This window comes from Brooklawnia sp., from assembly GCF_032229645.1.
Classification (GTDB): domain Bacteria; phylum Actinomycetota; class Actinomycetes; order Propionibacteriales; family Propionibacteriaceae; genus Brooklawnia.
In genome coordinates this window covers 1-57,029 of record NZ_JAVTWX010000063.1, presented here as the reverse complement: position 1 = coordinate 57,029, position 57,029 = coordinate 1, and the positions used below count along the sequence as shown (strand labels likewise).

Sequence of the window (57,029 nt, the reverse complement as noted above, 5' to 3'; positions counted from 1 at the left end):
AGATCACGCTCTATGTCGCCAGCGGACGCTCGCCACTGCCCGATGCGATCATCGGCATGCAGGACGCCGAGGCCCGCGCGCTGTTGGAACAGTACGGCTACACGAATGTGTCCAGTGACTACCTGGAGCCCGGCGACTCGGACGAGAAGGTCAGCTATGTGCGTGGCCAGGTCGTCTACTCGGAGCCGGCGACCGGCACGGCGGTCGATTCGACTACCCGGATCGTGCTCTGGCTGGCGTCGGGCGAGTCCGTGATGCCCAACCTCACCGGCCTGTCGCAGGCGGACGCCGAAGCGCAACTCGAGAAGCTCGGCTTCACCAATGTCACCTTCACCCACGCCGATGAGCACGACAACTGGGTGGTGACCGCGCAATCCGTCCCGGCGAACACGGCGCGCGAGCGATCGGTTGAGATCACCGTCACCTTGGGTGCTGCGGCGGCGTCCCCCAGCACTAGTTCGTCGTCGAAGTCGCCGTCCAGTTCGTCGACCGACGGCTAACGGGACCCTAGACCGGCGGCCATCAGGGGTGTCAGGCCCGCAGCCCGAGCCGGGGCGTCCAGATCGCCGCAGCGGGCGAGCCAGTTCGCGAGCATCTGGTATCCGCCTTGGGTCAGCACCGATTCCGGGTGGAACTGCACGGCCTCGATCGCAAGCTCGCGGTGCCGCACCGCCATGATCACCCCGGTGTCGGTCCGAGCGCTCACCTCCAGCGACGATGGCAGGGTCTGCGGATCGATCGCCAGCGAGTGATAGCGTGTCGCGGTCAGCGGATTCGGCAGGCCCGCGAAGACTCCGCGTCCATCGTGGTGAACCGATGAGGTCTTGCCGTGCAGGAGTTCTGGTGCCCGGCCGACCACGGCGCCTTCGGCCACTCCGATCGCCTGCAGGCCCAGACAGATCCCGAAGATCGGTAGCTTGCCGCCCTGGTCGCGCACCACGTCGATGCAGACGCCGGCCTCCTCGGGAGTGCCCGGGCCCGGCGACAGCAGAATGCCGTCGTAGCCGGACGCCCAGTCTTGTGATGCGAACCGCGGATCGTCATTGCGCCAGACCTCGACCTCGGCACCGATGTGGGCCAGATAGTTGACCACGTTATAAACAAACGAGTCGTAGTTGTCGATGACGAGAATGCGTGCCATGTGCACCATTGTCCCCCATCGCCCCGGCACGTCCGGCGCGCGCCCAAGCCCACCGGGTCCCCCGGGTTGCCCGAGTTCACAACCCGATCGTCAGCGTTGCGCCTGGGCCTGATGCAGCACTGGAGCCGCAGCTGCCGGCATCGTGACCTCGTCGATGCGCTGCTGCTGATAGCCGAGCTGATAGGCCTGCGCGTACTGCCGGTAGATCTGTACCGCCTTGTCGGCGGCCAGACCCGACTCGAGCTCGTCGGGGTCGCCGATCGCCGTGATCACATAGGGCGGCGCGTAGGGCACCCCGTGCAGCACCACCGTGTTGCCCACGCATTTGACCGCGGTCAATGCGGTCACGCGCTGGTTCTGGATGGTCATCGCCTCCGCACCTCCCGCGAAGAGCGCGTTCACGACTCGCTGGATGTCTTGTTCGTGGACGACGAGCAGATCGCCGTCGACGCCGGGCGGTGTGAAATCGACCGGAGCATCGGTGAGGGTCACCCGCACTGCAGGGCCTTTGACCGCAGCGAGTCCGATGATCTGATTCACCTCCTGCTGGTCGGGGTCCGCGCTTGGCACCGGCGCTCCCTGAGCGGCAGCCAATTCGTCGTTCTGCGCTCGTAGTTCTGCCGCCCTGGCAGTGAGTTCGGCGTTTCGCCGTTCGGCCTGAGCCACGAGCTCGGCGAGATCGCTGGTTCGGTCGGGCCGCAGATCGCTGCCTTGAGCTGTCATCGCGCTCGCCCCGATCATCACTCCGGCGAGCAGACCGACGGTCAGCTTCAGCAGCCCGCCGCGCGCCCTGGTAATCGGCGATGGCCTGACAGCCGCATCGACATCGGCGGCAGCATCGGCGGGCCCGTCCGGGGCGGCGCGCGCAGGGGTATCTTCCGCTGTCCGCGCGGGACCCTTCTCGGCTGCCGCCATGCGCCCAGCCTACCGGCGCCGGGAAGGCTCGATTGGGGCGAACGGCCATCACCGGTCATACTTGAACGGTGGCGATTTCGCCACTCGACCATGAATTACGTGCGAAGCACGCCGGCTGAGGAGCAAACGCAGTGCCCGAATCGAAGGTCCGCAAACAGGCTGCCGAGAAGAAGGTGGCCAAGACGAAGGTCGAGACCGAGAAGCAGCGCTCCCAGAAGAAGACGAAGAAGACCCGGATGACTGCCGGAACGCGAGACTGGGTGCCGTGGGTGTTCATCCCGGTCGGCCTACTCGGTGTGTTGTGGTTGCTCGTCTTCTACATCGCCGGCAACCGGGTGCCCGGGATGCAGGATCTTCAGAACTGGAACTACCTGATCGGCATCGGCCTGATCGCCACATCGTTCGGCATCGCCACTTTGTGGAAGTAGCCTCCCCCTCTACCCCTCACCCGCGCATTGTGTAGACGCGGGGCCCAAGATGGGCTCTGGAACTACACGATCCGGGAAGGGTCACCATCAGCCAGCCCCTTGCGGGCCCGCTCGATGTCTTCGGCGTACTCGTCCACGACGATCGCGTCGTCGCCGGTCTGCCCCAGCCGGTAGGTGGCGCGGCCCAGCATGTGCGCCGAGATGGGCGCCACGAAGAACTGCATCATCACCACGAGCACCAAGGTGGCCGCCAGATGCGGCTTCTGTATCACCAGTGCCAGGCCGGCGCACATCAGGCCAAGGCCGAGCACCTGCGGTTTGGTGGACGCGTGCATCCGCGAGAACAGCGACCCGAGCCGCAGCATCCCGAGCGCCGTGATGAACGTCAGCAACACCCCGGCGGCGATCAACGTCACCCCGATAACCTGCAACCAGACGGTCATCGCACCTCCTCCTGCACGTCGAGCCCACCGACCATCGAGGCATCCGTGTCGTCGGCGTCGTGCTGCTCGTCCGCGTCCGGATGCACCGGTTCGTCGTCATCGGCCAACTCGGGCTCGGACGACCGCGCGACCTCTTCGGCCGACAGCAGACGCCGCTCACCGATCGACTCGGCCCGCGAGAAGCGGGCGATCGTGGTCGACCCGATGAAGCCGACCGAGGTGAGTACCACCAGCAACGGCAGCAGATCGACGCGCCCGGTCATCGCCATGATGACCACCACGATGCCGACCGATGACGCAGTGATCACGTCGAGAGCGACCGCCCGGTCGAGGTTGCTCGGGCCGCGTTCAAGCCGGATCAGTACCATCCCCATGCTGATCACCAGCGCTGCGAAGCAGATCCACAAGATGAGCGTCATGGCTTCACCTCGCCCTGACCGAGGCCCCCGACAGCGCTGTCCGCAGCGTCCCTGGACTCCCGGAACTGCGCGAACTCGGCTTCGCTGAGACGTCCGGCCTTCATCGAGCCGCCCGGACGATAGCCGGCGATCATCAGTTCCTCGTCAGTGGCCAGCGCCCGCAGGATCCGTTCTTCCTGGTCCAGGACCCGGTCGTGCGCCTCGTCCAATGCCTCGGGGTCTTCGACGTCGAAGACGTGAATGTAGAGGGTGCCCGTCATCCGGTGCGCGTCGATGACGATGGAGCCCGGCACCAATGCGGTGAATCCCGCGGTCGCGGCCAGGAAGCCATCCGAATGCGCACGGGTTTGGACGCGGATGATCGCCTCGCGGGGTTTGCGGCCGGTGATGATCACCCAGGAGATCTGGGCGGCCGCCACGACGATGTCCTTGGTGAATACCACCACCAGCCTCAGCAGAGCGATCGGACGCACGGTCAACCGGCGCCGCGGGCCGCGTGGCACCGGAGCAAGCAGCAGGATCATGATCGCCAGCACCAGCCCGGCCGTCACATTCCCCCAGCTCAGATCGCCCCAGAGCAGCACCCACATCAGCGTCAGCAGCGCGACGCTGACCGGCGACACCCGTTTGCGCCAGGTGGCGATGAGTCGCACGGCGAGTCCTTCCTGGGTGGTCATCGTTCACCCTCGTTCGCGGAGCCGATTCCGCCAGGAGCGCCGGGCGACGATGGTGTCGGCAGCGTCGGGGTCGCCCCGGACTCGGAGTCGTGGCCGTTCTGGTCGTCCGACTGCCCGGTGCCCCGCTCGGCCTCGGGCAGCACGGCGCTGATATACGGCTCCTGCTCGCGCAGTTCGGTGGCCGCACCGTACCCGTAACGGTAGATCGGTCCGGCCAGCACCGCCAGCAACACCGAAGCAGCGACCAGCAGCACGGTCGCGAAGGTCATCGTCCAGGGCACTGCAGGGCGCTCGCTGACCGGCTCGGTGCTGGGCTGCCAGAAGGCCATGTTCCAGGCGCGCAGCAGAGCGTAGAGGGTGAGCAAGGAGGTGACCAGGCCACCGGCTATCAGCGTCCAATCGAGTGGGCTGCCCACCCGCGCGGAAGCCTCGATCATGCCGACCTTGCCGAGGAAGCCGGACATCGGCGGCACGCCGGCGAGGTTCAGCGCGGGAATCAGGTAGACGATCGCCAGGAACGGCCAGATCTTCAGCAGCGAGCCCAGCTTGGTCAGCGACGTGCTACCGCCGACGCGTTCCATCAGCCCGGAGACCAAGAAGAGCGCAGTCTGGACGATGATGTGATGCGCGGTGTAGAAGACCGCGGCCGCAAGCCCGTCGATGGTGCCGATGCCCACGCCCCAGAGCATGAATCCGATGTGCGAGACCAGCGTGAACGAAAGCAGCCGTTTGATGTCGTCCTGGGCGACAGCGCCGAGGATGCCGATCACCATGGTGGCCAGCGCGACGATCATCAGCGCCTTGTTGAGCCCGGGATCCGCGAAGATCGTGCTCTGAGTACGGATGATGGCGTACACCCCGACCTTGGTCAGCAGGCCGGCGAAGACCGCGGTGACCGGCGCCGGAGCCGTCGGATAGGAGTCCGGCAGCCAGGCCGAGAGCGGGAAGACAGCGGCCTTCACACCGAAGGCGACCAGCAGCATGACCTCGATGAGCTGCGCGGTGGCCGGGTCGATGGAGTTCATTCGAAGCGCGATCTGGGCCATGTTGACCGTGCCGACCGCCGCGTAGACCATCGCCAGCGCGATCAGGAAGATCGCCGAGCTGACCACCGAGACCACGACGTAGACGGTTCCGGAGCGGATCCGTTCGCGGCTGCCACCCAGCGTGATCAGCACGAAGCTGGCCACCAGCAGGATCTCGAAGCCGACATAGAGGTTGAACAGGTCTCCGGTCAGGAAGGCATTCGAGACACCCGCCGACAAGATCAGGAAGGTCGGCTGAAAGACCGCCACCGGCAGCCGGCTGCCCTCCGCCGGGTCCTGGGTGAACGAGTAGACCAGCACGCAGAGCGTCACGAAGACCGAGACCACCAGCATCAACGCGCTCAACCGATCGGCCACCAGGGTGACCCCCACCGGAGCCGACCAACCGCCGACGTCGAGGGTGATCGGCCCGCTGACCGACAGATAGCCGATGAAGACTGCGTCCATCTGGACGATCAGCAACGCGATCAGCGAAACGATCCGCTGCGCGGTGTGATGGCGTGCCAGCAGCAGGGTCAGCGCGGCCGCGACGAACGGGACCAGCACGGGGATACCGAGCACCCAGGACCAGTCGGCAGGGTTCATGAGGATGCGCCCCCGTCGGGTCGCGCGCCGGGGCGCTTCGTGATCTTCCTCGACCGCGCGCTGCTCGGAGCCTTGACCGCGGGCAGATCCTCGGTCTCGTCGAAGACGCTGGCGGCCTGCTCGTCCAGGCTGGCACCCGAATCGTCGGTGACCCGCTCGGCCACGGTGTCGCGGGCTGCGCCCAGCGCGATCCGGCGGTCCTCCCGGTCGTCCTGCACCTCGTCATTGCCGTTGAGCTGCCAGCTGCGGTATGCCATCGCCAGCATGAACGCGGTCAGCGCGAGTCCGATGACGATCGCGGTCAGCACCATCGCCTGGGGCAACGGGTCGGCCATCTCCCAGACCTCGGACTGCCCGATGATGGGCGGCGCGCCTGCCCGGCCGCCGGCCATCAGCAGCAAGACGTTCACGCCGTAGGTGATCAGGCTGACGCCGATCACGATACGGCTCAGCGAGCGTTCGAGGACGAGCACCACTCCGGCGCCGACGAGCACGCCGACCAGGATGAGCAGGGCCAGCGAGGGAGCCATATCGATCACCGCGGCACCTCGCCTTCCGGGGTTACGCCACGGTCAGTGGTCAGGGAGCCACCCGCCGATTTACCGGCGGCGGCCTTCTCCGCTGCGGCGCGCAGGTCTTCGCCGACCTCGATCTCTTCGTTGACCTCGCGGTCGGCATCGTCGTGCCCGATCTCCGGCGCCAGGCTGCCCTCCGCCTCGGCCTGCCGGTCGATCTCGCTGCCGAGCGAGCTCAAGATGTCCAGCACCAGGCCGACGACGATCAGGTAGACGCCGACATCGAAGAAGAGCGCCGTGGCCAGATGCACCTCATTGAAGATCGGCATGGTGAAGTCAAAGACGGTGGTCTGCAGGATGGTGCCGCCGAAGAGCACCGGTACCAGCGCTGCGGTGGTGGCCAGTGCCATGCCGATGCCCAGCATCGCACCTGGCCGCACCCGCATCGCGAGGGCAAGTTCATAACGTCCGCCGGCCAGGTAGCGGATGACCAGCGCGATGCCGGCCAGCACACCTCCGGCGAAACCACCACCGGGATTGTTGTGGCCGGCGAAGAGCAGGTAAAGCGAGAAGAGCACCAGCGGATGGAAGACCAGCCGGGCGCCGATCTCGAAGATCAACGAGCGGCGGACCGGAGCGAGCGTGGCCGCGCCGGACAGCCAGGTGCGGCCACGGTGCACCGACGCCGGCTGATGCGGATCCGGCGGTTGAGTGAACCTCGACACCATCAGCTCTGCTTCGGCGGCGCGCGAGGTGCTGCGTCCCCACACCTGCGGCGATCTGACCGCTGACTTCAAGACCTCGCGCAGTTCTGCCGGACGGGCACGCTCGCGGATGAAGATCAAGGACGCCACACCGGTCGCCGCCGCGAGCAGCACCGATATCTCGCCCATGGTGTCCCAGGCACGAGTGTCAACCAGGGTCACGTTGACGATATTGCGTCCGTAGCCGAAGGTATAGACCTCTTCGGGGTAATGCACCGTGACCGGCGGATCGACGCGCGCCGAGACCGCGATCCAGCCGAGCAACGCGACGGCAGCGCCGACGATCACTCCGGTGATGATCCGCCTGGCGTGGTCGGAGCCGAACGGCCGGTTGGAGAAATAGGGTGGCAGGCGGCGCAACACGAGCACCATCACCACCAAGGTGACGGTCTCGACCAGCGCCTGGGTGAGCGCCAGATCGGGAGCACCCTGCAGGGCGAAGAGCAGCGCTGTCGCATAGCCGATGAACGCGGTCAGCATCACGGCTTTCATCCGGCGACGCGAGCGGACGACCAGTATCGCCGCCACGCAAGCCAGCACGACGATGCCGCCCTGCACCGGGGTGTCCCACAACCTGGGCGCGACCATTGCGGGCACGTCCCCGACGATCACCAGCAGCGCGCCGGCACCCACCATCGTCAGCAGGATGACCGTGAGGTAGTTGGGCAGCGAGCCGGTCTGGATCAACGCCGTGATATCGGCGGAGCCGTTGTTGAGCCCGGAGGTGATCTTCCGGTAAATCTTGTCGGCGGCCGGGACGCTGACCTGCGCTTGCAGCCTGGCGACCCGAGCACGGAGGACGAAGAGCACGATGCCGCCGCCGATCACCAGGACGGTCGCCGCGAACGGTAAACCGAAACCGCCCCACAAGGTGAGATGCCCGTCATGACCGGGTACGGTCTGCGCGAAGGGGGCGAGCATCCGGTCCATCGGGCCGGGCATCGCACCGGCGATCAGGCCGGCCAGGGCGAGGATCCCGACGGGCAGGCCGAGCCGGGGATCCAGGCGATGCGGGGAGGCAGGATCGACGCCGGGCTTGGTGGCGAAGGCGCCCCACCAGAACCTCAGGGTGTAACCGACTGTGAAAATCGAACCGATGACGATGACCGCGAAGACCAGCCACTGTGACTCGTGGACGAATGCCTCGAGGGCCGCCTCCTTCGCTACATATCCGAGCAGCGGTGGCAGGCCTGCCATGGATGCCGCCGCCAGCGTCGCAGCGGTGGTGAAGGCGGGCATCGCTCGTCCGACGCCGGACAGCTCACGCAGATCGCGAGTGCCGAACTCATGATCGATCGCGCCGACGACGAGGAAGAGCGACGCCTTGAACATCGCGTGCGCGCAGAGCATCGCGAGCCCCGCCAGCGCGACGGCGCGCTCGCCATAGCCGACGAGCACCATGATCAGGCCGAGCTGCGAGACGGTACCGAAGGCGAGCAGCAGTTTGAGGTCGTGCTGGCGCAGCGCGCGATAGCCTCCGATGATCATGGTCGCCAGCCCCACGACCACGATGATCGGACGCCAGACCCCGATGGCGGCAAAGCCGGGCGCGAGCCGTGCGACCAGGTAGATGCCGGCCTTGACCATCGCTGCCGCGTGCAGGTAGCCGCTGACCGGCGTGGGGGCGGCCATCGCTGCGGGTAGCCAGAAGTGGAAGGGTATCTGGGCCGACTTGGTGAGAGCGCCGAGCAGAATCAGCACCACCGCGGTCGGCACCAGCGCCGTCGGGGCGCCCTGCCCCAGACTCCCATCGGCGGCCGCCCGGACGAGATCGGAGAGCGAGAACGAGCCGCCGGGGACCACGCCGAGCATGATCAGCCCGGCGAGCATCGCCAGCCCGCCGAAGGCGGTGACGGTGATGGCCTGCATCGCCGCCACCCGGGAGGGCTGCCGGTCGTGGTAGTGGCCGATGAGCAGGAAACTGAAGACGGTCGTGAGCTCCCAGAAGAGGTAGACGATCAGCGTGTTATCGGAGGTGACAAGCCCGAACATCGCGCCCGCGAAGGCGACGAAGACGCCGCCGAAGCGTCCCAGGTGGCCCGCGTTGCGGCCGAAGTAGCCCCAGCAGTAGATCAGGATGAGCATCCCGACGCCGCTGACGATCAGGGTCATCAGCCAGCTCAGCACGTCGAACCGGAAGGCCAGTTCGAGGCCGAGTTCTGGCACCCAGCCGACGGACTGGGTCGGGAACGCTCCCTCGAAGACCGCGCTGGTCTGCGCGAGCGCCCAGATCAGCGTGCTCGCAGGCACCAGCGCCAGCATCCCGAAGGCTTTGCGTCCGAAGGCGGAGAACGACGCGGGGGCAAGCATGGCTGCCACTGCGTAGACGCAGAGCAGCTGTATCAAGAGGCCCTCCGAGACAGGTCAGAGTCGTGGGATTCCCTTAGAGGCTAGCAGGACGCCCAACCCCCGCGGACGACCCGAGCGGGGTCTTCGCACGCCTGTAACGCAGGGGGCCCGGGCGGATCGAGGCCCGGTCTCAGCCTTGCGGACGAAGCAGCGGAAACAGAATAGTCTCCCGGATGCCCGCATCGGTGAAGAGCATGATCAGACGATCGATTCCCATGCCCATGCCGCCCATCGGGGGGGCACCCTGCTCCAGCGCGGCGAGGAAGTCCTCGTCCAGCTGCATCGCCTCGGGGTCGCCGGCGGCTGCTGCCAGCGACTGCGAGGTGAGGATCTCGCGCTGGACGATCGGGTCGATCAACTCGTTGAAGCCGGTTGCCCGCTCCACGCCGCCGATGATCAGGTCCCACGCCTCGATCAGGCCCGGCTTGCTGCGATGCCTGCGGGCCAGCGGCTGCGCGACTTCGGGGAAATCGCAGACGAACGTCGGGTTGATCAGGTCGGGTTCGACCAGGTGCTCGTAGAGCTCCATGACGAGTTTTCCGTTGCCCCAGGCCGGATCACATTCGATCTCGCGAGCGTCGAAGAACGTGTGCAGCCGCGAAACCGGGGTCTCGACGTCCACTTGCTCGCCGACCGCTTCGCTGACCGAGTCGTAGATCGGCAGCCACTGCCACTCGGCGTCCAGGTCGATCACCTTGCCGTCGGCACGCTCGATCTGGTGAATGCCCGCGATATCGGCGGCGTTCATGATCATCGTCTTGGTGAGTTCGGCGATTGTCTTGTCGTCGCCCCACGACTGGTAGGCCTCCAGCATGGTGAATTCGGCCGAGTGGGTCGAGTCGATGCCCTCGTTGCGGAAGATGCGTCCGATCTCGTAGACCGAATCCGCGCCGCCGACCATCGCCCGCTTGAGGTAGAGCTCGAGCGCGATGCGCAGCGTCATGTCGATGTCGAAGGCGTTGAGGTGAGTTGTGAACGGACGAGCCGCCGCGCCGCCGTGCACCAATTGCAAGGTGGGGGTCTCGATCTCAAGGAAGCCGGCGGAATCGAGGGTCTCGCGCAGGCTGCGGGTGATCGCCGAACGCAGCCGCACGATGTCGCGGGCCTCCGGACGCGCGATCAGGTCGGCGTAGCGCTGCCGCACCCGCGATTCCTCGGATAGCTCCTTGTGCAATGCAGGTAGCGGGCGAAGCGCCTTGCTGGCGATCTTCCATTGCGTGGCCATCACCGACAGTTCACCGCGACGCGAGGAGATCACGCGTCCGCGCACCCAGACGAAGTCGCCCAGGTCGACGTCGCCCTTCCACGCGGCCAGCGCCTGCTCGCCGACCTCGGCCAGCGAGATCATCACCTGCAACCGCTCACCGCTGGAGGCCTGGTTGAAACCGTCTTGCAGGGTGGCGAAGCACAGCTTTCCCGTGTTGCGCAGGAAGACCACGCGTCCGCCGATCTCGACGATCTCCTGGGTCTCCTGGCCGGCCTGCAGATCGGGCCAGCCGGCGCGCACCTGGGCCAGCGTATGGGTGCGGCTCATGTCGACGGGGTACGGCTCGCGTTCGGTGCCGATCAGGCGCGCGCGCTTCTCGCGGCGCACCTGCTGTTGTTCGGAGATCTCGGCGAGATCCGCGGCTGTGCTGGTTTCGGCTGGCTGGTCAGTCACCCGGGCATTCTAGCCGGGACGACCTGGCCCCGGTCGGCTCTGGTGGCTGCGGTGAACATCATGAGCCAGATCAGGCGATAGGACCCTCCAGACCCCTGGCGATGATCAGCGCAGCGTTCTCGTCCAGGCCGGCCAGCTTCGCATCCGCCGGCAGATCTGCCGGACGCAGCGCGATCTTGAGTCCAAAGCTGACGTCCCCAGCCGCCTGGATCGCGGCGGCTACCTCGGCCGCGCCAAGCAACGAGCTGTCGGGGGCCACCGCGGTACCGGCCAGCGGCACATGCTGATCGGCCCAGGCATCGCCCCAGGCACTGGGGACGTCGGTGCAGCTGGAGAAGCCGACGTGACGCAGCCAGCCGGAAACCGCTGCCGTCTTGATCTGCTCCAATGGGGTGTCGGCGCTGCGGCCTTCGATGGCGCTGCGCGCCCAGTTGATCACCAGGCCCCAGCCGATCTGCGGCGCAGCGGCCGAGACCTGCTCCAGTACGGCAATCTCGTCATCAAGGCTGAGGTAGCCCTTCTGCGGAGCCTGGCCTTCGACGTGGGCGTCACAGTGCTCCACCCAGAGCTGGACGCCGCCCCAGTCGAGCCCGGCGAGTTCGATCAACGACTCGGCGAACGTGCTCGCGTCCGCTTTGCCGGTGGGAGCCGAATGCAGTTGCACGGCCTTGATCTGGTGTCCGTCGACGACCAGCTTGGCCACCGCCGCGGCCTCACCACGCGCCCATTCCAGAGCGCGCTGGCGTCCGGGCTCATCGGGCGACGCCAGACCGAAATCGGGGTCCTTGGCGTTGTGACCGGTGGTACCGGGAACGCCGCTGACGATAGCGGGCAGATCGGCCGGCGCGCCGTCGGGCCACGCCAACTTGTCCGCGTAACCCAGTTCCAGTCCACCCAGCCAATCGCGCAGCGCCAGCTCGCGCACGAACTCGCGGCGGGTCTGGTCGTCGGCGGGCCACGTATTGTAGGCGGACGAGAACAGTTTCATGTCAGACTCCCTCGGTCTTCGTTGGCTCCAGTTTGGGTCCGGTCGGTGGGCACAAGTCTGGCACGAACGATCCGGCCCCCAGGAACAGCTGCCAACAGTTGCAGCGGCCACCGAAATGCCGGCAGCCTCTGCGACGATCGATAGCTGCTGTGACCACTGGGCCGCCACGACCGTGACCTCACCGGTGGCCATGGCTATCGATAGCTGCTACGACCACCGGGTCATTTGTGAGTGAGCGCTCACTCAGCTACAGTTATCCGCCGTGGGTAGAGCGCAAGCCATGTCGCCGGACGAGCGTCGCCAGGCCATCATCGAAGCCACCAGACCCTTGCTGGTCTCCGGTGGCGGCCAGTTCACCATCAAGGAGGTCGCGGAAGCCGCAGGCATCGCCGAAGGCACCATCTTCCGTGTCTTCGCGTCCAAACAGGAGATCATCAACGCGGTCGTCGCAGACGTACTCGACACCGGATCGTTGTGCCGCCGGATCGCGGCGCTGCCGGACCAGCCCGACTTCACGATCCATCTGGCGGCCCTGATCGCCATCCTGACCGAAGATGTGGACGCGACCCACGCCGCGTTCACCGCTGCCCGGCTCGGCGGCTGCGACCCGGTGGTCCCGCCACCACCACATCAGAAAAGCAGCGCGCGGCCGGATGGCCACGGCGGCATGCCCCACGCGGAGCATCACCGGCGTGGCAAGAACGGCTTCCAGGAGCGCAACAGCAAGGTGCGCGAAGCCATCATCGCATCGCTTCAGCCGTGGGCATCCCGGCTTCGGCTGCCTGTCGAACAGGCGGCCTTCCTGATTCAGAGCACCGCCTTCAGCGCCCTCCACTTCGTCTTCGACGACCGGTTCCTGTCTGACCCAGCATTGCTGGCCGACACTCTCACCTACGGCATCTACAGCGGTCATCCCGATGGGCCCACTCAGGCGCAGCAGGTCACCCATCGCCGCAATCTCTCTAAGGACTGACATGCTTTTCAAGCTCATCGGCCGGTATATCCGGCCCTATCGCCGCGAACTCATCGCCGTGCTGATATTGCAGCTGATCTCGGCTGTGGCGTCCCTGCTGCTGCCGAGCCTCAACGCCAGCATCATCGATGACGGCGTCGCCACCGGAGACACCGGCTTCATCCTCAACCACGGCGCGATCATGCTCTCGGTTGCGCTGGTCCAGGGTCTTTGCCAGATCGCCGCGGTCTATTTCGCGGCACGGATCGCCATGTCATTCGGACGCGATGTGCGCGCCGGGGTCTTCGACAAGACGCTGTCGTTCAGCGTCCGCGAGATGAACCAGTTCGGTGCGCCGTCGCTGATCACCCGGTCCACCAATGACGTCCAGCAGGTGCAGATGCTGATCTTGATGACCTGCGCCATCATGATCACCGCACCCATGACGATGATCGGCGGGGTCGTCATGGCGCTTCGCGAAGATGTCGGTCTGAGCTGGCTCATCGTGGTCGCCGTCATCCTGCTCGGCACGGTCGTGGGCATCATCGTGGCCAGGATGACCCCGCTCTTCCAGGCCAACCAGCGCAAGATCGACAGCCTCAACCAGGTCGTCCGCGAGCAGATCACCGGTATCCGCGTGATCCGGGCATTCAATCGCGAGCCTCTTGAGCGCGAGCGTTTCCGTGCGGCCAATGACTCGTTGATGCAGCTCGGCTATGCCATCGGCGGACTATTCGCCGTGCTCTTCCCCTTCGTCATGCTGGTCATGAACATGGGCAGCGTCTCGGTGATGTGGTTCGGCGGTCATCGAGTGGATTCCGGTGAGATGGAGATCGGCCAGCTGACTGCCTATCTCACCTACCTCATGCAGATCCTGATGAGCGTGCTGATGGCCACCATGATGGGCATGATGGCGCCGCGCGCCGTCGTCTGCGCCGAGCGCATCATGGAGGTCCTCAACACCGACACAACCGTTGTTCCACCGGCCAACCCGGTCACCGCACTGTCCCAGACCGGCACCGTCCGCTTCGAGAACGTCGAGTTCAGCTATCCGGGCGCGGAAGCACCAGTGCTGAGCGGCATCTCTTTCGAGTTGCGGCCCGGCCAGACCACAGCCGTGGTTGGTTCGACCGGTGCCGGCAAGACGACCCTGGTCAATCTGATCCCCCGGCTCTTCGACGCCACCGGTGGACGAGTGCTGGTCGACGGTGTCGACGTGCGCGAGATCGACCCCGATCTGCTCTGGTCGCGGATCGGTCTGGTGCCGCAGAAGCCTTACCTGTTCAGCGGCACCGTCGCGTCCAATATGCGTTACGGACGACCCGACGCCACCGATGAGCAGCTCTGGGAAGCACTGACGATCGCGCAGGCGGCCGACTTCGTCTCCGAAATGGACCTCACCGTCGACGCGGCGATCGCTCAGGGCGGCACCAATGTCTCCGGCGGCCAGCGCCAGCGGCTCTCAATCGCCCGCGCTTTGGTGAAGCGCCCCGAGATCTACGTCTTCGACGACGCATTCAGTGCCCTGGACGTCGCGACGGATGCGCGGCTGCGAGCCGCCCTAGGGGGCTGGGCCGCCGATGCGTCGGTGCTCATCGTGGCACAGCGCATCTCGACGGTGCGGCAAGCCGACCAGATCATCGTCTTGGACGATGGAACCATCGCCGGCATCGGCACCCACGAAGAACTAATGGACAGCTGTCAGACCTACCGCGAGATCGTCGAGTCGCAGCTGAGCGTGGAGGAGGCAGCATGAGCGTCAAGCAGAGCACTCCCGAGGAAGGCTCACCCGAGGAGAAAATGCCCGAGAAGAAGATGCAAGTCACGGCGAATGCGCGTCCCAAGAACGCGCCCAGCCGAATAGGGCATGGTCCGGGGGCCGGTGCCGCCGCTGCGGAGAAGGCGGTCAACTTCGGCCCGTCGCTGATGCGGTTGCTGGGGTTCATGAAGCCCGAACGCCTGCTCTTCGTGGTGGTCATCATCATGGGTGTCGCCTCGGTCGCGGGCACCGTCGTGGGCCCCAAAATCTTGGGCAAGGCCACCGATGTGATCTTCTCGGGGATCATCGGCAAGAACTTGCCGGCCGGCATGACCCAGCAGCAGGTCATCGACATGCTGCGCGCCAATGGCCAAGGACAACTGGCCGACATGCTCTCCGGCATGACTGTCGTACCTGGTCAGGGAATCGACTTCAGCCTGCTCGGCCACTGGCTGGGCCTGGCCGTCGGGCTCTATCTGATCGCCGCCGGGCTCGGATTCCTGCAGAACTTCATGCTGAACCGAGCCGTCCAGCGCACCACCTTCCGGATGCGCGACGAGATGCGGGCCAAGATCGATCGGCTGCCGCTGAGCTACTTCGATGCGCAGCCGCGCGGCGAGTTGCTCAGCCGGATGACCAACGACATGGACAACGTGCAACAGACGCTGCAGCAGACCCTGGGGCAGCTGCTCAACTCGATGCTCACCTTGATCGGCGTGACGATCATGATGCTGTCGGTCAGCCCGCTGTTGGCCGGCATCACCGTGCTGATCGTCCCGTTGGCGGCCGTGATCTCGATGTTCATCGGCAAGAAGGCGCAGAAGCAGTTCGTCTCCATGTGGGATGCCACCGGCGAGCTGAACGGACAGATCGAGGAGGCCTACACCGGTCACTCGCTGGTCAAGGTCTTCGGACGCCAGCGCGAGGTGGAGAGCACCTTCGAGGTGACCAACCACCGGCTGTTCAACTCCTCCTTCCGCGCCCAGTTCATCTCGGGCATCATCATGCCGGTCAACTCGTTCATCGGAAACCTGAACTATGTGGCGATCGCAGTGGTCGGCGGTCTACGGGTCGCCAATGGGCAGATGCCGCTCGGCGATGTGCAGGCGTTCATCCAGTACTCGCGGATGTTCACCCAGCCGATCACCCAGATCGCCTCGATGGCGAACCTGCTGCAATCCGGTGTTGCCTCAGCGGAGCGCATCTTCGAGGTGCTCGATACCAAGGAGATGACCTACGAGCAGACCGGTAGGCTGCCGGCCGATCTGGTCGGGCATGTCGAGTTCCGCGATGTCGACTTCTCCTACTCCCCCGATCGTCCGCTGATCGAGGGCCTGAGCATGGAGGCCAAGCCGGGCCAGACGGTCGCGATCGTCGGTCCGACCGGGGCCGGGAAGACCACGCTGGTGAACCTGCTGGAGCGTTTCTACGAGATCGACGGCGGCGAAATCAGCATCGACGGGGTGCCCACCACGACGGTCTCCCGATCGGCGTTGCGCGAGCCTCTCGGCATGGTTCTGCAAGACACCTGGCTGTTCGGCGGCACGATCCGAGACAACATCGCCTATGGCTTGCCCGGCGCGACCGAAGAGGAGATCATCGCCGCCGCCGAGGCTGCCCACGTCGATCAGTTCGTGCACCGGCTGCCCGCCGGCTATGACACGGTGATCAACGACGAGGGGACGAACGTCTCCGCGGGTGAGAAGCAGCTGATCACCATCGCCCGGGCGTTCATCAAGCAGCCCGAGGTGCTGATCCTGGACGAGGCAACCTCGTCGGTCGATACCCGCACCGAGTTGCTCGTCCAGCAGGCGATGGCCAAGCTGCGCGCCGGACGAACGAGCTTCGTCATCGCGCACCGGCTGTCGACGATTCGCGACGCGCATCTCATCTTGGTGATGAACCAGGGCGCGATCGTCGAACAGGGCACCCACGATGAACTGATCGCTGCGAAGGGCGCCTACTACGACCTTTACCAGTCGCAGTTCTCCGCAGCCATCGAAGAGGACTGAACCGCGCGGGCCGACCCTGATCGGCCCGGCAGACCGAGAGCCTGGCCAGAGCCGCCTAACCCCGGCACTGGCTAGGCTCTCGGCATGTCTTCGGGGTCCTTGCCGCTCATCAGCCGGTTCGCCGCGTTGCTCGCCGCACTGGGGTGCTGGGCGACGGCCTGGGTGCCGATCTCGTCCACCAGGCCCGACGCCCCGTTCACCATCGAATATGGCCTGTTCGACCACCAGATCGACAACCCGATGGCCATTGTGCTGGCTGCGACCTGGCTGGTCACGCTGCTGGCCGGGCTCGCGTGGCTACCCGGGGCACCGCGATGGTGGCCATTCGTGGCGCTCGCCGCCGTGGCGGTACAGATCGCCACCGCCATCCTGCACGCGCTACCGACCGGGGTGTTCTGGGACGGCATGGACGAGTTCGGCAACCCGACAGGCGGCTACGAGGAGATTCTGCCCGCCACCGGCTGGTGGCTACTCGTGCTGGCCACCGCTCTGATGCTGCTGGCAGCACTCGTGCCGTTGGTCCGACGCCGCCGGGCACCACGCGGCCGATAGGCCTGCAGCCGACGGCAACCGGCTCGGGCCGCTAGGGGCATTCTTGTAGTCTGGCTACTCGTGGAGAATGAGATAGTTGCCGACGGCGAGATCCTCGCCGATGAGCGTCGCCGGCAACGCAAATACGGCCGCATCTACCGCATTGCCACCGCAGCTCTGCTGCTGGCTGCAGGTGTTGGCGTGATCTTCGCAGGTTTCTCGGTCAGCGCCCGGTCGGGCTGGATCGTGCTGATCGGCATCGTCGCGATGATCGCGGTGGTCGTCGCGATGAACTGGCGGATGGATCGCAAGAGCCCCGAGGATCTGGTCACCACCGGCCCGTGGTCGTGGGGGCAGGTCTACTCAGGCTCGCAGAGCCGCGAGATCTGGAACGCCATGGGCCCGCTGATCATGGGCTACGGTCTGGGCATCACCCGCCTCACCCGCAACACCGCGATGCTGGAGCGCAAGGCCAGTCTTCTGTACCGCAAGGGGATTCATCTGCTCGACGTGCGACCTTCGGTCGACCATCCGGGTTGGCATGTCATCACCGTGCAGTCGGCCCCGGATCTGCCGACCAGCCTCACCGACTTCGGACGCGGCCGCACCATCAACACCCAACTGCTGGGTGCCGTACCCGCATTCCGCAAACCCGGCGATCCCGATCTCGCGATCGGGTGATCGCGTCGAACAGGCACAGCCGCGTGGGGCAGGATAGTGAGCATGGAATCTGAGTTGCTGGCCGGACGCTACAAACTCGTGGCCCAGGTCGGCGAGGGCGCGACCGGGCGAGTGTGGCGGGGTGTCGACACGCTGCTGCAGCGGGCCGTGGCGATCAAGATCGTCGACCTGGCCGGCGCCACCGATCCGGCGATGGCCGAACGATTCCGCCGCGAGGGCATCGCGATTGCCGGGTTGAGCGACGATGCGATCGTGAAGGTCTGGGACACCGGCACCGATGCACGCCGCGGCTGGCTCGTGATGGAGTTGCTCAGCGGCCCCAATATCAGCAGGCTCGTCAAAGAGGGCGGGCCGCTCAGTTACCAGGTGGCCATGCCATTGCTGGCAGATGTCGCCGAAGGCCTGCAGGCGGCTCATGATGCCGGCATCACACACCGCGACGTCAAACCGGCGAACATCGTCTTGGACGCCCCCCGCGGCGCCGACGACACGCCGCCCGACCTGCTGGTTCATCCCGAACTCGGTCGTCCGGTGCTGGTGGACTTCGGCATCGCCCGGCTGGTGGACGAAGCGGGCAAGCACCTGACTCGTCCGGCCACCGCCATCGGCACCGCCGCCTATATGTCACCGGAGCAGGCCCGCGGCATGGAGGTCGGCCCGGCGTCCGACGTCTACTCGCTCGGCTGCGTCGCCTACCACCTGCTGCTCGGACGCCCGCCGTTCCTGGCCGACAGCTCGATCGCGGTTGCCCATTCGCAGGCCTTCGACATCCCGATCCCGCTGGCCGAACTGAGCCCCGACGCCCCACCGGCGCTCGACACCCTCGTCACCAGGATGCTCGCCAAGGATCCTGGCGAGCGTCCGACCGCCCGCGAGGTGGCCAGGGAGTTGCGCGCGATCGCGGCGAATCCGCAGATCGCTCCCAGCGTCCCACTCGATCCGACTGCCACTCAGCTGATGGGCGCCACGGCGGAGACTCAGCTGATCGGCGATCAGCCGGTCGCCGGCGCCCCGCTCGGGCACACTCAGGCGATGCCCCCTACCCAAGGCTCTGCGGCAGCGGCGACCTATCCCTCCGCGCAGTATCCCGCGTCCGAGCAGACCGGCTGGCAGGACCCGGCGAATCAGGCCGACTATGGGCCGGTGGCCGACGCCGCCCAGCCGCCAGACGGCGACGGCAAGACCCGCGGCACCCGCCATTGGGGAGCCTGGCTGGTCGGCCTGCTCATCGTCGGCCTGATCGCCGCCCTGGTCTATTCGTGGACGACGGGTACCCGCACTCCGTCCCAGATCCCGACCGTCACCCTGACCTCCACCGCCACCACCAGCCCGACGACCACCTCGGCCAGGCCGACAACGACAGCGCCCAAGACGACCACTGCGGCTGTTCCGACCACGACCGCCCCCACGATGACCACCACGACGCAGCAGCCGACCACGACCGCGCCCCCGACGACTGCCACGCAGGTCCCCACCACAACCCAGCAGCCTCCGACCACCGCGACCAGTGCGCCGGAACCCACTTCACCAGATGACACGGACACCGAGGACCCCGGTCAATCGCCGTAAGGACCCTCCGATGGATACCGCTGCGTGTCGCTTCCTGGATCAGAAACCGCCACTCGACGCGCTGATCCATCGTCAGGCCCTAAAATACCGCTGTTCATAGTGTGGAATGACGTCTGCACCCGAGGGTGCGGTTCCACACTGCAATGAGCATGACGAAAGGACCCCTGTGGAAGCCAACTTGACGCACGTCTATGACCAGATCATCGCCCGGAACCCCGGCGAGGCTGAGTTCCACCAAGCGGTACGCGAAGTCTTTGACACTCTCGGCCCGGTCATCGACCGCAATCCTCAATACACCGAAGCCGCCGTGCTGGAACGCATCTGCGAGCCGGAGCGCCAGATCATCTTCCGGGTGCCGTGGGTCGACGACGCCGGCAAGGTGCAGATCAATCGCGGTTTCCGGGTGGAGTTCAACTCGGCGCTCGGCCCGTACAAGGGCGGTCTACGCTTCCACCCGTCGGTCTACCTGGGCATCATCAAGTTCCTGGGCTTCGAGCAGATCTTCAAGAACTCGCTGACCGGCCTGCCGATCGGCGGCGGCAAGGGCGGCGCGGACTTCGACCCGCACGGACGCTCCGACGGCGAGGTCATGCGCTTCTGCCAGTCGTTCATGACCGAACTGGCCAACCATATCGGCCCGCAGACCGACGTTCCCGCTGGTGACATCGGCGTCGGCGGTCGCGAGATCGGTTACATGTTCGGCCAGTACCGCCGCATCACGAACCGCTACGACGCGGGCGTGCTGACCGGCAAGGGTCTCACCTGGGGCGGTTCGCTGGTGCGCACCGAGGCCACCGGGTATGGCCTGGTGATGTTCACCGAGCGGATGCTGGCCACCCGTGGGCTCGGCTTCGACGGCAAGCGGGTCTCGATCTCCGGTTCGGGCAATGTCGCGACCTACGCCACCGAGAAGGCCCAGGAGTTGGGCGCCAAGGTGATCACCTGCTCGGATTCGTCGGGTTATGTGGTGGACGAGGTCGGCATCGACCTTGATCTGCTCAAGCAGGTCAAGGAGGTCGAGCGCGGACGCGTCTCCGACTACGCTGTTCGCCGCGGCTCGAGTGCAACCTTCGTGCCGGGTGGCTCGGTCTGGGATGTTCCGGTCGACGTCGCGCTGCCGTGTGCGACCCAGAACGAGCTCGGCGAGACAGCTGCGGCAGCGCTGCTGAAGGGTGGCGTGGCGGCCGTTGCGGAGGGCGCCAACATGCCCTGTACCCCGGCCGCTATTGCTGCCTTCCAGCAGGCGGGCGTCCTCTACGCGCCGGGCAAGGCGTCCAACGCGGGTGGCGTGGCGACCTCGGGTCTGGAGATGCAGCAGAATGCGTCCCGCGATTCGTGGAGCTTCGAGTTCACCGAGAACAAGTTGGCCGACATCATGGAGAACATCCACGATACGTGTGCCCAGACTGCCGAGGAATACGGTCACGCGGGTGACTACGTGATGGGTGCCAATATCGCCGGCTTCATCAAGGTGGCCGACGCGGTCATCGCCCAGGGCCTGATCTGATCAGAAGACGCGCCCGCCAAGCAGCGGCTACCGAGAATCGCAGCGGCTACCGAATTGCCGGTAGCCGCTGCTTTCGCGCCGAACAAATCGGTAGCCGATGGCACGACCGTCTGATGACTGGCTCATTCCCAGCGCCCGGGTGACCGCATAAGGGGTGCCTAGCCTCGCTGGCGAAGGCAACATATCTCGGGTAGACCGAAACAATGGTTCGACTACTTGCCGCTATTCGCAGGTATCCCTTTGTGGTGGCAACGCTGCTGGTCGCTGCCGCTGCGCAGGTCCTCACCCTGACTGCGCGGGGCGAGTTCAGCAGGTGGCTGCTGGCCGGCTTCGCCCTGCTGATCGCGGCCAGGTCGGCGTGGGCGATGGTGCGAGAGCTACGCGCCGGCACCTTCGGAATCGACATCCTGGCGGTGACGGCGATCGTCGCGTCAGTGGTCGTCGGTGAGTATTGGGCGGCGCTGGTGATCGTGCTGATGCTCACCGGTGGAGAGGCGCTCGAAGACTACGCGGCCAACCGCGCCAAGCGGGACCTGACGGCTCTGCTCTCCCGCGCCCCTCAGCTCGGGCACCGCATGACGGCAGACGGGGCGACCGAGGATGTGCCGATCGACGCGGTCGTTCCCGGCGATCGGGTCGTGGTCCGTGCTAACGAGGTCGTGCCGGTCGATGGCACCCTGATGAGTGAACTCGGGGTGTTCGACGAGTCCTCCCTCACCGGGGAGAGCATGCCCGTTGAGAGATCGACCGGCCAGGAGGTGCTCTCCGGTGGCGTCAACGGTCGGACGGCTGTCGTGTTGCAGGTCACGCGGGCGGCCAAAGACAGCCAGTATCAGCAGATCGTCGCGCTGGTCGAGTCGGCGACGGCCAGTACCTCCCCGATGGTGCGCCTGGCCGATCGCATCGCTTTGCCGTTCACTGCGGTGGCGTTCGCGATCGCCGGGGTGGCCTGGTTGGTATCGGGCGACCCGGTGCGCTTCGCGGAGGTGCTGGTCGTCGCTACCCCGTGCCCGCTGATCATCGCCGCGCCGGTGGCATTCATGGCGGGGATGAGCCGATCCGCGAGGGAAGGCGCGATCGTCAAGAGCAGCGCCACCCTGGAGAAGCTCCACCGCGCCCGGACCTTCGCGTTCGACAAGACCGGCACCCTCACCCAGGGTGAACCCAGCCTGGTCGACGTGCGGACGACCGGTACCATCGAGCCCGACGAGCTGCTGCGGTTGGCAGCATCCGCTGAGCAATTCTCCGCTCATGTGCTGGCTGCTGCGGTCATCAAGTCCGCCTCCGGCCGGGGTCTTCCGCTCTCCGGCTCCACGGACGCCGAAGAATCGACAGCCAACGGAGTCACGGCGAGCATTGACGGCCACACTGTAGTCGTCGGCAAGCGCTCGTTCGTCTCCGCAACAGTGGGACAGGAGATTCCAGGCACGCCATTGAACAGCGGCGAACTGGCGATCTACGTCGCCGTCGACGGCACCTCGGCGGGCGCACTGGTGTTCCGAGATGAAGTTCGAGCGAACGCCCGCGCGACCATCGACAACCTGCGCGCACAGAGCATCCACCGGATCGTCATGCTTACCGGCGACGACCGACCCACCGCAGTGCACGTTGCGTCAACCCTCGGTATCGCGGACGTGCGGGCAAACTGCCTACCCATCGACAAAGTCAACGCCATCAACGCCATCACCGAACGTCCCGTCGTGGTGGTCGGCGACGGTGTCAACGACGCGCCCGTCCTAGCCGCCGCCGACGTCGGCATCGCGATGGGTGCACGCGGATCAACCGCGGCCAGCGAATCCGCCGATGTGGTCATCCTCCGCGACGATATCTCCCGAGTTGCACGGGCACACACCGTAGGATGCGAGACGGTGAACGTCGCCCTGCAGAGCATCTGGGTCGGCATCGGCCTCAGCGTGATTCTTATGATCATCGCCGCGTTCGGGATGCTCCCCGCACTCATCGGAGCCTGGCTCCAAGAGGGCGTCGACGTCATTTCAATCCTCTGGGCTCTGCGCGCCTCTACCGGCAGCAAAGAGACTCATCCGCCGCTCGTCGCGACGGTTGCCGAAGCACTTCCTGTTGCGGTCTCCTGACCAGACAGCCCTTGCGATCTTCTGGTGAGCGCCACCGTTGCCAGGCCAAGCGTAGCCAGCACGTCAGACAGGTCGTCAGCCTTCGGACGGCCAGTCGCGACGGTAGTGGGCCAGCCATTCCTGACGAGACCGGCGCATGACGACCGTTGCCCCGGTCGCGCACAGCGCTATCCCGAGGTAGGCGAGTTCGAGCCACGCGTCCGCGGGAGCCTGCCACAAGACCGCGATGAATGCCCCGTAACCGGCAGCCAGCCACATCACGACCGCCATCATCATCAACCCGATCACCACCGAGCGCCGCGGTTCTCGCTCGGAGAGCCGCTCGGTGCCGTCAGCGCGCGACCGCCTGGCTGCTCCGATCGCCAAGAGCCAGATCGCGGCCAGGAAGATGATCGCGAAGATAACGGTGAAGATCACCTGACCGAGGGTCGAACCCTGCGCGATCTGTCCGCCGATCATCCCCAGGCTCCCGAGTACGCCACCGGACTGCATCGCCCGGACAGGCCATTGGTCGCGCAGGCCGAGCTGCGCCATCAGCGACGCCGCGCGGTGCCGAACAGCGAGCGGACGATCTCTCGTCCGGCTGAACGGGCGAACTGTTTCACCACGCTCGAATTCGCCACCTGCTCTATCACCGACTTCTCGGCCTTCGGTGCTCTGGTCTTCGAAGCGGCCTTCGGCTGAGCAGTTGCCTTGGGCTGAGGTGGCGCGGGAAGCTGTGCCCGAGCGGTCTCGGCGCCGGCGGCAAGCTTGCGGGCAAGCATCTCGTAGGCCGAGTCCCGATTGATCTGCTGACCGTAGCGGGCCATCAGCGGGCTGGCGGCGATCATCTGGTCCAGCCGCGCAGGAGCGGTCGGCCCCATCTTCGACTGCGGCGCGAAGATCCTCGTCCAGGCGACCGGAGTCGGGGCACCATCGGGATCCATCACCGTCACGACGGCCTGCCCGATACCCAGCTGCGTCAACAGCTCGGCGAGTTCGTAGCCCGATTTCGGGAACGTGTTCACCGTAGCCCTGAGGGCCTTCGCGTCGTCGGGGGTATGCGCGCGCAGCTGATGCTGGATCCGGCTGCCGAGCTGGGCGAGCACATCAGACGGCACGTCCTTGGGTGTCTGGGTGACGAAGAAGACGCCGACCCCTTTCGAACGGATCAGCCGCACCGTCTGGGTTATCTGCTGGACGAAGGCCTTGGACGCCCCGTTGAACAGCAGGTGCGCCTCGTCGAAGAAGAAGACCAGCTTCGGACGATCGGCATCCCCGACTTCGGGAAGATCATGGTAAAGATCGGCCAGCAGCCACATCAGGAAGGTAGAAAACAGAGCCGGACGATCCTGCACGTTCGGCAACTCCAGCATGCTGACGACACCGCGTCCGTCCGGAGTCGTCCGCAGCAGATCATGGGTATCAAACTCCGGCTCACCGAAGAAGACTCCGGCTCCCTGCTGGTCGAGGTTGACGATCGACCTCAGGATCACGCCAACCGTCTGGCTGCTGAGACCGCCGATCTGCTTCAACTCGGGTTTGCCCTCGTCGGAGTCGAGGTACTTCAAAACCGCCACCAGATCCTCGAGGTCCAGCAGCGGCAGACCCGCCTGGTCGGCGAAGTGAAAGACCAGACCCAGACTGGACTCCTGGGTCTCGTTCAACTCCAACACCTTGCTCAGCAGAATCGGACCGAAGCTCGAGATCGTGGCCCGCAACCCGATCCCCTTGCCCTGCCCGCCCAACGCATAGAACTCGACCGCCGAGGCCGCAGCATGCCAGTCCTGCCCGTTCTTCGCTGTCCGCGCCAAGAGCTTCTCATTCGGCTCGGCGGGGGTCGCCATACCCGAGAGGTCACCCTTGATGTCGGCGGCGAAGACCGGGACGCCGGCCTGGGCGATCTGCTCGGCCAGCACTTGCAGCGTGATCGTCTTGCCGGTGCCGGTGGCACCGCTGACCAGTCCATGCCTGTTCAACATGGCGAGTGGGATGCGGATCCGGGCATCGGTTACCGGCTCATCGTCCACGCTCAGAACCCCGAGATCGATGGCCGGCTCGTCGAAAATATATCCCGCGCGGATCGCCTCGACCTCGGCTTCGGCGGCCGACTCGTTCGGCTGATCAGCTGACATGTCACCAAGCATGCCATGGCACGATCGCGCAGGTACCGCACGCGGAGCAGTGGGCCGTGCCAGAAGACTTTAGCTAAGGACTTCGGCGATCATCCGGGGACCTGAGGCCTCGGCTGGCTAGTATGGCCGAGTGATCTTCAAGCGAGTCGGCGATGACAGACCATACCCCGATCACGGCTTCAGCCAACGTGAATGGGCCTCGGTCGCGCCGCAGCAGGTGCGCCTCGATCAGCTCGTCACCACCAAGAGCACGCTCAATCTGGATGCCCTGTTAGAAGAGGACTCGACGTTTTACGGGGATCTGTTCGCCCACGTGGTGCTCTGGCGCGGCGAACTCTACCTCGAGGACGGCCTGCACCGCGCGCTGCGATCCGCGCTTCAGCAGCGGTCCACCGTACACGCTCGCGTCCTTGATCTCGATCAATCGCACGGTCGAGTAGGCTAACGCCATCATCGCCCTCTGGGCCCAGCACTTCAGGAGCAAACGTGAGGAGTTCAGCGCGTAGATGGGCGGCCCCCATCACGTTGCTCTTGCTACTCGCTCTGTTGGGCTACGGCTTGTGGTGGGGCTGGAATCAGCTGACCCGTCCCTTCGCGAACTCCAACCCCTGCGTCACCCAGTCCGCATCCGTGCTGATCACCACCCAGGTCACGGTGCAGGTCTTCAACGGGGGCAGCCAGGCCGGGCTGGCGAGCCAGGTCAGCGAACAACTGGCGTACCACGGTTTCAAGACCAAGTCGCCTGCGAACACCAACGAGCAGGTCGGCGCGACCGTCATCGTGGGAGCCTCGGCGGACTCGCCGGAAGTACAGCTGGTGGCCGGATTCTTCGTGGACGCGCAGACCCGCGGGGACGAGCGCACCGACGGCACCGTCGACGTGCTGCTGGGCGATAGCTACGCCGGCTTCAACGATGCCGCTCCCACATCGATCGATGTACCCGGCGGCGTCATCTGCGTCCCGGAGGCCACCGACCAACCGGCCACCGAGAACGCCGGTTGAGAGGCTCACCAGCTGACGGCTATGTCTGGGTCGTCTTGGTCTGGGTCGTCTTGGTCTGGGTCGTCTTGTCGGGCATCGCGCGGTCGGGGGCAGCCAGACTCTCCGGTTCACCGGGCCGGATCTCTGGTCGCGGTCCTACCACGGGTAGTTGTTCGGTCCCCCAAATCGCCGATGCCAACTCGACATCGGGAGCCTCGGGATCCTCGTCCGGTTTGAAATCGCCGGTGTCGGCAAGTACCGCCCGCGCCTGGGCCATCGACAGTCCGGTGAGCTCCAACATGTCGACCGTGACCGCGCGCAGCATCGACATCAGCGCCGCAGTGCGCCAGTCTTCCGGTTCATCGACAAACTTGGCCGGACCGAGCGTGCCCGCCATCTGCACTGCCTGATCGCGCGCCTCGGTCGGCCGCTTCCACTCCGAAATGCCTCGGGAGATCTGCTCCAGCAGGTCGGCCGCGTGCCACATCGGGGCCGCCAGATCGGCCATCGGGCCAACCTCCGAGACCATGCCTCGTCCCTGCCGTTGCATCATCGACAAGGTGACATGCATGCGTTCGATGAGTTCGAGCATGCGGTCCAGCTCGGCCAGGCCCTGCCTGGCACCGAAGGCGCGGGGGCTGACCGACGCGGTCTCCTGCGCGCTGGTGAGGGCCCTGCGTCCGTCGTTCAGCAGCTCGCGCAACGAGGCGAGACGGCCCCGCAACGAGGCGATAGCCTGGGCGTCGCCGTCCATCAGGCCCTTGCTCAGTCGTCGCATGATCCGCGCGACTTCCAAGACCGCGTACGAAACGTAGCGCTTCGGACGAGTCATCACGTTGGTGGGCAAGACCACGGTGGCCAGCAACGCCACGATCGAGCCGACCACGGCATTCAAGAACCGGTCGATGACCGTGACCGCATGTGGCCCAGAATTCATCAGTGCCATCATGGCCGCCACGACCATCGACTGGATGGCCATCTGGAAGGCGACCATCTCTGCGCGGTCGATCAGCCGTCCGATCAGCGGACAGACCAAGAAAAGCACAAAGAGCTGCAGCGGCCCGAAGCCCCAATATTGGCCGACCAGACCGCCGATGAGCACGCCCACGCTCGCTCCGACGCCCATCTCGACCGCCTTACGCAGCTCGCGGTTGCGGCTGAGGCCCATACAGACGAAGGTGACGATCGGAGCGAAGATCGGTGCCGGGTCGTTGAGTACATAGCGGCAGAAGAGCCAGGAGATGGTGGCGAAGAACGCGGTCTGCAAGGTGGGAATCGCCGCGCCCTTGACCCGGATCCAACCGGCCCTGAAGTTGGCCGAGAAATAGGACGACCAGCGTGTCCACCAGGGTTCCATCTGCGCCTCACTCACTGGCGTCAGTCTACTCGCCAGGCGCTGAGCCCCCGCAGGCCAGTCTCCGCCGCCGAGAGTGAAAGGCCGACCAGGCGCGTGGAGTGACGCGTGCCTGGTCGGCCCATGACCGAAGAGTCAACGACTAGCTATGAGGTACCGGGCGCCTGTCATGCGTGGCGGAACCGATCGGCTCCCGCATATCATTCTCGGTCACCCAAGGCTCCGACTCGCTCAGCACCAATTCTTCCTGGCTGACCGGAGACGGTCCATCCGAAACGGCCGGTTTGCGGATGTCCTCAGGATGACGACGACGGTACACCGCATAGATGATGCCCAGCACGATGAACCAGATCGGCGTGACCATCAGCGCGGTCCTGGTGTCCTGCTCCATCATCAGGATGCCGATCATCCCGACGAAGAATGCCAGCACCACGTACGACAACACGATGCCGCCGGGCATCTTGTAGGTCGAGGCTTCGTGCAGCTCCGGATTGCGGCGTCGGTAGACCAGGTAGCTGATCATGATGAGGCTCCACACGAAGATGAACAGCACCGATGCGACGGTGGTGGCCACGGTGAAGGCCTCGATGACCGAGTCCGACAGGTAGAGCAAGACCAGACCGGGCAGCAGGCAGGAGCAGGAGAAGATCAGGCCGTTGGCCGGCACCTTGTGCTTGGTCAGGCGCCCGAACCGCGACGGGGCCTTGTTATCGAGCGCGAGCCCGAAGAGCATCCGGGAGGTCGAGAAGATGCCCGAGTTGGCCGACGAGGCGGCCGAGGTCAGGACGACGAAGTTGATGACCGAGGCAGCAGCGCCGAAGCCTGCCAACGCGAACATCGAGACGAACGGGCTGACAGCCGGATCGATCGAACGCCACGGGGTGACGCTCATGATCGCGGCCAGCGCGCAGATGTAGAAGAGCATGACTCGCACCGGGATGGCGTTGATCGCCTTCGGCAGCGTCGTCAGCGGGTCCTTGGTCTCGGCGGCTGCGGTGCCGACGAGCTCAATACCGACGAAGGCGAAGAAAGCGATCTGGAAACCGGCCAGGAATCCGTGACCACCGGTTGGGAAGAACCCACCATCATTCCAGAGATTGGCGAGCGAGGCCTGATGACCCTCGGGCGAGACGAAGCCCGCGAAGATCATGACGATCGCGACCACGATCAGCGACACAATCGCGACGATCTTGATCATGGCGAACCAGAACTCGACCTCACCGAAGAGCCGGACAGCGATCAGGTTCAGGCCCAGCAGCAGCGCAACCAGGCAGGTCGCGGCGAGCCACTTCGGTACGTCCGGCCACCAGAACTGTACATAGGCGGTGACCGCGGTCAGATCGGCGATGCCGATCACGATCCAGCAGAACCAGTAGGTCCAGCCGGAGAAGAAGCCTGCCCACGGGCCGAGGATCGCCTCGGCGATATCGCGGAACGACTTGTAATTCAGGTTCGACAACAGCAGTTCGCCCATGGCTCGCATCACGAAGAAGAGCAGTGTGCCGATGATGGCATAGACGATCAGGATGGAGGGGCCGGCCAGATGGATGGTTTTGCCGGAGCCCATGAACAAGCCGGTGCCGATGGCACCGCCGATGGCGATCAGTTGCAGATGCCGGTTGCCCAAGCCTCGCTCAAGATGCGTATCCGATTGAGTATCGGGGGCCGTAGCGGTCTGAGACGTGGGTGATTCTTTGCTACTCACGTGGGAACTCCTTCGTTTCCTGGGGTGTGCTGACACCGGCGGGAACTTCGGATGGGCGGGTGCCCATCCGAAGCGAGGGTACTCGCCTGCCTCCCAATGAGGTCAGGTGGGCCCTCGGTCCGCCGGCCTAGGTTTCCGATGTACCGATCGTGTGCAGCTACGCAGCGAGCACGTGCTCGATGGAGATGAAGCTATGACCCCAAGCAGCGGCGACAGGCTCGCTGGTGAGCTCGCCACCAACGGTCGACAGACCGCGGGCCAGCGTCTTGTCGCGGCACAGTGCTTCGCGCCAGCCGAGGTCGGCCAGCCTGGTCGCGTACGGCAGGGTGGCGTTGGTGAGTGCGTAGGTCGAGGTGACCGGCACCGCGCCCGGCATGTTCGCAACGGCGTAGAAGACGCTGTTATGCACCGGGTAGGTGGGATCCGCATGGGTCGTCGCGTGCGTGTCGGCGAAGCATCCGCCCTGATCAACAGCGATGTCCACGAAGACCGAACCCGGCTTCGCCGAGGCGACCATCTCGTTGGTGACGAGCTTGGGAGCGCGTGCGCCAGGGATCAGCACGGAGCCGATGACCAGGTCCGCCTCGGCAATCGCGTCGCGGATCGCATACGAGGTGGACGCAACCGTGGACACGCCACCCTTGAACTCGGAGTCGAGCTGAGCCAGCCGGTCGAGATTCACGTCCAGCACAGTCACCTGGGCGCGCATGCCATATGCCATCTGCGCCGCGTTGTAACCCGCGGTGCCGCCGCCGATGACGACGACCTTGCCGGCCTTCACACCGGGCACGCCCGAGATCAGGATGCCGTCGCCGCCGTGGTGCTTCATCAGGCACTGGGTGCCGACCAGAGTCGACAGACGTCCGGCGACCTCGCTCATCGGGGAAAGCAGCGGCAGCGTGCCGCGGTCGGTCTGCACCGTCTCGTAGGCGATCGACGTCGTGCCGGACGACAACAGGGCGTCGGTCTGGGCCTGATCGGCGGCCAGATGCAGGTAGGTGAACAGCACCAGGTCAGGACGGAGGAAGCCGTACTCAGCAGCAATCGGCTCCTTCACCTTCATGACCATGTCAGCCGAGCCCCAGGTATCGGCGGCAGAGCTGATGAGGGTCGCGCCGGCATTCTTGAAGGCTTCGTCGGTGATTGCCGAGCCGAGACCGGCACCGGCCTCGATCAGAACTTCATGCCCGTGCTGGACCAGTTGATGTACGCCGGCCGGGGTGATGGCGACGCGAGATTCCTGGCTCTTGATCTCCTTGGGAACACCGATTTTCATGATCTACCTTCCAAAGTTTGACGCCCCGCGCCCTTGCGGGGCCCATGACGAAAAGCGTGCTGAAAAAAACATCGCCAAGAAAGACCCAGGGCCTTTGTGGTGAGGATCCTTCAGGATAAATTTGCGGAGTGACTCATAAGGATGATCACGCCAAGGCAATGGCGCCGAAGAATCCTCGCCCACTCGATGCAACCGATCAGCTGATTCTGCAGTTGCTGATGGCCCGCGGACGTATCCCCAACAGCGCGCTGGCGCAGGCGGCCTCGGTCGCCGAATCAACCGCACACAACAGGGTGCACGCTCTGATGGACTCGGGCGTGATCCGTGGAGTGCACGCCGATGTCGACCTCGCTGCCCTCGGGCGCCCATTGGAGGCACTGATCCAGGTCCAGATCCAGCAAGGTGCCCGTGCCGAACTGCACTCCGAAGCGGAGCGGCTGGCTCATTGCCCGGGGGTCATCGAGGTCTACTTCCTCGCGGGAGCACGTGACCTGCTGGTGCGGGTGGCGGTGCCGAACTCGGCCGCGTTGCGCGACTTCGTGCTGCACGAGCTGAATCAACACGGATCGGTGGCTTCGACGGAAACGTCCACGGTGCTGGAGCACATCCGCGGCGCGCATCCGCTCGGGAATCTCGCTTCCTGACACACTGCTAGAGCTCGGGTGCCACTTTTCGCCGTCGCCTTGGTGTACTTGTCTTTGACGGCGACAATCTCTCGGCTGCTGCCTCAGCGGTTGATTCTGCGGCGGACTCCGCCGCTCGCTCAGCTGCGGACTCGGCGAGTTTGCGTGGCCGCACCCGAAGCCAATACCAGACACTGACGACGGCCAGGAACGGACTGCCGAAGACCAGCGTCATGTTGAAGGATGAGTCCGTAAACGCGGTGGTCAACAGAATCGCCGCCATCAAGAAGACTCCGACATAGGTGCCGACCGGGTAGAACGGCAACTTGTACTTCACCGGGATACCCTGCTTGGCCAGGCTACGGCGGAAGAAGATATGTGAGACGAAGATCATCATCCAGGTGAACATCGCACCAAACATCGAGATCGCCATCATCACCACGAAGGCCTGCTCGGGATTGATGACGTAGACGATAGTTGCAATCGCAATGCCAATGGCCGACAGCACCAACGCGTTCACCGGAGCGCCGTTCTTGGCCACTCGGCCGATGAATGCTGGTGCGTCTCCCCCGCGTGCCAGACTGAAGGCCATCCTCGTAGAGGTATAGAGCTGGCTGTTCATGGCTGACAAAGCGGCGATGATCACGACGAAGTTGAGGATGCTGTCAGCGAAGGGGATGCCGAGCACGGACATCACCGTGACGAAGGGGCTTCCGCCCTCGAGGATCTCATGCATCGGGGCGATGGCCACGATCAGCGCCAAGGTACAGATGTAGAACAGGAAGAGTCGCAGGATCACGGTGCGGAAGGCAGACTTGGTCGCCGTTTCGGGATCCTCCGCCTCACCGGCCGCGACCGCAATCATTTCGATGCTCAGATAGCTGAAGATCGACACGATCACCGCGATCCAGGTACCCCAGATCCCATTGGGCATGAAGCCACCATCGGCGGTGTAGTTGTGAAAGCCGAAGTCCGGACTGAAGTTACCGAAGACCGCGACGGCGGCCATGATGATGAAGGCGATGATCGCGAAGACCTTGATTGATGACAGCCAGAACTCCAGCGTCCCGAAGGCGTGCACGTTGAACATGTTGACGCCGATCAGGGCTGCGGAGAAGCAGATAATCCACACCAGGCCGGGCACATCCGGCAGCCAGAACTTCATATAGGTGCCGATGGCGGTAACCTCGGTGCCCACCGCCAGCACGATGCACGACCAGTAGGAGATACGGACGAGGAAGCCGGCCATCGGACCGATGTAATGCTCGGCGTAGGCACCGAACGAGCCCGAGGTCGGATGCTGAATGGTCATCTCCGCCAACGCTGCCATCAATAGCAGCGCGACTACCGCGCCGATGGCATAGCTGATGATGACGCTCGGGCCGGCATAGCTGATGGCAAACTTGGATCCGAGGAAGAGACCGGTACCGATGGCACCGCCGAGGGCGATCATGCTGATCTGGCGAGAGGTCAATGCCTTGCTTAGGCCTTGTTCTCGCGCTTGAATTTTGTCGAAGCTGCTCATGGTTTCCCCTTGAGGGTCGGACCTGCTGATGGAAGCAGAAGGAAGCTAGGTGACGGCGCCGCGAGTGCGGAACTCTTCGGTGTCCCAGGCACGGGTGTCGAGGATCTCAGCGAGGATCTCGACCGCGTCCCAGATATCGGTGAAGCTCAAGTAGAGCGGGGTGAGCCCGAGTCGTATCACTTCGGGCTCTCGGTAGTCACCGATCACGCCGCGCGCGATGAGAGCTCGGACGATTGCGTATCCCTCGGGATGACGGAAGCTCACATGGCTGCCTCGGCGGTCATGTTCGCGCGGCGTGATCAACGTCAGCGGATGATCGGCGCACGTGGTCTCGACCAGGTCGATCAGCAGATCGGCCAACGCTAGTGACTTGCGCCGCACCTCGGCCATATCGGCCTCGGCGGCGATTTCCAGACCGCATTCGGCGATCGCCATCGAGGTGATCGGCTGAGTGCCGCAGAGGTAGCGGCCGATGCCTTCGGCCGGCACGTATTCCGGGCGCATGTCGAACGGCGCCCGATGGCTCCACCAGCCTGACAGCGGCTGCCAGAATCGGTTCTGGTGCTGCTCGCTGACCCAGATGAACGCTGGGGCACCCGGACCGGCGTTCAGATACTTGTACGTACAACCGACCGCGAAATCGGCGGCGCAGGCAGACAGCTCAATCGGCAACGCGCCCGCGGTATGGCACAGGTCCCACAGCATCAGCGCGCCCGCGTTGTGGGCTTGGGCGGTGACCGCCGCCATGTCCCGCAGCAGACCGGTGCGGTAATTGACGTGCGAGAGCGCAACCAAGGCGACGGAGTCGTCCAGCAGGTCGTCGAGGTTGACCTGGTCGTCATTGATCAACTTGAGTTCGTAACCACGGTCGATGAAAGCAGCCAGGCCCTGCAGGATGTAGAGATCGGTGGGGAAGTTGTCGCGCTCGGAGATGATGACCCGTCGTCCGGGACGATCGGCTTCTTGGATAGTCAGCGCCGCGGCGACCGCTTTGAAAAGGTTGATGGACGTGCTGTCGGTGACCACAGTCTCACCGGCCTGACCACCGATCAGCGGAGAGAGCATCTCGCCAAGCCGGGCCGGCAGATCGAACCAACCCCGGGTGTTCCAGGCCCGGATCAGCTGATCACCCCACTCTTCGCTAATGACCTCAGCAGCGCGATGCGGCGCCGTGGCCGGCATCGGGCCGAGAGAGTTACCGTCCAAGTAGATGACGCCCTGGGGAAGAACGAACCTACTGCGAAAGCCGGCCAGCGGATCGCGTTCGTCCGCCTGCATGCAGGCTGCACGGCTAGTAGGGGTATTCATCGCAGATCCCTTCGATAGATTGACTCCGACTTCGGATGCGACGGTGCACCGAGCTTCGTCCTCAATGGATGCGAGAATCCTGAACTACCCGCGGGCGGTCTGCTATTGTCTTCGAATATTGACTCAGCGGAGGCAACGATGGCCAGATTAGATTTCGAATCGCTGTCGATCTGCGAAATCGAAACGAACAATCTTCGGCTGGATTCAGTAGATGTGTCGCTACTGCAGCAGCTCTCGGACAACGGGCGCAGGCCCAACAATGCGCTCGCAACCCACGCCGGTGTCGCACCCTCGACGGCCCTGTCCAGAGTACGCCGTCTGGAAGAGATAGGCGTGATCAGGGGCTACCACGCCGACCTTGATCTCGCACTGCTCGGGTTCGGCATCGAGGCCCTGCTCTTCTTGCGGGTGCAACCGAACGCACGCACCAGAATGCTCGGGATCGCCCGCCGTTTGCGGGCAGAGTCGCAGGTCCAGCAGGTATTCGTGGTCGGTGGTGATCGAGATCTGGTCGTCGATGTCATCTGCAAGAGCACCTCGGATTTACGGGACTTCCTGCACCACAAGATTGGATCAGATCTCGATCTCGGGTCCTCAAGCACCAGCTTGGTCCTGGAGACCCTGTGAGATGACAACGACCCGAGATGAGCTGAACGTCGGCTACGGACCGGACCCGGCGCAGGTCTACGATGTCCGGCTGCCCGCTGCGCAGATGCAGTCCATGGGCCGGCGGCTGCCCACGGTGGTTGTCATCCACGGCGGCTTCTGGCGCGGCATCTGGGATCGCAGCCACGCCGCCGGGCAGGCGCAGCGCTTCGCAGACACCGGTCACCCGACTGCGGTAATGGAGTATCGGCGGATGGGAATGCCGGGTGGTGGCTACCCGGGCACATTGGAGGATCTGCGGGCGGGTCTGGCGGCCATCATCGCCGATCCCCGGTTTCCGGAACCACGGGTCTTGGTGGGTCACTCGGCGGGTGGACAACTCGCGCTATATGCACTGGAAACTTGCGACGGAGTCGCCGGGGCCGTCGTCCTGGGCGGCTGCGTCGACCTCGGGCTGGCGGTGGAACGCAACCTCGGCAACGGTGCCGCACTCGATTTCCTCGGGGGCGGCCCTGTCCAGCTACCCGAACGCTATGCGGACGCCGACCCCGCCGCGCGATTGCCGTCGGCCGGCCGGGTGGTACTTATTCATGGCATCGAGGACGACGAAGTCCCGCTGGCGATCAGCGAGTCGTATCTGGCGAAGGCGATCGCGGCAGGGTCGCAGGTGAGTCTCGTCCGGCTGCCCGGTGTCGGCCACTATGAACTGATCGATCCGGACGATGCCGCGTTCGAGCCCGTGCTCGCCGCAGTCGACGGTTTCGGGGATCTTGAATGCCGGCGCGTGGCGGAGGACTAGGCGTCTGCTGAGCAGTCGAGATTGGCAAGAAACCCACACGCTTACGAATACTCTGCCCTGTCAAGCATTGACGCTATTGACGTAAATGTATTCGGGCCGCCGCTCAGTCAAGCACCTCGTCCAGTTCTGCGACGGGCGGATCCCCGGGAAGCACACCAATGGGAGGGCACTCATGCCCTCCCAGAGCGGAACTCGACGCTTGGCGTCTCAACTGCTTCGTCGACCTCGGGAGAGCAAGCAGGCTTGCTCTCCCCTCGGCCTTCCTCGCGGTGACGGAGGGATTTGAACCCTCGGTGGCTTGCACCACACTCGCTTTCGAGGCGAGCTCTTTCGGCCGCTCAGACACGTCACCGTCGACTAGGGTACGGCATCGGCCACCGGTTTTTCCAATCGGCCTTTTTGAATCGACCCGGGCTCAGCCGCGACGCTGGGCGAAGAAGGCTTTCAGTTGCGCCTCGGCCTCTGCGGCCAGCACACCGGCGGTGACTTCCACCCGATGAGTCAAGCGAGGATCCCGCACGAGGTCCCACAGCGACGACACAGCCCCCGCCTTAGGATCGAAAGCCCCGAAGACGAGGCGCTCGATGCGGGCGGCAACGATTGCCCCGGCGCACATCGCACACGGTTCGAGGGTCACCACCAGGGTGCATCCGGGCAACCGCCAGCCATCGCCGACAACGGCCTCGGCTCGGCGCAACGCCACGATCTCGGCATGCGCGCTGACATCCGCATGCATTTCGCGCTCATTGCCGCCGCTCGACAACTGCTCACCATCGGCCGCCAGTACGACCGCGCCAACCGGGACATCCCCGCCGGCCGCAGCCAGTTCGGCCACCTCCAGCGCTCGCCGCATCGCGGCGTCCCATCGGCTCAGTTGATCGCCCGTTCGAATGGTCCGCTGAGCTTCATCAGATCGATGACCTGGTGCACCAGCTGGTCGGAATCCTCATCGGGGTCGCCGGCGATCTGCTCCATGTCGAACTCGCTGACGCCCTGATCGGCCAGCATCTCGAAATCGCCCAGCACCTCAGAATCGTCGTCCGGATCGGGTACCTCAATGCCGAGATAATCGACCACATCGCGGGCGATCGGCCAGTCATTGGAAGCAATGGAATCGCTCAGCAGCACCTGCACCGTTCGTCCCCGCACCCGGCAGAGCACGAAGAACTGCCCCGCGATCGAGACCACACCCAGAGCGCCGGCGTCTCCGGGAAGCCGACGCAGTTGCTCCACGAGCTCTTCCAGATCGTTCGCCAGCTGCGGAGCCAGCTCCGTGGCAACCCCGACGCCGTCCTCACGGTACAGCGCGACGACGAAGTCGATCTCTTCCTCGGTGGCGTCGTCGTAATCGTCGTCGAAGTCGTCGTCCTCATCGTCTTCGTCGTCCGAATCGTCGTCGTCGAGTTCGTCATAGTCGTCCGGGACGATGCCGTCGTCCGGATCGGCATCGCGGGCATCAAATTCGTCGCCCAGGCCCTCGGGCTCACCGTCTACGAACTGCTCATCATCAGCGCTCATATCCTGGCTCCTCTTGTTCCCCGGGCGTACATCACCATGGTGTCAGATGCACGCTCCAGCTGAAAGTCCAGGGGCCACTTTCAGGCCCCACGCGCAATGCAGCATCGAGCTGTGCAAGGGTAAGCCACGTGGATCTCAAGGTACTCGACCACCCGTTGGTGGCCCATAAGCTCACCTGCCTGCGCGATGTCAACACCAAAAGCCCCACCTTCCGCGATCTGGTGGACGAATTGGTGACACTGCTGGCCTATGAAGCAACCCGCAATGTACGGACTCGGCCCATCACCATCCAGACGCCGGTCGTGGCCGAGACCCCAGGAGTTGCTCTGGCCGATCCGACACCCCTGGTCGTCCCGATCCTGCGGGCGGGACTCGGGATGCTCGGGGGCATGACCCGACTGATGCCGACGGCTGAAGTGGGGTTCGTGGGCATGGTGCGGGACGAACAGACCCTCAAGCCGTTTACCTACGCCGAGCGGCTACCGAACGACCTGTCCGGGCGCCAATGCTTCGTCCTCGACCCGATGCTGGCGACCGGTGGGTCGCTCAGCGGCTGCGTGCAGTTCCTCGCCGAGCGCGGCGCCGACGACGTGACGTGCATCTGTCTGCTCGCCGCGCCCGAAGGGGTCGAGAAGTTCCGCTCGCTGGTCGACGAGCTGATCATCAAGACGACGCTGGTTGTCGCAGCGGTCGATGACCACCTGAATGAGCATGGCTATATCGTTCCGGGTCTCGGCGATGCCGGTGATCGACTCTACGGAATCGTCGACTGATTCGGGCAGACTCGAGTTGCTTGCTTCTCGTTGGCGTGACTAACTACATGCGATTTGCCACTATCGCGCGCGCTAAATCGATTAAGCACCCGATTTGGCGACAGAACGCATGTACTTTGTCACGCTGCTGCTGCCGGCCACGCAAGAAATGTGCAGTGCAGACTGCTACTCGGAGGCCTCCACAGCCTCTTCGCCGTCATCGGCCGCGGCCAGACTCTCGGCTTCCTGCTTAGCGGCCCAGTCCTGCGCGGTGCGCGGCTTGGTCGGATCGATGAACTGCTGCTGCGGGCCACCGAGGGTCGCCAGCATCTGGCGCACGTTCGACAGCTGCGCGGTGATCGAATCACGGCGGGCGGTGGCGGCCGCAAGCTCCCGCTCGGAGTTCTGCCGGATGCCTTCGGCTCGCTGCTTCGCCTCCGACAGCATCGTGTTGGCCTGGCTCTGGGCATCCTTGACGATCTGCTCAGCCTGGTTGCGAGCATCAATGGTGACCCGCTCGGCCTCGGCGTGGGCCTCGTTCAGCTTCTCGGTGGCCAGGTCGACCTCGGCTGTCTTCTTCTCCAACGCCGAGTTCAGTTCGTTCATGGCGTCGGCGCGGCGCTCAGCGAGCGTCTGCTCGAAGTCGGCCGCAGCGGCGGCAGCCTGGGCGCGCTGCGCCTCGTAGACGGCCTCTGCCTCTTCCAGGCGGGCGGTTGCCTCGCCGTAAGCCGACTCGCGCAGGTGATCGGCCTGCTGCTTTGCTTCCTCGACAGTCCGGGCGGCATCGGCCTGGGCCTGAGAACGCAATTCGCCTGCTTCACGTTCGGCGTTCGCCACCAGGTCTACCGCCTGCTGCTTCGTCTGGGCAGTCAGCAGATCGGCATCGGATTGAGCAGTGCTGCGCAGTCCATCGGCCTCGTCCTGGGCGAGGGTCAGCATCTGTCCGACGCGCGCCCCGAGGTTGGCGTAACTCTGCGGCACGCCACCGTCGCGCTCCTCCCGCGCCTCCTGCACGGCCTGCTCCAGCATCTCGACGCGCGCGCCCAGATCGTCGCTGGCCTGGCGGAGCTTGGCATTCTCCACCGTTTGTACGGCGTTCTCGTCATGCGCTCGGCTGAGATCTGATTGCAGCTGCCTGATACTCGTGCTCAGCTGAGCAACCTTCTGATCGACCTCGCTGGGTTCGTAACCCTTGCGGACGAGGCGGAATGCGGCCTCCGTCATCATTGCTCTCCTTGGCTATTCGGCGTTGCTACGGTTCTCGGGAACATTTTCATGAATGGTAGGTACGGGCACGGCGAGGGCTTCGATCACGCCCGACAGATGACCAAGTTCGCTGGCGATGTTGTCGCGACGGGCAGCCAGCCGCGAGACCTCTGCCCGGGATTTCCACAGCATCTCGTCGGCTTCCCGACGCACCCGGTCGGCATCGTTGCGGGCTTCGCGCAGCAGCTGCACGGCCTCGGCGCGCGTCTGGCTGGTCTGCTCGAAGGTCTCCTGACGCAGTGTGGTGAGGTCGGCGTTGACGCGCTCCCGGATTCGCCGGGCACTATCTTCTGCCTCGGCCTTCTGCGCGGCCGCCCGGGTCACCATGCCATCGGCTTCACGAGTGGCGGCCTCAAGACGGTCCTTGGCGGCCCGCTCGGCCTCGTCCAGGGTGCGGGCCGCGTCTGCCTGGGCTGCCCGCAACGTCGCTTCGGCTTGCGACGTCAGTTCATCGCTGCGGGCCCTGGCATCTCTGAGCTCGGTGCGCGAACCGTGCGCCTGACGGGCGATCAGAACCTGCAACTGTTGATGGACCTGCTTGCGATGGGCGGCTGCCGCGGCCCGAGTCTGCTCGCCGGTCCGTTCGGCCTCCGACTGCGCGCCGGCCAGCAGCTCGCTGATCGTCTGATTCGTCCAGTCCAGCTGCTGCTGAGCCTCGTTGGTGATGCGGACGTACTCGGCCTCAGCTTCGGCACGGCGCTGCTCGGCGTCGGCTTGACCAGCCTCGACGATGGCCGCTGCCTGCGCCTTGGCCTGCGTGAGTTCCCGCGCGGCCTGCTCGGTGGCCTGGTGCGCGGCCTGCTGCGCCTCATGGACGACGTGCGCGGCCTCGGCCTGCGCCTCGGCGACCATCGCGCCGCAGCGCTCGTCGGTGTCTGCCTGCTCGGCGGCGATCCGCTCGCTGGACTCCTGGGTGTCCGCCGCGATCGCGGCTCGGGCAGTGGACAGCTCATTGTCGATCTGCTGGCGAACCTGGGCGGTGTTCGCCTCGGTCCGCGCGATCAGGTGGGCGGCCTTGTCACGGGCGGCCGCGGTGACTTGGTCGGCCTCCGCGAGCGCTTCGGCGAGCGCAGCATTGGCCTGTTGTTCGGCTGTCGCGGTGATCTGGTTGGCCTGCGCGAGAGCCTCGTCCATCCGGGCCTCGACATCGACGCGAGCCTGGATCAGGATGCGCTGTGCCTCGTCCTTCAGGTCGACCGCCTGCTGATGCTGTCGCGCGACATCGGCGTGCATGCGCTCGATATCGACATTCGCGTCGTCGGCGTCCTGCTTCTTCTTTATCGCGTACTCGTCCGCCTCACGGCGCACCTGATCGGCGACGTTCTGGGCGACTTCTAAGATGCGGGAGGCGCGACGGGCGATGTCACCATCGAGGGTGTCACCATCGTCCAGGTCAGCCATGCGTCCATTCTGCCATCACGCTTCGTTCCCGCTTTCATCGAGTCATCCGGACGCTGGTTCGACGTCAACGTGCTTCAGTGCTCCCCAGATGCCTCGTTGAGCCATGATCGGGATCCCCGGCGCAATCTGGGGAGCAACCAAGCACGTTGGGTACGCGCGCTCAGTGGTCGTTCAGTAGTAATAGGGGTAGTCGGACCAGTCCGGCGGGCGCTTGTTCAAGAACGAGTCCCGGCCCTCGACGGCCTCCTCACTCATGTACGCGAGCCTGGTGGCCTCGCCCGCGAAGAGCTGCTGCCCCATCAGACCGTCATCGGCGAGGTTGAAGGCGTACTTGAGCATCCGCTGAGCGGTCGGTGACTTGCCGCAGATCCTCGCCGCCCAGGCGAGTCCCTCGTCCTCAAGCCCGGCATGCGGGACGACCTTGTTGACCATGCCCATCCGGTAGGCATCGTCGGCGGAGTAGGTATCGGCGAGGAAGAAGATCTCGCGGGCGAACTTCTGGCCGACCTGGCGGGCCAGATAGGCCGAACCGTAGCCGCCGTCGAAGGACGCCACGTCGGCATCGGTCTGCTTGAACTTGGCGTGTTCGGCCGATGCCAGACTCAGGTCGCAGACCACGTGCAGGCTGTGGCCGCCGCCCGCGGCCCAACCGTTGACCAGCGCGATCACCGGCTTGGGCATGAACCGAATCAGCCGCTGCACCTCGAGGATGTGCAGCCGTCCGGCCCGCGCCTTGTCGACGGTGCTGGCGTCCTCGCCCTCGGCGTACTGGTATCCGGCCTTGCCACGAATGCGTTGATCGCCGCCGCTGCAGAACGCCCAGCCGCCGTCCTTGGGGCTGGGCCCGTTACCGGTGAGCAGCACGCAACCGATGTCAGCCGACTGCCGGGCGTGCTCGAAGGCGAGCAACAGTTCGTCCACGGTGTGCGGACGAAACGCGTTGCGCACCTCGGGACGATCGAACGCGATCCGTACCGCCGGCACATCCTTGGCCCGGTGGTACGTGATGTCGGTGAACTCGAGGCCGGGCACCTCGTCCCACAGCTCAGGACGGAACGGGTTGACGGCAGGTCGGGCGCTCATAGTGTCAAACTATCCGTAATCCACTTCGGACGAGGAGTCACCCATGCGCCGCTGCGCCGTGATCGGGAGCCCGATCGCACATTCACTGTCGCCGTTGCTGCACCGCACCGCCTACGCCGAACTCGGCATCGCGGACGAGTTCAGCTACGACGCGTTCGAGGTGACCCCCGACACCCTGGGCGACTTCATCGCGGGACTCGGATCCGAATGGGTTGGGCTGTCGGTGACCGCACCTAACAAGCAGGCGCTGTTGTCATATGGCGAGCCCGACCCGATCGCGGCCGCCCTGCAGTCTGGCAACACCATCATCTTCGGCGCCGGCGATGCGCCGAACCGGGTCTTCAATACCGACGTCACCGGCCTGCTCGCGGCCCTCGCCCGCGCCGGCGTCGGCTCGGCTGCCACAGCCATGGTGATCGGCAACGGCGCGACGGCGCGCAGCGCGTTCTGGGCGCTCGGCAGGTTGGGGGTCAGGCAGGCCGTGGTCTGTGCCCGAAGCGCCGAGCGCGCACACGCGAGCCTGGACGATGTTGCCGCGCTGGCCGGCATCGAGTTCTCGGTGCAGTCCTACGGGCGGCCCGCGGAGCTTCCTGCCGGTTGGGGGGGACGCGCGGATCTGCTGGTTTCGACGGTGCCGGTGGAGTTGGCCGACGATCTCGCGGCGGACCTGGTGGCCCAGGCCCGCACCGTCTTCGAGGTGGTCTACACCAACTATCCGTCGGCCTTCGACCGGGCGGCCCGCGCGGCCGGTGTAACCTCGCTGGACGGTCTCGACCTGCTGGTCGGCCAGGCAATCGATCAGCTCAAGCTGATGACCGGCCACGACGCCGATCCCGGGCCGCTGTTGGCGGCGTGTCGCGCCGAGGTGCTACGCAAGAGACTCACCGGGCTGCTGGACGGCCCTGACTCCGCGTTGGACGCCGACGCGAACGAGACGACGACCACCGACAGGAAGGCATGAAGAACAGATGGCCAGAAAGCGTGACCGCACCCCTCGACCGAAGCTGACGCTGCTGCCGGCCCCCGTGAGCTCGCTGGCGATGCTCATCGGCGGAGCGGCGCTGTGCTGCATGACCTGGCTGGCTCGCGGCGATGGCTGGCCCGCCTTCGTCTGGGCGGTCTTCGGGATCTTCATCATGTCCCAACCGGTCAGCGGAATCGTCCGCGGTGAGGGCGACCAGTTGCGGGTCGGAATACGCAAGATCGACCTGACGGGCATCGTGAAGGTCGCGGTCTACAACCGCAAGCAGTGGGGGTTCAGCTATTCGGTGGCCGTCCTGAAATTCGGTGGACGCGTCGACGAGATCTCCGGTGCATTCCTCACCAGCAAGGCCTTCACCAAGATGATCGATTGGATCGGAGTGTCTCCCGAGGTGCTGGAAGGATTCTGGAGTTCGCGGGCGTTGGCGGCGCAACGTCCCGATCTGACGCAGCAGCGCCCGAAGCGCTGAAACCCGATCTGGTGGTCGCCAACCAGGAGGAGAACCGCAAGCTCGATGTCGAGCGGCTGCGGGCATCCGGAATTGCTGTTTGGGTGACGAAGCTCGGCAGCGTGGACGAGGCCTTCGCCAGCATGACACGCCTGTTCGGCGAAGGGTTCGGGTTGACTTCTTCACCGGCTTGGCTGCGTAGTGCGCGCGAGGTCTGGACAGCGCCGCCGGAGCGTCCGGGGCTGCGGATCGCGGTGCCGACCTGGCGAGATCCCTGGATCTGGGCTACGGATCGCGGTTGAAGCTCAGAATGACGAATGTCCCGCAGCGTGGGTAACATGCCGCGGGACATTCATTCTGCGCGCTCGGAGGGATTCGAACCCCCAACCTTCTGATCCGTAGTCAGATGCTCTATCCGTTAAGCTACGAGCGCTGGTCGCTTGCGCGATTGATCACTTTAGCCCACTGCCGACGAAACTCCAAACCACCTTTTCAGGCGCAGTCGTCGTGCGCGGTCTTGGGTGGCGGTCGCCGCGCAAGAGAACCCGACGCGTCGCTGCCAGCACCTACGCAGGTGTCGATCTTGGCCTGATGCAACTCGTAGCCGGCGACGCAATCGCCCGGTAAGACTCCATCGGCGGCAACCCGACTCGCAACGACTGCCGGTAGTCGCAGAAACTGGCGCATGTTCGGTAGCTGCTGCTATTCCCGGTAGCCGCTGAGTGACGAAACACGCACATCGGTTAGCTACTGCACCGCGGCGCGTGTGAAATCGGCCCGAGTCAGGCAAGAAGACGAATCGACGAGCACCGAAGCGGGTGTCCAGCCCAGAGCCCTCGAGTAGCGCCTCCGGCTCAAGAACCAGGCCTCAACGCGCTCCAGTGCACTCCAGATGGCCAATTCAGGCAACTATTTGCCCACGAAAGCGAACTGGCGAGCACTGAAGCGCGTTGCCCGGCGCAGAACCCCGAGCCAGCGAAAAACGCTCCTCCCGCGATCCCGCGGAAGGAGCGTTCCACTTGTCATGGCGGAGGTACTCGGTGCACTTCGTGCACCTCGACCTCTCGCTTGACCTCGGGAAAGAAAACAAGTCTTCTTTCCGCTCGGTCTGTGCGGAGGTGGCGAGATTTGAACTCGCGATGGGGTTGAGCCCCAAACCCGCTTAGCAGGCGGGCGCCATAGACCTGACTAGGCGACACCTCCAGGCGGCCGGACGCATCTACTCATCCAGACGACTGTCCAAGGCTAGCGACAACCGGCCGCTTCCGCAAAGCGTCGGGCTCCTGCCGGGTTGAAGACGGCACGCCAGAACCGCGACACAGCACCCGGCAAGCCCAGACGGATACCCCGCCCCACAAAGTTTCGGCCCCTGGTGGGATGGTCCCGCTTCGGGCAGACGATTACGCTTCGCTAAAGTGAGTTGCACGTACTCTCTGCACGAAGGGAAGTCTGATCTTGCCGCTGCCGAGTGACGACGGCCGACAGGCAACCCCGGCACGACGCGGATATTCCGAGGAAGCGCGGGATGCCGCCGCCAGCAGGCCAGTCGAACCATCGCCCGACGGCGCCCACTGGGGCGCACGCCGTGGTGACCCTCTCGCATCCCCATCAGCATCCGACGCACAGCAGGGCGCGTCGTACGCCGCGTCATACTCCGAGGAATCGGCCCCTGCTCCGAAACGGGCCGGCGGCACCTATGGCGCTGCCCGCGGCGAGACACCTCCCCCACCACCAGTTTCCACTCCAGAGCCGGCCCAGGCCCAAGCTCCGAAACCCGATCGCCGATTCCGCGGTTCCATCATCCGAACCATCGGCAGCACCATCGTGCCCGGTCTCGGTATGCTCGGCACCCGCTTGCATCGCCTCGGAGTGATCCTGCTGACGCTGATCCTGGTCGCATTCATCGCCCTGATCATCGTCCTGCGCAATCCCCTGCTCACAGCAGGAAGCGCCTTGCAGACCGGCTGGATGCGCACGATCGCAATCAGCCTGATCGTGGTGGCCGGTCTCTGGGTGAGCGTGATCATCGGCACCTATCTGGTCTCGCGGCCGCGCACACTGAGCAACGGCCAGCGCACCATCGGAGGGATCGCGGTCGGATTACTGACCTTCATCGTCAGCGCCCCACTGGCCGTCGCCTCCGCGTATTCGTTCGAGACCGCGCGACTGTCGAGCGATCTATTCGGCTCGGAGAACAACTCTCAGTCGCAGACGCGTCCAACGCTTGAGAAGAACGACCCCTGGGCCGACAAGGAGCGCGTCAACATCCTGCTGGCAGGCGGCGATTCGGGGGCCGGACGCGAGACCGAACTGGGCGTGCGAACCGACACCATGATGATGGCGTCGATCGACACCAAGACCGGTGCGACCCTGATCATTCAACTGCCGCGCAACCTGCAATACCCCATCTTCGCGCCCGACTCGCCGCTGGCGCAGGCCTTCCCCTACGGCTTCGACGACGGTTCGGACGCATTCCTCAGCTCCGTCTGGGAGGATGCCCCCACGATGTACCCCGAGCTCTTCGAAAACACTGACTACCCCGGTGCCGACGCGCTGAAATGGGCATTCGAAGGCGTCACCGGGCAAAAGGTCGACTACTTCGTCCTAGTGAACATCGACGGTCTGGTGAAGCTGGTTGACGCCATGGGCGGCGTCACGGTCAACGTGAACTTCCCGATCGCCAAAGGCGGCAGCACCTCAGACGGAAACTGTGGAGAACTCGGCTGGATCCCTGAGGGACCCACCCAGCACCTGGGCGGTGACGACGCCATGTGGTACGCCCGTAGCCGATGCAACTCTCCCGGCGGCGACTTCGGACGCATGCAGCGCCAGTCCTGCCTGGTGAATGCCGTCATTGATCAGGCGGATCCGGCCACCATGTTGACCCGGTACGAAGACATCGCCCAGGCAGCCGGAGACATGGTCTCCACCGACATCCCGCAGGAGCATCTCTCCGCGATCGTCGATCTCGCCGGACGCATCCAGAAGGGCGGCGTCGTGAACCGGATCTCGTTCGTGCACGGCATCAATGGGTATGACTCGTCGGCTCCCGATTTTGACCAGATGCATACCGAGATCTCGGACGCCATCGCCGCCACGCAAGAACAAGTTGAAGCCAAGAACGCACCGCAGCCCACCGAGCCGGCCCCGGCGACCACCGAGACCGCTGAGGCGCCCGCTCCCGTCGAGTCCGACACCCCAGCCGAACCAATCAGCGGTGAGGCCGAGAACGTCGCCGATAGCTGCGGGTACCACCATGAAGAGCCCGAGGGCGATTGGTACATCCCGGATTCCGTGCCGGTCTACACGCCACCTGACTCCGAGCCCGCGCAGACCCAGCGCTGACCTGCTAGACGGCCCGCCCGGGGTCAGTTGCCCAGCGCTTGCAGGCGAACCGCGATATCGTCCGTGAGCGCCTTCATCTGATCGTCTGCGACACCACCGGGCGCTTGGATGAAGGTGCGCTCAACATGGCCGCTGCCGATCACCAGCCTGGCGCCGTCGGGCGTGGCAGAAACCGAATCGACATCGATCCAGGCACCCGACTTGTGATAACCGGGTCCGCTCACCTGGAAGCCGTCGGGGCTCAACACGACGTAGAGCGTCCGATTCGAGACGAAGGTCAATGCGGCAACGCCGAGGCCTAGCCCGAAGACGGCCAGCACAGCGCCCACGATCACCTGCCAGACCACTGTGGCCGAACCGCCGAGCCCCAGCCAGAGCAACGCGATGCCGGTGATCAACAGTCCGGCCGCCAGCACCCAGGCTCGCACCGGATTCTGGGGTTTCAGGGCGTAGTGGTTGGTCTGAGGGTCACCAGAGGTGGCTTGAGTCATGGAGGCGCTCTCCTTCCGCGGCACACCCGTTCCCTGCGTAGCGGCGGCGAGAGTGGGATTCGAACCCACGGAGGTTTCCCTCGGCCGCTTTCAAGGCGGCTGCACTCGTCCACTATGCGATCTCGCCGAGGCAAAACCATGGTAGCCCACCGCGCACCATAGGTCAGATGGCAGGCTGGAGTCATGCATGCGATCACACTCGATGGTTTCGGCGGACCGGAGAAGATGCATTGGTCCGAGGTTCCCGATCTGCATCCCGGGCCCGGTCAGTTGCGCATCCGCACGGCGGCTGTCGGCGTCAATCGGGCCGACCTGCTGCAACGGCAGGGCTACTACCCGCCGCCGGCCGGCGCATCCGAGATTCTGGGTCTGGAGTGCTCTGGGGTGGTCGACGAGATCGGCGAGGGCGTCGAAGGCTGGCAGCTCGGCGATCGGGCGGTCGCACTGCTCGACGGCGGCGGCTACGCCACCCACGTCGTGGTGCCCGCCGGCCAGGCGATCAGGCCTCCCAAAGGCATCGACCTGGTCAGCGCGGCGGGCGTCATCGAGGTGGCGGCGACGGTCATGTCGAATCTCGACCGGGTTCAGCTGGGCAGCGGCGAATGGTTCTTGGTACACGGCGGTGCCGGCGGTATCGGCAGCTTCGCCATTCCGTACGCGCGTGCGCTGGGTGCCCACGTGGCGACAACCGCGTCCGAGGCCAAGCTCGAGCATTGCCGCAGGCTGGGGGCAGAGATCGTCATCGACTACTCCGACGACTGGCTGACCCAGCTCATGATGGCCACTGCCGACCGCGGAGTCGATGTCATTCTCGACATCATCGGTGCCAAGTATCTGGCCGACAACGTCGCTGCGCTGCGCGACGACGGACGACTGGTGATCATCGGCATGCAGAAAGGCACCAAGGCCGAGCTGAACATCGCCAAACTGCTCAACAAGCGAGGTACCATCACCGCCACGAGCCTGCGTGGACGCCCGGCCGCGCAGAAGGCCGAGATCTGTCAGCAGGTCGCCGAGCGCGTCTGGCCGCTGATCGAAGCGGGCCGGATCAAGTCGGCACCAGAAACCCGCGTCGAGATTCAGGACGCAGCCGAGGCCCATCGGCTGCTCGCGTCCGGGGACGTTATCGGCAAGGTCATCCTGACCGTCTGAGGGCCTTCTGGGGGGATGAGGAGCGATTCTCTCGCGCCACCAGATCGGGCATAACTATGCGGTCGGACGAATACTCATCCCTCGTGTCACGCTAAACCCGTGGTTTCACAACGGCATAACTTTCAGTTATCCTTGTCTTCGTGTCCAAGGTTCTGACTTCACTTCCGGCCGGCGAGCGCGTCGGCATCGCTTTCTCGGGCGGCCTCGATACCTCCGTCGCAGTCGCATGGATGCGCGAGAAGGGCGCGATCCCATGCACCTACACCGCGAACATCGGTCAGTACGACGAGCCCGACATCGATTCGGTGCCCGGCCGCGCGCTGGCGTACGGCTCCGAGATCTCGCGACTGGTCGACTGCCGGGCGTCCCTGGTGGAGCAGGGCCTGGTCGCCCTGCAGTGCGGCGCATTTCATATCACCTCGGCCGGCAAGCCGTACTTCAACACCACCCCGATCGGACGCGCGGTGACCGGCACCATGCTGGTGCAGGCAATGGCTCAAGACGATGTCTCGATCTGGGGCGACGGGTCGACCTATAAGGGCAACGACATCGAGCGGTTCTACCGCTACGGCCTGATGGCCAACCCGCAGCTGCGTATCTATAAGCCGTGGCTCGACACCGATTTCGTCTCCGAGCTCGGCGGACGCGACGAGATGAGCCAGTGGCTGGTCGAACGCGATCTGCCGTACCGCGACTCCAAGGAGAAGGCCTACTCCACCGACGCCAACATCTGGGGCGCCACCCACGAGGCCAAGACCTTGGAGAGCCTCGATGTCTCCCTGGAGTCGGTCGAGCCGATCATGGGCGTGAAGTTCTGGGATCCGGCGGTCGAGATCACCCCCGAGGTCATCACCGTCGCGTTCGAGCAGGGCTACCCCGTAGCTATCAACGGCGAGCGCTTCGACGATCATGTGGCGCTGGTCATGCGGGCCAACGAGATCGGTGGACGCCACGGCCTGGGCATGAGCGATCAGATCGAGAACCGCATCATCGAGGCCAAGAGCCGCGGCATCTACGAGGCGCCCGGGATGGCGCTGCTGTTCATCTGCTACGAGCGGCTGCTGAATGCCATCCACAACGAGGACACGCTGGCCAACTACCACACCGAGGGACGCCGGTTGGGCCGGCTGCTCTATGAGGGCCGCTGGTTCGACCCGCAGTCACTGATGATCCGCGAGTCGTTGCAGCGCTGGGTCGCCTCGGTGGTGACCGGCGAGGTCACGGTGAAGCTGCGCCGTGGCGACGATTACACGATCGTGTCGACCGATGGCCCGGGCTTCAGCTACCAGCCCGAGCGACTATCGATGGAGCGCGTCGAAGACTCGGCATTCGGCCCGCTGGACCGCATCGGACAGCTGACGATGCGCAACCTGGACATCACCGATTCGCGGGCCAAGCTGGAGCAGTACGTGCAGCAGGGCCAGCTTGTCGGCGGCGACACCCGGGAGCTCATCGGTCGGCTGGAGGCAGGCGAGGCCCACAAGATGGGCGGCTCGCGTCCGACCACGGACGAAGAGGCTGCCCTCGACCGCGCCGCGATGGAGTTCGGCGTCGACTAGGGTCCTTAGGAGTCGCGAGCTTCCGGTCGCGGTTCGGAAACTCCGGTTCGCGGGTCCGCCGGGTTCGTAGGTTCCCGTGTCATGGCGATCACCCAGGCACGTCTACGCCATGTCACCAGCATCTCGGCTACCGCGAGATAGTTCATCGACCCGTCAGCGACCCCGATGACCAGCTGATAGGCAGGCTCGTCGGGCACATCGACCTGTTCGCCGTTCAAGCCACAGAAAACCACCAGGGCAAGCCAACCGAGTCGTCTATTTCCGTCGACCAATGCGTGATTGCGGACGAGCGACTCGAGCAACGCCGCTGCTTTGAGATCCAAGCCCTCATAAGCTTCCTGGCCCAGGATTGTCGCCTGCGGACGATGGACCGCTGAGTCGAGAAGACCGACATCCCGCACCGGACCGACGCCGAGATCCTCAGTCAGGATGAGAAGATCCTCGAGACTCAAATAGCGAGTCATTCTCCGAGACGTTTCAGCACGGTGGCATAGCGCTCGCGAGCAGCCACGGAAAGCTCTCGGACGTCTGCCTCATGCACCGAGCGAGCTGCGGCGGCACGGATCGCACGCAGTATCGCCTCTTGCTTGCTCACTCCTTCCGTCTCCGCCAGGAGCGCGAGGGTGCGCTCGTCCTCAGGGTTCAGTCGTAGGGTCATCGCCATAGTCAGATGATACCGTTTCGATACCAGCATCTCCTGCGGTCAGAGTCAGATGACCGCGCTCGGCAACTCCTCGCCGGCGAAGTGAGCCGTCAGGTTGTCGCGCATCAGCTGGCCCATGGCCATCCGGGTCTCCACGGTGCCGGACGCCTGGTGGGGCTGGAGCACGACGTTCTCCAGGGCAACGAACCGCGGGTTGATATTCGGCTCGCCATCGAAGACGTCTAGGCCGGCGGCGCCGAGCTTGCCTGACTCGAGAGCGTCGAGCAGGGCGTCCTCGTCCACATTGGACGCGCGCGACACGTTGATCAGGATGCCGTCGGGGCCGACCGCCTCGATGACTTCCTTGTTCACGATGTGGCGGGTCTGCGCGGAGGCGGCCAGGGTCACCAGGTAGAAGTCGGAGCGCTCGGCCAGCGCCACCGGGTCGGCGATGAACTCCCAGTCGGGTGCGTAGTCTTTGGCGGCGATGTCGCTGTAGGCGATATCCATGTTGAAGGCGGCCAGGCGCTTGGCCACCTCGAAGCCGATACGGCCGAGCCCCAGCACGCCGGCCTTCTTACCGGTCACCTTGTGCTGCAGCGGGTAGAGCCCCTCGGACGCCCACTTGCCGCTCCGAGCCCAGGCCTCGCCGCCGACGACACCGCGCGAAACGGCGAGCGCCAGCGCGACGCCCAGGTCGGCCACGTCATCGGTCAGCACACCGGGCGTGTTGGTGACGCGAATGCCGCGAGCACGAGCAGCGTCCAGGTCAACGGCGTCGAAGCCGACACCATTGATCGCGATGATCTCGAGGTTCGGCAGCGCAGCGATCAGCTCGGCGTCGGCACCGAGCTCACCGCGGGTCGCGATCGCACGAATGCTCGGGCCGACCTCAGCCAGCAGCGCGGCCTTGTCGTCCGCCTCGAAGTACTTGTGCACCACGTAGGACTCATCCAGCGCTTCCTGGTCCCATTCCGGGTAGGGGCCGATCTGCAGGAGTTCTGGTTTGCTCATTGATCCTCCGAAGCTAGGCCGCCGAGCCGACAGGTGATCCCTGGCAGCGCTGGCGGTGAAGACGATATGTTCGTACTTAACCTATCGTGACGTCATCCGGCTGTCATCGGTGTTGGCATTACTTGCCATCAGTCTCTGATACGAAGCGACGAGCAGAAACCGCAATTCGACGCGCTGGTTCATCGTCAGGCCCTAGGCCTCGATCAGGCTAAATTCGAACTGTGACCACCCGCGACTTGGACCCGATCGAAACCCTCACCAGCTGGCTCACTGATGCCCGCTCCGCCGTGTTCTTCGGAGGTGCTGGTGTCTCAACGGCGTCTGGTATCCCCGATTTCCGCTCGGCCGCCGGACTCTACGCCAGCCAGCAGAACACCGGACGCTCCCCCGAGTACCTGCTCAGCCACGACTGCCTGATGAACGAGCCCGAGGAGTTCTTCGCCTTCCACCGCACCAATCTGGTGCATCCCGACGCCAAGCCCAACCGCGCGCACACCGCATTGGCCGAGCTGGAATTGTCCGGACATCTGGCCGCGGTGGTCACCCAGAACATCGACGGCCTGCACCAGTTGGCCGGCTCCAAGACGGTCTACGAGCTGCACGGATCGGTCGAGCGCAACCACTGTATGAGTCGCGCCCACCACGCCTTTGGCCTGGACGAGATCCCCGACGAGCCCCTCGTCCCGATCTGTCCGCTCTGTGGTGCGATCGTCCGGCCCGATGTGGTGCTCTACGGCGAGGGACTCGATCCGGCCACCGTGGACGCCTCGATCGAGGCCATCCAACAGGCCGACGCACTGATCGTCGGCGGCACCTCGCTCAACGTCTACCCGGCCGCCGGCCTGCTGCAGTACTATCCGGCGCACCGGCTCGTGCTGATCAATCTGACGAGCACCCCGATGGATTCCCGCGCCGACCTGGTCATTCACGAACCGGTCGATCAGGTGCTCGGACACGTTAGCGATCTGATCCACGACACCCGCTGATCCAGGCACGCATATCGCTCACTCATCGCCTGCGCAGAACGCTCACAGCTGAGTATCCGTACTCATCCCGACGCATGTACTTCGCCCTACCCCCAAAACCAGTAGCTGCACGCTATCGAGGCATTGGCCATTCCTGGAAGTCTGATTACACCGTAAACCGCTGGTAACCCCACCGGCGCGGTGACGAGAAAGAGACTGACATGACGACCACGACTCCTGACGACCTGCTTGGCTGCGTCCAGAACGACGACTTGTTCCAGGATGTGCTTCTCGAAGACCCCAGCGCGGCACAAACCGCCACCGAGCGTCGCCGTCAGGCTTCCTTGATGCGCAAGGCCGAGAGCCTCTGCCTCGATTGCCCCGTGATGATCGACTGCCTCTACGGAGCGGTCGTCCGGCATGATGTCGCCGGCTACTGCGCCGGCACCACCGCTCGGCAGCGTCAGGAGATGCGCCGGATCCTTGGAGTCCAGGTCGAGCCCGAGAACTTCGACAGCTTCGCCGGCGCCAGCCCCGCCCACCAGGTTGATCATGGCGAGGTACTGCGGCTGCGCCGCTCCGATCCGACGGCCTCCCTGGAATCGATCGCGCAGCAGTTGGGATGCTCGCTGTCGACTGTCAAGCGCCACCTGCGCAAGGCCCGCCGTGGTGAGCCGGTCGGGCGCCCGAAGGTCGCCATGGTGCCCCCCACCGTGGAACAGGTCATCGCGGCATACCAGCAGGTGGTCACCCGAAAGCCCACCGAACGCGCCGCCCGCAAGGCCGCCTGAGGCTGCGCCCCACTCACTGAACGATAGGCGTCCACTCCAGGACCAGCCCGACGGCTTCCACGAAGGAATCGGCCAGATAGGTGGGTTCCGGCAGACCGGCCGGATAAGCGCGGCCACGGCGCAGCCAGACCGAGCCCAGCCCTGCGGCTATCGCACCGCAGATGTCCGCCTGGGCCGAGTCTCCGATCATCCAGCCGCCCGCCAGGCTGCCGCCGGCCTGGCGGGCGGCGATCCGGAAGATCTCGGGATCCGGCTTCTTCACACCGACCGTTTCGCTCACGACCATGCCCGCGACATGATCGGCCAGCCCCAGCCTGGCCACCTTGGCCTGCTGCTGCGAGGGGCGGCCGTTGGTCACAATGAACGGCTCGAAACCGGCTGCGCGCGCGGCGTCCAGGGCCTCGGTGATGCCTGGGACCGGCCGAAGCTCGTCGAGGGTGCCCGCTCGCAAGACCGCGATGATCTCTACCCGCTCGGCCGGGGAGAGATCGAGTAGCTCGGCGAGATCAGCGGCCACGTCCGGCTTGTTCCGCAACCCGTCGCCGTCCGCGATCGTCATCGCGTCGATCAGCTCACCATCGGCGCTGCCGTAGCGGTCCAGCAGGTATTTGTCGGCCCACCGCCGAAAAGAGGACGCGCGGTCGGAGATCGTGTTGTCCAGATCGACGAACAGCATTGGCATGCGCACAGTCTAGGGTGAGTATTTGATCACCCCGTCCAACCAGCGAGGCGGAGTGCTAAATCCTTTGACCACACGGCACAATGGGCAACAGTCCGCCGTCGAGCGAAAGACCTGGAGATCGTGAGCGCATTGATAGAAGCACATGCCACCGCGGGAGCGAGCCGTGAGGAATTGATCGCCAAGCTGGCGCCGTTGGGAGTCTCCTTCGGATACCAGAGCACCTCCGGCAAGTGGGCAGAAACCCCAACCACCACGCTCGAGATGGTCAACGACAGCTTTCCGGCTTCGGACGCGGTGGCAAGCACCGGCGCACCGATCGTCTGTACCCCGGGACGTTGGCATCCCGAGCTCTTCGGCACCCTGATCCTGGAGGACGGTTTCAACATCCAGGTGCACGGCGTTGTGGACGTCTACGGCTACCACATTCTGTATACGCGCGAAGGCGTACGCCGGTTCGTGCTGGCCGCTCCCGAGCGGCTGAAGGTGCCCGAGCGCGGCTGGGGCTGGCAGATCCAGCTTTACGCCACCCGCACCCGCCGGTCGTGGGGTATCGGCGACTTCCGCGATCTCGGCCTGATCTGCCGGCTCGCGGCCGCCCAAGGCGCGGCCTGCGTCCAGGTGTCGCCCGTGCATGCGATCGCGCCGCTGGCATCACCCCAGCCTTCGCCGTACTCGCCTGCGTCCCGGCTCTTCTTGAACCTGCTGCATGTGGCACCCGGACGAGCTTTCGGCGCCGAACGAGTCAACCTTTCCGATCTGGACGTCAAGGGCCGTGCGCTGAACAACGAGCGCCTCATCGACCGCGACGTGATCTGGGCGCTGAAGCTCGAAGCACTCGAGCGCATCTTTGAGCAGGTCAAGGACGAGCCCAACGTCGAATTCGAGACCTGGCGCGCCGATCACGGTCAGCAGTTGCGCCGCTTCGCGGTCTGGTCGGTGATCGCCGAGACCCAACAGCACAGCGACTGGCGGAACTGGCCCGAAGAGCTGCGCCGCCCCGACTCGCCAGGTGTCGCGGAATTCGCGCGTGAGCACGCCGAACGCGTCCGCTTCCATACCTGGGCGCAGTGGGTGGCATCGGTGCAATATCAGGAGGCCTGCAGCTACGGTGTCGACGTCATCGCCGACCTCGCAGTGGGCTTCGATGCGGGCAGCGCAGACGCCTGGGCATTTCAGGATCTGCTCAACTTCAACTTCGAGATCGGTGCCCCGCCGGACTCACACAACACCGAAGGCCAGCGTTGGGGGCTGCCGCCGTTCAACCCGCAGTCGATGGTGCAGGCCGATTTCGCACCCTTCGTCGAGATGGTGCACGCCGCTCTCGCCTACGCAGGCAGCCTGCGGATGGACCACGTCATGCAGCTCTGGCGCCTCTATTGGGTGCCGGTGGCGGCCGGGGCCGCCGATGGCGTCTACGTCTACTACCCGGTGGACGCCCTGCTGGCGATCCTGCGGATCGAGGCGATGCGCGCCGACGCCTGGATCGTCGGTGAGGACATGGGTACCGTCGCCGCAGGAGTTCGCGAGACGATGGCCGATATCGGCATGCTGGGCAATCGCTCGGGGATGCGGACGCCTATCGACGATTTCCCGCTACTGGGTATCGGCACCAGCTCGACTCACGACCAGGTGAGCGTGGCAGGCCTGCTGACCGGCAGCGACGTGGCCGACCTGAAGCGAATCGGCAAGAATGCCGACTGGGCTCAGACCGAACACACCCGCCGCACGCTCGCCGAATTGGCGCACATCGATCCCGAGCGGGAGCCGGCTGCTATGACCACCGCAGACGTGAAGTCGGCGGTGACCGCGCGTTACAGGATGCTCTCACATGCCGATTCGATCATTATCGTGGTCAATATCGACGACGCGGCGATGGTCGCCGAGCGCCCGAATATGCCCGGCACGGTCGACAGCTACCCGAACTGGCGGATCGCGCTGCCGGGCTTCGTGGACGACATCATCACCTCGCCGCTGGCCGATGATCTGGTTCAGCTGATGCACGAAAGCCGGTGAGGCGTTTACCGGAACGTTATGAGTTTCTTCCCTCCGGGTCCGCTGGCTAGCGCCTATGCGTAGCAAGATGGACGAATAGGCGAAAGACAACGCTCGGAGGTTATGCCGGCAGGCAATACGGCTTGCCGGCGGAATCTCCCAACTCTCACAGTGGAGGAGATGCTGATGTCAAGGAAACTCATTCGTCCGCTCGCCATTTCAAGCGCGGTCGTGCTCACGATGGGCATGGCCGCTTGCGGCTCTGATTCTGGTGGCGGATCTGGCGCGTCCTCGTCGGTGGACTGTTCGGCTTTCAGCTCCTACGGCGATCTGTCGGGCACGACCGTCTCGGTCTATACCGCGATCGTCTCACCGGAGGCCGATCCGTACGTCGACTCGTTCAAGGCGTTCGAGCAGTGCACCGGGGCAACCATCGACTACCAGGGCGACAAGGCTTTCTCCGAGCAGATTTCGGTACGAGTGCAAGGTGGCAACGCCCCGGATATCGCATTCGTCCCGCAACCCGGACTCGTGGAGACCCTGGTCGCGTCCGGCAAGGCGGTGGCCGCACCGGCTGACACCGAGGCCAATGTCGACAAGTATTTCAGCGAAGACTGGAAGGCCTACGGCACCGTCGATGGCACCTTCTATGCGGCACCCCTGGGCGCCTCGGTGAAGTCGCTGGTCTGGTATTCGCCGTCGGCATTCGCCGATGCCGGCTACGAGGTGCCCGAGACCTGGGACCAGATGATGGATCTCACCGCGAAGATCGCGGCCGATCACACCGACGGCCTGACCAAGCCATGGTGCGTGGGATTCGGTGACGGCGCATCCACCGGCTGGGTGGGCACCGACTGGATCGAAGACGTGATGCTGCGCACCACCGACGGCCCGACCTACGACAAGTGGGTCAGCCACCAGATCCCGTTCAACGATTCCCAGGTGGTCAACGCCTTCGACACCACGGGCAAGATCCTGAAGAACAATGACTACGTCAACGGCGGTCTGGGCGATTCCAAGACCATCGCCACAACGGCGTTCACCGATGCCGGCCTGCCGATTCTCGATGGCACCTGCTTCCTTCATCGCCAGGCGTCCTTCTACGGCAGCTCCTGGCCCGAGGGCACCCAGGTCGGCCCCGATGGCGACATCTGGGCGTTCTATCTGCCGGCCGTGAACCCGGATCAGGCCAAGCCGGTGATCGGCGGCGGCGACTTCGCGCTCGCCTTCTCCGATCGCCCGGAGGTTCAGGCCTTCCAGAGCTACCTGTCGAGCGCAGAATGGGCGAATGAGCGGGCGAAGGCCACCACAGCCGGTGGTGCAGTCAGCGCCAACTCGGGTCTGGACACCTCGCTGTTGACCAATGACGTCGACAAGCTCTCGGTCGAGCTGTTGACCGACCCGAACGCGGTCTTCCGCTTCGATGGGTCCGACCTGATGCCCAGTGCCGTCGGCGCGGGCACCTTCTGGACGGCGATGGTCGACTGGGTGACCACGGATGCGACCTCCCAGCAGGTCACCGATCAGGTCGAGAGGAGCTGGCCGTCCTGATCTTTGACTGTCGTCAACTTCCGTAGTCACTAGGATGTTCCCGATGACCGACCGGTGCGGGCCGCAGAT

General features: G+C 65.0%; 51 protein-coding genes, 4 tRNA genes and 2 pseudogenes (1 of these 57 running past the window's edge). 26 read left to right on the top strand and 31 right to left on the bottom strand.

Annotation, left to right across the window (positions count from 1 at the left end; all coding sequences use genetic code 11):
- On the top strand, positions 1-500 hold the end of the coding sequence (pknB, locus tag AAFP05_RS04530; protein ID WP_341728661.1) for a Stk1 family PASTA domain-containing Ser/Thr kinase. 1,513 nt of this gene lie to the left of the window's left edge; 500 of the gene's 2,013 nt are visible here — the last part of the coding sequence; the start codon falls outside the window, past its left edge; the stop codon is at positions 498-500.
- Here the strand turns inward: pknB and AAFP05_RS04525 are convergent.
- Together AAFP05_RS04525 and AAFP05_RS04520 are read right to left on the bottom strand one after the other, a co-directional pair.
- Positions 497-1,141 carry an aminodeoxychorismate/anthranilate synthase component II gene (locus tag AAFP05_RS04525; RefSeq protein ID WP_341728660.1) on the bottom strand — a complete coding sequence of 215 codons (645 nt, stop codon included), beginning with the start codon at positions 1,139-1,141 and terminating at the stop codon, positions 497-499. The two genes, pknB and AAFP05_RS04525, sit on opposite strands and share 4 nt — an antisense overlap.
- A 90-nt stretch (positions 1,142-1,231) precedes the next feature.
- Positions 1,232-2,056 (bottom strand): DUF881 domain-containing protein, encoded by an 825-nt coding sequence (locus AAFP05_RS04520; protein ID WP_341728659.1) that lies wholly within the window; start codon positions 2,054-2,056, stop codon positions 1,232-1,234.
- A 131-nt stretch (positions 2,057-2,187) separates the two neighbouring features.
- On the opposite strand from AAFP05_RS04520, the gene AAFP05_RS04515 reads away from it, so the two are divergent.
- Entirely contained in the window at positions 2,188-2,484 is a 297-nt protein-coding gene (locus AAFP05_RS04515; RefSeq protein ID WP_341728658.1) for a cell division protein CrgA, read from the top strand.
- Positions 2,485-2,546: 62 nt separating this feature from the next.
- On the opposite strand, the gene mnhG is transcribed toward AAFP05_RS04515, so the two are convergent.
- The 8 genes from mnhG to AAFP05_RS04475 all read right to left on the bottom strand — a co-directional run bounded on the left by mnhG (position 2,547) and on the right by AAFP05_RS04475 (position 11,930).
- Positions 2,547-2,927 carry a monovalent cation/H(+) antiporter subunit G gene (gene mnhG, locus AAFP05_RS04510; protein WP_341728657.1) on the bottom strand — a complete coding sequence of 127 codons (381 nt, stop codon included), beginning with the start codon at positions 2,925-2,927 and terminating at the stop codon, positions 2,547-2,549.
- Positions 2,924-3,346 (bottom strand): monovalent cation/H+ antiporter complex subunit F, encoded by a 423-nt coding sequence (locus AAFP05_RS04505; protein WP_341728656.1) that lies wholly within the window; start codon positions 3,344-3,346, stop codon positions 2,924-2,926. The genes mnhG and AAFP05_RS04505 overlap by 4 nt, the downstream gene beginning before the upstream one ends.
- Complete coding sequence (locus AAFP05_RS04500; RefSeq protein WP_341728655.1) at positions 3,343-4,023, bottom strand: Na+/H+ antiporter subunit E; 681 nt, start codon at positions 4,021-4,023, stop codon at positions 3,343-3,345. The genes AAFP05_RS04505 and AAFP05_RS04500 overlap by 4 nt, the downstream gene beginning before the upstream one ends.
- The gene (locus AAFP05_RS04495; protein ID WP_341728654.1) at positions 4,020-5,654 is read right to left on the bottom strand and encodes a Na+/H+ antiporter subunit D; all 1,635 of its coding nucleotides are present in this window, start codon (positions 5,652-5,654) and stop codon (positions 4,020-4,022) included. The genes AAFP05_RS04500 and AAFP05_RS04495 overlap by 4 nt, the downstream gene beginning before the upstream one ends.
- Positions 5,651-6,184, bottom strand: coding sequence for a Na(+)/H(+) antiporter subunit C (locus tag AAFP05_RS04490; RefSeq protein WP_341728669.1), 534 nt, complete (start codon positions 6,182-6,184; stop codon positions 5,651-5,653). Before AAFP05_RS04490 ends, AAFP05_RS04495 begins: the two co-directional genes overlap by 4 nt.
- Before the next feature lie 5 nt (positions 6,185-6,189).
- Positions 6,190-9,279, bottom strand: coding sequence for a Na+/H+ antiporter subunit A (locus AAFP05_RS04485; RefSeq protein WP_341728653.1), 3,090 nt, complete (start codon positions 9,277-9,279; stop codon positions 6,190-6,192).
- A gap of 133 nt (positions 9,280-9,412) precedes the next feature.
- Complete coding sequence (gene lysS / locus AAFP05_RS04480) at positions 9,413-10,894, bottom strand: lysine--tRNA ligase (RefSeq protein ID WP_341728668.1); 1,482 nt, start codon at positions 10,892-10,894, stop codon at positions 9,413-9,415.
- A gap of 118 nt (positions 10,895-11,012) precedes the next feature.
- Entirely contained in the window at positions 11,013-11,930 is a 918-nt protein-coding gene (locus AAFP05_RS04475; protein ID WP_341728652.1) for a DUF4862 family protein, read from the bottom strand.
- A gap of 262 nt (positions 11,931-12,192) precedes the next feature.
- Here AAFP05_RS04475 and AAFP05_RS04470 point away from each other — a divergent pair, with 262 nt between their 5' ends.
- The 8 genes from AAFP05_RS04470 (at position 12,193) to AAFP05_RS04435 (ending at position 23,034) form a co-directional block, all read left to right on the top strand.
- Positions 12,193-12,903, top strand: a complete 711-nt coding sequence (locus tag AAFP05_RS04470; protein ID WP_341728651.1) for a TetR/AcrR family transcriptional regulator — start codon at positions 12,193-12,195, stop codon at positions 12,901-12,903.
- 1 nt (position 12,904) lies between these two features.
- Complete coding sequence (locus AAFP05_RS04465) at positions 12,905-14,638, top strand: ABC transporter ATP-binding protein (RefSeq protein ID WP_341728650.1); 1,734 nt, start codon at positions 12,905-12,907, stop codon at positions 14,636-14,638.
- Between the two features lie 59 nt (positions 14,639-14,697).
- Complete coding sequence (locus AAFP05_RS04460; RefSeq protein WP_341728667.1) at positions 14,698-16,653, top strand: ABC transporter ATP-binding protein; 1,956 nt, start codon at positions 14,698-14,700, stop codon at positions 16,651-16,653.
- Positions 16,654-16,737: 84 nt separating this feature from the next.
- Complete coding sequence (locus tag AAFP05_RS04455; RefSeq protein ID WP_341728649.1) at positions 16,738-17,205, top strand: hypothetical protein; 468 nt, start codon at positions 16,738-16,740, stop codon at positions 17,203-17,205.
- A 60-nt stretch (positions 17,206-17,265) separates the two neighbouring features.
- Entirely contained in the window at positions 17,266-17,865 is a 600-nt protein-coding gene (locus AAFP05_RS04450; protein ID WP_341728648.1) for a hypothetical protein, read from the top strand.
- 42 nt (positions 17,866-17,907) lie between these two features.
- Positions 17,908-19,434 carry a serine/threonine-protein kinase gene (locus tag AAFP05_RS04445; protein ID WP_341728647.1) on the top strand — a complete coding sequence of 509 codons (1,527 nt, stop codon included), beginning with the start codon at positions 17,908-17,910 and terminating at the stop codon, positions 19,432-19,434.
- Positions 19,435-19,600: 166 nt separating this feature from the next.
- Positions 19,601-20,941 (top strand): NADP-specific glutamate dehydrogenase, encoded by a 1,341-nt coding sequence (gene gdhA / locus AAFP05_RS04440; protein ID WP_341728646.1) that lies wholly within the window; start codon positions 19,601-19,603, stop codon positions 20,939-20,941.
- Between the two features lie 203 nt (positions 20,942-21,144).
- Positions 21,145-23,034: a heavy metal translocating P-type ATPase gene (locus tag AAFP05_RS04435; protein ID WP_341728645.1), complete on the top strand. Its 1,890-nt coding sequence runs from the start codon at positions 21,145-21,147 to the stop codon at positions 23,032-23,034.
- 75 nt (positions 23,035-23,109) lie between these two features.
- On the opposite strand, the gene AAFP05_RS04430 is transcribed toward AAFP05_RS04435, so the two are convergent.
- Positions 23,110-23,568 (bottom strand): hypothetical protein, encoded by a 459-nt coding sequence (locus AAFP05_RS04430; protein ID WP_341728644.1) that lies wholly within the window; start codon positions 23,566-23,568, stop codon positions 23,110-23,112.
- A complete protein-coding gene (locus AAFP05_RS04425) occupies positions 23,568-25,148 on the bottom strand; it encodes a helicase HerA-like domain-containing protein (protein WP_341728643.1) in 1,581 nt (526 codons plus the stop codon). Before AAFP05_RS04425 ends, AAFP05_RS04430 begins: the two co-directional genes overlap by 1 nt.
- Before the next feature lie 130 nt (positions 25,149-25,278).
- Between AAFP05_RS04425 and AAFP05_RS04420 the strand changes: the two genes are divergently transcribed.
- Together AAFP05_RS04420 and AAFP05_RS04415 are read left to right on the top strand one after the other, a co-directional pair.
- On the top strand, positions 25,279-25,593 hold the full coding sequence (locus tag AAFP05_RS04420; RefSeq protein WP_341728642.1) for a type II toxin-antitoxin system VapB family antitoxin: 315 nt from the start codon (positions 25,279-25,281) through the stop codon (positions 25,591-25,593).
- A 41-nt stretch (positions 25,594-25,634) separates the two neighbouring features.
- Positions 25,635-26,150: a LytR C-terminal domain-containing protein gene (locus tag AAFP05_RS04415; protein WP_341728641.1), complete on the top strand. Its 516-nt coding sequence runs from the start codon at positions 25,635-25,637 to the stop codon at positions 26,148-26,150.
- A 19-nt stretch (positions 26,151-26,169) separates the two neighbouring features.
- Here AAFP05_RS04415 and AAFP05_RS04410 read toward each other — a convergent pair whose 3' ends face one another.
- From AAFP05_RS04410 to ald, 3 genes and pseudogenes are all read right to left on the bottom strand, one after another.
- On the bottom strand, positions 26,170-27,501 hold the full coding sequence (locus AAFP05_RS04410; RefSeq protein WP_341728640.1) for an FUSC family protein: 1,332 nt from the start codon (positions 27,499-27,501) through the stop codon (positions 26,170-26,172).
- A gap of 274 nt (positions 27,502-27,775) precedes the next feature.
- A pseudogene (gene cycA / locus AAFP05_RS04405) lies at positions 27,776-29,188 on the bottom strand (D-serine/D-alanine/glycine transporter); the annotation flags it as partial.
- Between the two features lie 157 nt (positions 29,189-29,345).
- Positions 29,346-30,464, bottom strand: a complete 1,119-nt coding sequence (ald, locus tag AAFP05_RS04400; protein ID WP_341728639.1) for an alanine dehydrogenase — start codon at positions 30,462-30,464, stop codon at positions 29,346-29,348.
- A 128-nt stretch (positions 30,465-30,592) separates the two neighbouring features.
- On the opposite strand from ald, the gene AAFP05_RS04395 reads away from it, so the two are divergent.
- Complete coding sequence (locus tag AAFP05_RS04395) at positions 30,593-31,108, top strand: Lrp/AsnC family transcriptional regulator (RefSeq protein ID WP_341728638.1); 516 nt, start codon at positions 30,593-30,595, stop codon at positions 31,106-31,108.
- Positions 31,109-31,115: 7 nt separating this feature from the next.
- Here AAFP05_RS04395 and AAFP05_RS04390 read toward each other — a convergent pair whose 3' ends face one another.
- A complete protein-coding gene (locus AAFP05_RS04390; RefSeq protein WP_341728637.1) occupies positions 31,116-32,612 on the bottom strand; it encodes an amino acid permease in 1,497 nt (498 codons plus the stop codon).
- A 45-nt stretch (positions 32,613-32,657) separates the two neighbouring features.
- The gene (gene kynU, locus AAFP05_RS04385) at positions 32,658-33,920 is read right to left on the bottom strand and encodes a kynureninase (protein ID WP_341728636.1); all 1,263 of its coding nucleotides are present in this window, start codon (positions 33,918-33,920) and stop codon (positions 32,658-32,660) included.
- A gap of 138 nt (positions 33,921-34,058) precedes the next feature.
- Here kynU and AAFP05_RS04380 point away from each other — a divergent pair, with 138 nt between their 5' ends.
- Entirely contained in the window at positions 34,059-34,547 is a 489-nt protein-coding gene (locus AAFP05_RS04380) for an Lrp/AsnC family transcriptional regulator (protein WP_341728635.1), read from the top strand.
- A 1-nt stretch (position 34,548) separates the two neighbouring features.
- Positions 34,549-35,325 carry an alpha/beta fold hydrolase gene (locus tag AAFP05_RS04375; protein WP_341728634.1) on the top strand — a complete coding sequence of 259 codons (777 nt, stop codon included), beginning with the start codon at positions 34,549-34,551 and terminating at the stop codon, positions 35,323-35,325.
- Between the two features lie 267 nt (positions 35,326-35,592).
- Here the strand turns inward: AAFP05_RS04375 and AAFP05_RS04370 are convergent.
- From AAFP05_RS04370 to AAFP05_RS04360, 3 genes are all read right to left on the bottom strand, one after another.
- Positions 35,593-35,677 (bottom strand) — tRNA-Ser (locus AAFP05_RS04370).
- 63 nt (positions 35,678-35,740) lie between these two features.
- Positions 35,741-36,178 (bottom strand): nucleoside deaminase, encoded by a 438-nt coding sequence (locus tag AAFP05_RS04365; protein WP_341728633.1) that lies wholly within the window; start codon positions 36,176-36,178, stop codon positions 35,741-35,743.
- Positions 36,179-36,195: 17 nt separating this feature from the next.
- The gene (locus AAFP05_RS04360; RefSeq protein ID WP_341728632.1) at positions 36,196-36,843 is read right to left on the bottom strand and encodes a tRNA adenosine deaminase-associated protein; all 648 of its coding nucleotides are present in this window, start codon (positions 36,841-36,843) and stop codon (positions 36,196-36,198) included.
- Positions 36,844-36,971: 128 nt separating this feature from the next.
- Between AAFP05_RS04360 and upp the strand changes: the two genes are divergently transcribed.
- The gene (gene upp, locus AAFP05_RS04355; RefSeq protein ID WP_341728631.1) at positions 36,972-37,616 is read left to right on the top strand and encodes a uracil phosphoribosyltransferase; all 645 of its coding nucleotides are present in this window, start codon (positions 36,972-36,974) and stop codon (positions 37,614-37,616) included.
- Positions 37,617-37,781: 165 nt separating this feature from the next.
- Here upp and AAFP05_RS04350 read toward each other — a convergent pair whose 3' ends face one another.
- The 3 genes from AAFP05_RS04350 to AAFP05_RS04340 all read right to left on the bottom strand — a co-directional run bounded on the left by AAFP05_RS04350 (position 37,782) and on the right by AAFP05_RS04340 (position 41,345).
- Positions 37,782-38,819, bottom strand: coding sequence for a hypothetical protein (locus AAFP05_RS04350; protein WP_341728630.1), 1,038 nt, complete (start codon positions 38,817-38,819; stop codon positions 37,782-37,784).
- Between the two features lie 15 nt (positions 38,820-38,834).
- Entirely contained in the window at positions 38,835-40,262 is a 1,428-nt protein-coding gene (locus tag AAFP05_RS04345; protein ID WP_341728629.1) for a hypothetical protein, read from the bottom strand.
- A gap of 171 nt (positions 40,263-40,433) precedes the next feature.
- Positions 40,434-41,345, bottom strand: a complete 912-nt coding sequence (locus tag AAFP05_RS04340; protein WP_341728628.1) for a 1,4-dihydroxy-2-naphthoyl-CoA synthase — start codon at positions 41,343-41,345, stop codon at positions 40,434-40,436.
- Between the two features lie 43 nt (positions 41,346-41,388).
- Here AAFP05_RS04340 and AAFP05_RS04335 point away from each other — a divergent pair, with 43 nt between their 5' ends.
- From AAFP05_RS04335 to AAFP05_RS04325, 3 genes and pseudogenes are all read left to right on the top strand, one after another.
- Positions 41,389-42,306, top strand: coding sequence for a shikimate dehydrogenase (locus tag AAFP05_RS04335; RefSeq protein WP_341728627.1), 918 nt, complete (start codon positions 41,389-41,391; stop codon positions 42,304-42,306).
- A 7-nt stretch (positions 42,307-42,313) separates the two neighbouring features.
- Positions 42,314-42,796 (top strand): hypothetical protein, encoded by a 483-nt coding sequence (locus AAFP05_RS04330; protein WP_341728626.1) that lies wholly within the window; start codon positions 42,314-42,316, stop codon positions 42,794-42,796.
- Positions 42,793-43,059 (top strand): annotated as a pseudogene (locus AAFP05_RS04325) (helical backbone metal receptor); the annotation flags it as partial. The gene AAFP05_RS04330 and the pseudogene AAFP05_RS04325, both read left to right, overlap by 4 nt.
- 76 nt (positions 43,060-43,135) lie before the next feature.
- On the opposite strand, the gene AAFP05_RS04320 reads toward AAFP05_RS04325, so the two are convergent.
- Positions 43,136-43,208 (bottom strand) — tRNA-Arg (locus AAFP05_RS04320).
- Between the two features lie 680 nt (positions 43,209-43,888).
- Positions 43,889-43,978 (bottom strand) — tRNA-Ser (locus AAFP05_RS04315).
- A 651-nt stretch (positions 43,979-44,629) separates the two neighbouring features.
- On the opposite strand from AAFP05_RS04315, the gene AAFP05_RS04310 reads away from it, so the two are divergent.
- Entirely contained in the window at positions 44,630-46,120 is a 1,491-nt protein-coding gene (locus AAFP05_RS04310; RefSeq protein ID WP_341728625.1) for an LCP family protein, read from the top strand.
- 23 nt (positions 46,121-46,143) lie between these two features.
- On the opposite strand, the gene AAFP05_RS04305 is transcribed toward AAFP05_RS04310, so the two are convergent.
- Together AAFP05_RS04305 and AAFP05_RS04300 are read right to left on the bottom strand one after the other, a co-directional pair.
- Complete coding sequence (locus AAFP05_RS04305; protein ID WP_341728624.1) at positions 46,144-46,611, bottom strand: hypothetical protein; 468 nt, start codon at positions 46,609-46,611, stop codon at positions 46,144-46,146.
- Positions 46,612-46,655: 44 nt separating this feature from the next.
- Positions 46,656-46,738, bottom strand: a tRNA-Ser gene (locus AAFP05_RS04300).
- Between the two features lie 56 nt (positions 46,739-46,794).
- On the opposite strand from AAFP05_RS04300, the gene AAFP05_RS04295 reads away from it, so the two are divergent.
- Together AAFP05_RS04295 and argG are read left to right on the top strand one after the other, a co-directional pair.
- On the top strand, positions 46,795-47,763 hold the full coding sequence (locus AAFP05_RS04295; protein ID WP_341728623.1) for an NAD(P)H-quinone oxidoreductase: 969 nt from the start codon (positions 46,795-46,797) through the stop codon (positions 47,761-47,763).
- A gap of 140 nt (positions 47,764-47,903) precedes the next feature.
- A complete protein-coding gene (gene argG / locus AAFP05_RS04290; protein WP_341728622.1) occupies positions 47,904-49,322 on the top strand; it encodes an argininosuccinate synthase in 1,419 nt (472 codons plus the stop codon).
- A gap of 5 nt (positions 49,323-49,327) precedes the next feature.
- On the opposite strand, the gene AAFP05_RS04285 is transcribed toward argG, so the two are convergent.
- Genes AAFP05_RS04285 through AAFP05_RS04275 form a run of 3 tightly spaced genes read right to left on the bottom strand, consistent with a single transcriptional unit; the run spans position 49,328 to position 50,979 of the window.
- Positions 49,328-49,786: a Fic family protein gene (locus AAFP05_RS04285; RefSeq protein ID WP_341728621.1), complete on the bottom strand. Its 459-nt coding sequence runs from the start codon at positions 49,784-49,786 to the stop codon at positions 49,328-49,330.
- On the bottom strand, positions 49,783-49,986 hold the full coding sequence (locus tag AAFP05_RS04280) for a CopG family transcriptional regulator (protein WP_341728620.1): 204 nt from the start codon (positions 49,984-49,986) through the stop codon (positions 49,783-49,785). Before AAFP05_RS04280 ends, AAFP05_RS04285 begins: the two co-directional genes overlap by 4 nt.
- Positions 49,987-50,031: 45 nt before the next feature.
- Positions 50,032-50,979 carry a 2-hydroxyacid dehydrogenase gene (locus tag AAFP05_RS04275; protein WP_341728619.1) on the bottom strand — a complete coding sequence of 316 codons (948 nt, stop codon included), beginning with the start codon at positions 50,977-50,979 and terminating at the stop codon, positions 50,032-50,034.
- A gap of 221 nt (positions 50,980-51,200) precedes the next feature.
- Between AAFP05_RS04275 and AAFP05_RS04270 the strand changes: the two genes are divergently transcribed.
- Both AAFP05_RS04270 and AAFP05_RS04265 read left to right on the top strand, forming a co-directional pair.
- Positions 51,201-51,965, top strand: a complete 765-nt coding sequence (locus tag AAFP05_RS04270) for an NAD-dependent protein deacylase (RefSeq protein WP_341728618.1) — start codon at positions 51,201-51,203, stop codon at positions 51,963-51,965.
- Positions 51,966-52,165: 200 nt separating this feature from the next.
- Positions 52,166-52,735, top strand: coding sequence for a WhiB family transcriptional regulator (locus tag AAFP05_RS04265; protein ID WP_341728617.1), 570 nt, complete (start codon positions 52,166-52,168; stop codon positions 52,733-52,735).
- A gap of 13 nt (positions 52,736-52,748) precedes the next feature.
- Here AAFP05_RS04265 and AAFP05_RS04260 read toward each other — a convergent pair whose 3' ends face one another.
- A complete protein-coding gene (locus AAFP05_RS04260) occupies positions 52,749-53,417 on the bottom strand; it encodes an HAD family hydrolase (protein WP_341728616.1) in 669 nt (222 codons plus the stop codon).
- Between the two features lie 120 nt (positions 53,418-53,537).
- Here AAFP05_RS04260 and malQ point away from each other — a divergent pair, with 120 nt between their 5' ends.
- A complete protein-coding gene (gene malQ, locus AAFP05_RS04255; RefSeq protein WP_341728615.1) occupies positions 53,538-55,430 on the top strand; it encodes a 4-alpha-glucanotransferase in 1,893 nt (630 codons plus the stop codon).
- Positions 55,431-55,595: 165 nt separating this feature from the next.
- Positions 55,596-56,960 carry an ABC transporter substrate-binding protein gene (locus tag AAFP05_RS04250; RefSeq protein WP_341728614.1) on the top strand — a complete coding sequence of 455 codons (1,365 nt, stop codon included), beginning with the start codon at positions 55,596-55,598 and terminating at the stop codon, positions 56,958-56,960.
- The last annotated feature ends 69 nt before the right edge of the window (positions 56,961-57,029 follow it).

What these genes read in the sequence shown, in the direction of transcription:
- AAFP05_RS04375 (WP_341728634.1), top strand. Translation starts at nt 34,549, where the DNA reads ATGACAACGACCCGAGATGAGCTGAACGTCGGCTACGGACCGGACCCG.
- AAFP05_RS04295 (WP_341728623.1), top strand. Translation starts at nt 46,795, where the DNA reads ATGCATGCGATCACACTCGATGGTTTCGGCGGACCGGAGAAGATGCAT.
- AAFP05_RS04260 (WP_341728616.1), bottom strand. Translation starts at nt 53,417, where the DNA reads ATGCCAATGCTGTTCGTCGATCTGGACAACACGATCTCCGACCGCGCG.
- AAFP05_RS04475 (WP_341728652.1), bottom strand. Translation starts at nt 11,930, where the DNA reads ATGAAACTGTTCTCGTCCGCCTACAATACGTGGCCCGCCGACGACCAG.
- AAFP05_RS04520 (WP_341728659.1), bottom strand. Translation starts at nt 2,056, where the DNA reads ATGGCGGCAGCCGAGAAGGGTCCCGCGCGGACAGCGGAAGATACCCCT.
- AAFP05_RS04490 (WP_341728669.1), bottom strand. Translation starts at nt 6,184, where the DNA reads ATGGCTCCCTCGCTGGCCCTGCTCATCCTGGTCGGCGTGCTCGTCGGC.
- AAFP05_RS04305 (WP_341728624.1), bottom strand. Translation starts at nt 46,611, where the DNA reads ATGACTCAAGCCACCTCTGGTGACCCTCAGACCAACCACTACGCCCTG.
- AAFP05_RS04345 (WP_341728629.1), bottom strand. Translation starts at nt 40,262, where the DNA reads ATGGCTGACCTGGACGATGGTGACACCCTCGATGGTGACATCGCCCGT.
- AAFP05_RS04340 (WP_341728628.1), bottom strand. Translation starts at nt 41,345, where the DNA reads ATGAGCGCCCGACCTGCCGTCAACCCGTTCCGTCCTGAGCTGTGGGAC.
- mnhG (WP_341728657.1), bottom strand. Translation starts at nt 2,927, where the DNA reads ATGACCGTCTGGTTGCAGGTTATCGGGGTGACGTTGATCGCCGCCGGG.
- AAFP05_RS04265 (WP_341728617.1), top strand. Translation starts at nt 52,166, where the DNA reads ATGACGACCACGACTCCTGACGACCTGCTTGGCTGCGTCCAGAACGAC.
- AAFP05_RS04435 (WP_341728645.1), top strand. Translation starts at nt 21,145, where the DNA reads ATGGTTCGACTACTTGCCGCTATTCGCAGGTATCCCTTTGTGGTGGCA.
- AAFP05_RS04360 (WP_341728632.1), bottom strand. Translation starts at nt 36,843, where the DNA reads ATGAGCGCTGATGATGAGCAGTTCGTAGACGGTGAGCCCGAGGGCCTG.
- AAFP05_RS04445 (WP_341728647.1), top strand. Translation starts at nt 17,908, where the DNA reads ATGGAATCTGAGTTGCTGGCCGGACGCTACAAACTCGTGGCCCAGGTC.
- AAFP05_RS04430 (WP_341728644.1), bottom strand. Translation starts at nt 23,568, where the DNA reads ATGGCGCAGCTCGGCCTGCGCGACCAATGGCCTGTCCGGGCGATGCAG.
- ald (WP_341728639.1), bottom strand. Translation starts at nt 30,464, where the DNA reads ATGAAAATCGGTGTTCCCAAGGAGATCAAGAGCCAGGAATCTCGCGTC.
- AAFP05_RS04465 (WP_341728650.1), top strand. Translation starts at nt 12,905, where the DNA reads ATGCTTTTCAAGCTCATCGGCCGGTATATCCGGCCCTATCGCCGCGAA.
- AAFP05_RS04505 (WP_341728656.1), bottom strand. Translation starts at nt 3,346, where the DNA reads ATGACGCTCATCTTGTGGATCTGCTTCGCAGCGCTGGTGATCAGCATG.
- AAFP05_RS04365 (WP_341728633.1), bottom strand. Translation starts at nt 36,178, where the DNA reads ATGCGGCGAGCGCTGGAGGTGGCCGAACTGGCTGCGGCCGGCGGGGAT.
- AAFP05_RS04280 (WP_341728620.1), bottom strand. Translation starts at nt 49,986, where the DNA reads ATGGCGATGACCCTACGACTGAACCCTGAGGACGAGCGCACCCTCGCG.
- AAFP05_RS04335 (WP_341728627.1), top strand. Translation starts at nt 41,389, where the DNA reads ATGCGCCGCTGCGCCGTGATCGGGAGCCCGATCGCACATTCACTGTCG.
- AAFP05_RS04350 (WP_341728630.1), bottom strand. Translation starts at nt 38,819, where the DNA reads ATGACGGAGGCCGCATTCCGCCTCGTCCGCAAGGGTTACGAACCCAGC.
- AAFP05_RS04390 (WP_341728637.1), bottom strand. Translation starts at nt 32,612, where the DNA reads ATGAGCAGCTTCGACAAAATTCAAGCGCGAGAACAAGGCCTAAGCAAG.
- AAFP05_RS04525 (WP_341728660.1), bottom strand. Translation starts at nt 1,141, where the DNA reads ATGGCACGCATTCTCGTCATCGACAACTACGACTCGTTTGTTTATAAC.
- AAFP05_RS04250 (WP_341728614.1), top strand. Translation starts at nt 55,596, where the DNA reads ATGTCAAGGAAACTCATTCGTCCGCTCGCCATTTCAAGCGCGGTCGTG.
- AAFP05_RS04500 (WP_341728655.1), bottom strand. Translation starts at nt 4,023, where the DNA reads ATGACCACCCAGGAAGGACTCGCCGTGCGACTCATCGCCACCTGGCGC.
- AAFP05_RS04495 (WP_341728654.1), bottom strand. Translation starts at nt 5,654, where the DNA reads ATGAACCCTGCCGACTGGTCCTGGGTGCTCGGTATCCCCGTGCTGGTC.
- AAFP05_RS04285 (WP_341728621.1), bottom strand. Translation starts at nt 49,786, where the DNA reads ATGACTCGCTATTTGAGTCTCGAGGATCTTCTCATCCTGACTGAGGAT.
- AAFP05_RS04380 (WP_341728635.1), top strand. Translation starts at nt 34,059, where the DNA reads ATGGCCAGATTAGATTTCGAATCGCTGTCGATCTGCGAAATCGAAACG.
- AAFP05_RS04275 (WP_341728619.1), bottom strand. Translation starts at nt 50,979, where the DNA reads ATGAGCAAACCAGAACTCCTGCAGATCGGCCCCTACCCGGAATGGGAC.
- AAFP05_RS04455 (WP_341728649.1), top strand. Translation starts at nt 16,738, where the DNA reads ATGTCTTCGGGGTCCTTGCCGCTCATCAGCCGGTTCGCCGCGTTGCTC.
- AAFP05_RS04330 (WP_341728626.1), top strand. Translation starts at nt 42,314, where the DNA reads ATGGCCAGAAAGCGTGACCGCACCCCTCGACCGAAGCTGACGCTGCTG.
- kynU (WP_341728636.1), bottom strand. Translation starts at nt 33,920, where the DNA reads ATGAATACCCCTACTAGCCGTGCAGCCTGCATGCAGGCGGACGAACGC.
- AAFP05_RS04460 (WP_341728667.1), top strand. Translation starts at nt 14,698, where the DNA reads ATGCAAGTCACGGCGAATGCGCGTCCCAAGAACGCGCCCAGCCGAATA.
- AAFP05_RS04425 (WP_341728643.1), bottom strand. Translation starts at nt 25,148, where the DNA reads ATGTCAGCTGATCAGCCGAACGAGTCGGCCGCCGAAGCCGAGGTCGAG.